Origin of the sequence: Maridesulfovibrio sp. (assembly GCF_963677005.1) — a bacterium.
Lineage (GTDB): Bacteria > Desulfobacterota > Desulfovibrionia > Desulfovibrionales > Desulfovibrionaceae > Maridesulfovibrio.
In genome coordinates this window covers 2,123,530-2,181,200 of record NZ_OY781616.1, presented here as the reverse complement: position 1 = coordinate 2,181,200, position 57,671 = coordinate 2,123,530, and the positions used below count along the sequence as shown (strand labels likewise).

The following is a 57,671-nucleotide window of genomic DNA, read 5'->3' as shown; positions in this document are numbered from 1 at the left end:
CCACTCCCGAAGGCACCGTTCAGTGCAAGTTCTGGGGACTGGGTTCCGACGGAACTGTCGGCGCCAACAAGCAGGCCATTAAAATTATCGGCGACAACACCGATATGTACGCTCAGGGCTACTTCGCCTACGACTCCAAAAAGTCCGGCGGTATCACCGTATCCCACCTGCGTTTCGGTCATAAGCCCATTAAATCAACTTATCTGGTTGAAATTTCGGACTTCATCGCCTGTCATAATCCCAGCTACGTAAAACTTTACGATCTGCTGGACGGTATCCGCGAAGGCGGAACCTTCCTGCTCAACACCAGCATGGGGCTTGAGGAACTTGAATCCGAACTTCCCGCAAAGCTCCGCCGCAAGATTGCCGAGAACAAACTCAAGTTCTACGCCATCGATGCAGTGAAAATCGCAGGTGAAGTAGGACTCGGTGGTCGCATCAACATGATCATGCAGACCTCGTTCTTCAAACTGGCCAACGTTATCCCCTTTGACGATGCCACCGCCTATCTCAAGGATTCCATCAAGAAGACCTACGGCAAGAAGGGCGATAAGATCGTCAACATGAACTATGCCGCTGTCGACCAGGCTGAAGCCAACCTCGTTGAAATCAAATATCCCGAATCCTGGGCTTCCGCAGTTGATGAAGAAGCTGTCGAGCATTTCGAACCCGAATTCATTACCGATGTGGTCAAGCCCATACTTGCCCAGAAGGGTGATGAACTCCCGGTAAGCTCCTTCTCTCCCGACGGACGTTTCCCCATGGGTACCACCCGTTTTGAAAAACGCGGTGTTGCCATCATGGTTCCCGAGTGGATCAAGGATAACTGCATCCAGTGCAACCAGTGTGCATTTGTCTGCCCGCACAGCGCTCTGCGTCCGGTTCTCGTCAATGACGAAGAAATGAAGATCGGCCCTGAAGGGTTCGAAACCGTAGATGCAAAGGGCAAGGGGCTTGAAGGACTTAAATATCGTCTGCAGGTCAATACCCTTGACTGCCAGGGCTGCGGCAACTGCGCCGATATCTGCCCGGCCAAGGAAAAGGCTCTGGTGATGAAACCTCTCGCCACTCAGACTGATGTTCAGGTTGCCAACTACGATTTTTCCGAAATCGTATCCTTCAAGGACAACCTCCTGCCCAGAACTTCCGTGAAGGGCAGCCAGTTCCAGCAGTCCCTGATGGAATTCTCCGGTGCCTGTTCCGGCTGCGGCGAAACTCCGTATGTCAAAGTCCTCACCCAGCTTTTCGGTGAGCGCATGATTATCGCAAACGCAACCGGTTGTTCCTCCATCTGGGGTGCTTCCGCTCCTTCCACCCCGTATTGCGAAAATATCGAAGGTCACGGTCCTGCCTGGGGTAACTCCCTGTTCGAAGATGCCGCCGAGTACGGTTTCGGTATGGAAATGGCTGTTTCCAACCGCCGCAACCGCCTCAAAATGCTCATGGAGCAGGCACTTGAACTTGAAATCAGCGATGAACTGGCTGCCGCCATGAAGGGCTGGATCGAAAACAAGGACGATGCTGAACAGTCCCTTGAATACGGCACTCAGCTGCGCGAACTGCTTGCTGTTGAAGCCGATACTCACGAACTGCTCCTCGAAATCGAAGAACAGGAAGATATCTTCACCAAGAAGTCCATCTGGTGCTTCGGCGGTGACGGCTGGGCCTATGATATCGGTTTCGGCGGCCTCGACCACGTTCTGGCTTCCGGCAAGGACATCAACATTCTGGTTATGGATACCGAAGTGTACTCCAATACCGGCGGACAGGCTTCCAAGGCCACCCCGCTCGGTTCCGTAGCCAAGTTTGCTGCAGCTGGTAAGCACACCTCCAAGAAGGATCTCGGCCGCATGATGATGAGCTACGGCTATGTTTACGTAGCTTCCGTCTCCATGGGTGCCAACAAGAACCAGGTCATGAAGGCTTTCCTCGAAGCTGAAAGCTATCCCGGACCTTCTCTGGTTATTGCCTACGCTCCCTGCATCAACCAGGGCATCAGAAAGGGCATGGGCAAAACCCAGCTCGAAGGCAAGCTTGCAGTTGAATCCGGTTACTGGCCGCTTTACCGCTTCGATCCCCGCCGTCAGGAAAACGGGGAGAACCCGCTGGTTGTAGAGTACAAGGAACCCGATGGAACTCTCCAGGAATTCCTTTCCGGCGAAAACCGCTACGCCATGCTTGAACGCATGATGCCTGAAGCATCCAAGGAAATGCGCGCCGGTATCGAAAAAGACTGCCTCCAGAGATTCAAGCTCCTCAAGCAGCTTTCCGAACTGGATTACTCCGCTTAAGAGTTCCGGTCCGGTCCATACATACGTATAAAAAATAGACGCCCCCCGCATTCATCCGGATGCGGGGGGCGTCTTCTGGATTCGGGACAGAGTAATTTTTATCCCGCATATTATGATTCTTCTTCCTCTTCCAACTGAAGCAGTTGGGCCTGCAGTTGAGCAAGTTCGACCTGTTTGGTTTTAAGCTCATCAGCTGCTTCGGGATCGGATTCTGCTTTGCTTTGCAGTTCCTGAATTTCTTCCTCCAGCTCCTCTATCTGTTCTTCCAGTTCTTCAATCTGGTCTGTGGAGGAGGTGCTGCTTCCGCTTCCGGAAGCACCTGCTGCTGCACTTCCACTTCCTGAACCGTCCGTGGATTCAGAGTCGCCGGCAAGAGTTTCTGCTGAATCATCCGATTCAGATACACTGCTCAGTGTTCCGCCGCTCTGGTCGGCAAGATTTTCCAGACTTTCCTTCAATTCGCTTTTCTGGTCATCGGAGAGTTCCGTCAGATCACTTGCGCCGTATTCAGCCATTTTGGCTTTGTAGAGTTCTATTGCTTCCTGTGAAATTTCGACAGTATCGCCACTTGAAGACTGTGATTCCAGGTAGTTGCTGCTTTCTTCTGTAGTGCCTGTCACTGTGTTCAGATTGAAAATACCCGTTGAGGATGAACCTCCCAACAAATCAATGGATACCATGAAAACCTCCTTTAGAGTTTATGCGTTTCAGGATGGCTTTAATCGCAGCAAATCCCTGTCCACACTCTGTTAAGCTATCTATGGTCAGTGTAAAATTTGTGGAAGGTTGTCGGTTATGAATTTCAGTTGATCAAAACAAAGCCCCGCATCCAATTGAATGCAGGACTTTGTAAATAATATGAAGACGGTGCTTATCAGCCTTTACCCTTGGTTTTTGTCTTGCCGGGCTTGGCATTTTTTTCGATGAATTCCACCAGATTGCCGGCAACATTAATCCCGGTAGTCTGTTCAATGCCTTCAAGACCCGGAGAAGAATTGACTTCCATGACCACCGGGCCGTGATTGGACCGCAGGATGTCTACGCCGCAGAATCCTAGTCCCATGCTTTTGGCGCTTCGCACGGCGGTGGAGCGTTCTTCCGGGGTTATTTTCACCTGCGAGGCCGAGCCTCCCTGATGCAGGTTGGAGCGGAAATCTCCCTCACGTCCCTGTCTTTTCATGGAGGCGATGACCTTGTCTCCGATAACCAGGCAGCGAATGTCCGCTCCTGCTGCTTCGGAAATGAATTCCTGCACCAGAATGTTGGCCTTAAGACCCTTGAATGCTTCTATGATGCTGGCAGCTGTAGCGCGTGTTTCCGCGAGTACAACTCCTTTTCCCTGAGTGCCTTCAAGCAGTTTTATTACAAGCGGAGCTCCGCCCACGGTATCAATCAGGTCTTCGGTGTACTGGGTGGAGTGGGCGAAAGCCGTTACCGGAAGTCCTATGCCCTTGCGTGCCAGCAGTTGCAGGCTGCGCAGCTTGTCTCTGGAACGGGTGATGGCAACGGATTCGTTGACACAGTATACGCCCATCATCTCGAACTGACGGACTACCGCGCACCCGTAAAACGTGATGGAGGCCCCGATGCGGGGAATGATTGCGTCGAACCCTTCAAGGGTTTCTCCCTTATATAATATGCTGGGGTTGTGTGAAGTTATGTTCATGTAACAACGTAGCGGATTTATGACCATAACTTCATGCCCACGGTCCTTGCAGGCATTGACCAGCGAGGTGGTGGAATAGAGTTCCCGCTTGCGGGACAGGATTCCGATCTTCATGCAAATCTCCGGTTTGAAAATCTATTTATAATAAAACGCGGCAAGTTTTCTGCCCAGCACATAGGAGCGTGCCGGGTCCACAATGATTCTTTCTTCCATGGCGGTCCTGCCGAGAAGCATGCGGAATTTCATGGAGTCCCTGTTGGTCAGGGTCAGTTCTATATCCCACTCCATGTTGCCGAGCATGATTCTGGAACTGATGACAGGTCTTGTTTCGGTCTGGCCTCCGGAATTGGTGATCTCCCTGAAATCCACCACCGGGGCTTCACAGTATAATTCAACATTATCCCGTTTCTGTACCGGGTGTATTCCGAAGCGAACCCACTGACGACCTTCTTTTTCGAAAAAATCCTGACTGAAGGAGTGCAGGGAGGACGTTCTGGCTCCGGTATCGGCCTTGAACTTGATGGCCGGTATATTCAGTTCCGGGAAACAGGCCCACTCCCGCCAGCCGATTATAGTTCTGCCGCTAGTCTGTTCGGGACAGTCCATGGTCTGCTCCTTAATGTCGTGGGTTGAAAAAATCAGGTTGCCTTTGTGGTGGGCATACCTGCATTCATATCATGTCTCTGAGTAATGACCAGTATTCATCTCGGGCCGGAATCCAACGTAGTCCTCTACTCACGAACGTATTGAAGTCAATGGGAATCCATTTACCGCATCAATGCAGCATCCATATGATTCAAGGCGAGCTAGGGCATATAGGCGGGGGCTTTTTTAAATGCAAGCAAAAAATCAGGAATTAATTAGGTATGTCCTGTAACATACTAAATTTTATCCAATGATGGGCTGTCTGTTCAAAGGGGAATCCTGTCGGATACGTTTGTGATTCTTGTACGGTTTTTCAGATTCCAGATATGGCTCATTTATAAGGAATAGAAGTCGTAACCACATATCATGCGCACAAGACCTGCGGACTTGCAAAAAACAGGGATTCAGGCAAGAAAGAATCCAGCTGACCAAAGGAGCGTGTCTTGACCGAAATAAACGCGGCCTCACCGCTGGATGCCAAAATCGCGCACACTGCCGGACTTATGTCCGGAGCGCTGGAAATGTACGACCCTGCACATATTGTCGTGGCCTGGACCGGCGGCAAGGATTCCACAGTGGTCTTGTACATGTGGCGGGAGATTCTCAAGTCCAAGGGCGGAGATGCTCCGCTTGTTCTGTCCGTTGATACCGGGGTCAAGTTTCCGGGGGTGATTGCCTTCCGGGATGAATTGGCGCGGCAGTGGAATCTGGACCTGCGGATAGCCTGTCCGGAAGTCGATATCGAAACCTATCCGGTGGCGCTTGATCCCGTGAAGTGTTGTTCAGAATTGAAGATAGGACCATTGCGCAAGGCTGTTGAAGATCTGGAAACGGATCTGCTGATCACCGGCATCAGGCGGGACGAACATCCCAGCCGTGCTGAGCGAAAGCCTTTTGAAGTCCGCAGTGATCCCGATCACACCCTGCTCAATCCCATTCTTGAATGGACCGAGATGGATATCTGGTCATTCATATCCATGCACGGCATTCCCTATTGCGAACTGTATGATCAGGGCTACAGATCACTCGGCTGCCGCCCTTGTACCGCCAAAGGCGCAGGGCATGGCGAACGAGAGGGGCGCAATGCGGACAAGGAAAAAAATCTCGAACTGCTTACCTCCCTAGGGTATTTTTAAGGAAACGCTTAACCAGAGAAGATATGGAATTCACTTTTTGCGGCGCGGTTTATAAGCCCCATGCGTCATGGATAGATTTTTTTACTCCCGCCATACTTGATGAACTGGAATATATTGCCCGTGCCGCAGGTTCCGGTTTCACGCCCCCGGCGGACAAGGTTCTGCGGTTCTGCATGACCGACCTTTCACTCGTCAGAGTTATAATCCTCGGGCAGGACCCGTATCCGCAGCCGGGTGTGGCGACAGGCCGGGCCTTTGAAGTGGGAAACATAAAAAGCTGGGCAGAACTCAAGCGCAACGCATCGCTGGTCAACATTCTGAAACTTCTGCACATGAATCACCTGCAGTTGGATGAACCGGTGGGCATAGCTCAGATTCGCAAGGATATGGATTCCGGTCTGTTTCCCCTGCTTCCTCCAGCCCGACTGTTCGGTCATCTGGAAGGGGAAGGCGTGCTTTTCCTGAATACGGCCCTGACCTGCCTGCTGAACAATTCCGGCAGCCATGCGGAGATCTGGAAACCGTTTTCCGCAGAATTGTTCCGTTTCATCACCGACAACAACCCGCGAGCAAAATGGCTGCTTTGGGGCAAGGATGCTCAGGAATTCTGCTCTTTTGCCCCTGATGAGCGGAAGTTGACGAGCTATCACCCCCGGCTTTTTGACCGCAAGCCCGGATCATTTTTATATGAGAATCATTTTGCCGCGTGCCCGGAAATAGACTGGATCGGTTTACAGGGAAGTGCGGATTAAAGCCATATTGCGTTATGGTTATTGCTTCAGCTCTACTTTTAAACAGTTAGGGATTCCAAAGGGGATTCTCCATTTCTGCTTTCCATCTCCCTAAGACTGGAAGCGAGCTTCTTGCCTAAGGGCTAGTGGGCCTTTGGCCGGCGGCGAAATCAAATTATCAAAAGCGTGAAGCGCATCAAATGTGTTGTTTTTCAGTAGTAGGATAATGTCTGCGTGGTGCAACATGCCGGAAACATTGCACTGTATAGGAAATGCACTTCTTGGCTCCCATGGCGATATGTATTATGCTACCGCGCACGTTAATTCTGAATCAGCTGCGAAAACGGATAAATCAGGTGAAAAATGCAAAATAGAAAGAAGACCCGTGAATTATTCATCGGGAATGTCGGCATAGGCGGAGACAACCCGATCCGGGTCCAGTCCATGTGCAACACGGATACCCGTGATGCCGTAGCCACAAGAGCGCAGATTGCCGCTCTGGCCGAGGCCGGATGCGAGATCGTCCGCGTTGCTGTGCCGGATGAAGAAGCTGCGAGAGCTCTGCCGATCATCCGCAAGGATTCGCCTGTGCCTCTGGTGGCGGATATACATTTTGATTATCGTCTGGCGCTGGCTGCCATGGAGGCTGGAATTGACGCCCTGCGCATCAACCCCGGCAATATCGGCGGGGAGGACAAGGTCGATTCCGTTGTGGCCGCGGCAAGCGAACGCAAGGTGCCCATCCGTATCGGCGTAAACGGTGGGTCGCTGGATAAGGTCCTGCTGGCCAAGTACGGCGGTCCGACCCCCGAAGCCATGGTGGAGAGCGCTCTTCAGCATGTTGCCCTGCTGGAAAAAAGAAATTTTTACGATATCAAGATTTCGCTCAAATCATCATCCGTACTCAATACCATAGCGGCCTACAAGCTGCTGGCCGAAAAGGTGGATTACCCTCAGCACGTAGGCATTACCGAGGCCGGAACTCTGGTGCGGGGAGCCGTAAAGTCCGCTGTCGGGTTGGGTATCCTGTTCTGGGAAGGACTTGGTGATACCATGCGCGTATCCCTTACCCATGATCCCGTCGCTGAAGTGGGCGTGGCCTGGGAAATTCTGCGCTCCCTCGGTCTGCGTGAACGGGGACCAGAAATCGTATCCTGCCCGACCTGCGGGCGTACCGAAATTGAACTCATCGACCTGGCCCAGAAGGTTGAGGAAAACCTGCGCGGAGTCGAAGACGTTTTCACCGTGGCTGTAATGGGCTGCGTGGTCAACGGTCCCGGCGAGGCCCGCGAGGCCGATATCGGCATTGCCGGAGGCCGGGGGCTGGGGATAATTTTCCGCAAGGGCGAGGTTATCCGCAAGGTGCGCGGAGATGAGAATCTGCTGCCGGAATTCATGAAAGAAATTGAAATATTCCTGAAGGAAAAGAGAGGAGAATAAATGCGTTTAAGCCGTTACTATATCCCCACACTGAAAGAAGACCCTTCCGAAGCCGAAGTCGTCTCCCACAAACTGCTCATGCGGGCCGGTATGATCCGGAAGCTGACCAGCGGAATCTACACCTATCTGCCGCTGGGGCTCAAATCCCTGAACAAGGTGGCAGCCATCGTGCGCGAGGAAATGAACCGCGCCGGAGCGCTGGAAGTGCTCATGCCCATGGTCCAGCCCGGAGACCTCTGGCAGGAAACCGGCCGTTGGGATTACTACGGCAAGGAACTTCTGCGCATCAAGGACCGCCATTCCCGCGACTACTGCCTCGGACCCACCCACGAGGAAGTCATTACCGATCTGGTGCGTGGAGAAGTTAAGTCCTACAAACAGCTGCCCATAAATCTTTATCAGATACAGACCAAGTTCCGTGACGAAATCCGTCCCCGGTTCGGGCTTATGCGCGGCCGCGAATTTGTCATGAAGGATGCGTATTCGTTCGATAAGGACGAAGCCGGTGCAGAAGAATCCTATCGGAACATGTTTGAAGCCTACAAGAAGGCTTTTGTTCGTATCGGGCTCAACTTCCGTCCTGTTCAGGCCGACTCCGGTGCCATTGGCGGAGACTTTTCACATGAATTCCACGTTCTTGCTGATACCGGCGAAGATACAATCGCCGTTTGTTCGGATGCAAAATGCGGATATGCTGCCAACCTCGAAAAGGCCAGGATAGCCGCTCCTGCCGGAGAATGCGCCTGCAATGCAGAGTGTCCGAGCATCGAAGAGGTTTCCACTCCCGGCACACATACCGTGGATGAAGTGTGTTCTTTTCTGGAAATCAGCCCGGACCGTCTGGTCAAGACCCTGCTGTTTACCGTTGACGGTGAACCCGTGGCCGCACTTGTGCGCGGTGACCGCGAACTCAACGATGTGAAGCTGCGCAACCTGATGGGCGGAAACGAGATAGAAATGGCCTCCGAGGAGCAGGTCCGCGAATGGACCGGAGCTCCGGTAGGTTTTGCCGGTCCGGTAGGACTCGGAGTGGAACGCATTTTTGCCGACCACGAACTCTGCGTCGGAACCGACTGGGTTGCCGGAGCAAACAAAGGTGATACCCACATCAGGCATCTTTCACTCGGTCGTGACTGCAATATTGAAAAATTCGCCGATCTGCGCATGATCACCGAGAATGACCCCTGCCCTGAATGCGGTGCTCCCATTGAGTTCACCAAGGGGATTGAAGTCGGGCATGTATTCAAGCTCGGCGAAAAATATTCCAAGGCCATGGAAGCCACCTTCCTTGACGAAAACGGCAAGACTCAGGTCATGGTCATGGGCTGCTACGGTATCGGTGTTTCGCGCATAGTCGCTTCCGCCATTGAGCAGAACAACGATGAAAACGGTGCCATCTTCCCGCCGTCCATAGCTCCTTTTGAACTCTGCGTGATTTCTCTCGGCGGCAAGGATCAGGCTGTGGAAGACAAAGCCGAAGAACTTTACAACCAGCTTATGGAAATGGGCATAGACGCTGCTTACGATGATCGCAAGGAACGTCCGGGAGTAAAATTCGCCGATGCTGACCTCATCGGCTATCCCATGCAGCTTGTTATCGGCGGCAAGGGGCTCAAGAACGGAATTGTGGAAGCCAAGAACCGCAAGACCGGTGAAAAGATCGAACTGCCCCTTGAAGGTTTTATCGAAGCATTCAAAACATGGCGTTCGGACATCTGGAAGTCCTGGGGGCTGGAAGCAAAATAGCCTTTTGTCCTGCCAAATATTCGCAAAAATTATATGACCGTCGGAAACATCATGTATGTCTCCGACGGCCCTGCCGGGAGCCTTAAACCCTTTTGAAAAAAGGGTTTAAGAATCCCAAAATTTTTTATTAAGGCTTCGCCGCCACGTATGATAAAATATCATGTTAATAAAATTGGCATCTTGAGATTTAACAGGTTGATGCAACATGCAGCTTGGCTCCTTTAAAGCGATTTTCTTAAATTATTAGGGATTCCAAAGGCCCATCAGCCCTTAGGCGAGAAGCTTTGCTTCGAGTCTTAGGGATGTGGAGAGCAGAGATGGATTATCCCCTTTGGCCGCCGGCGGCGAACTCAGAACATCAAAAGCGCGAAGCGCATCAGCTATGAGAATCTTTACGGTATCGGACATAACCCGCGCAGTTAAGGATGTGCTGGAGACGGAATTCCCGTTTATCTGGGTCCGTGGGCAGGTTACCAATCTGTCCCGTCCGGCTTCGGGGCACATCTACTTTACGCTCACGGACGGTGATGCCGGTCTTTCGGTTGTCTGGTTCAAGGGCAATCAGCGTCAGGGCACGGCGGATGCTGAGAACGTGAATCCGCTTACCGGCGAGGTGGAGAGCGGGAAACCGCTGGTTCTTGAGGACGGCATGGAGATTCTCTGCGCCGGACACATGAACGTTTATCCTCCCCGCGGCGTGTACCAGTTGGTGGCTGAGCTGGTGCAGGAACAGGGAGTCGGCGACCTGAAGCTGGCTTTTGAGGCCATGAAGCGCAGGCTGGCCGAGAAGGGATATTTCGATGAGGACCGCAAGATGGAGATTCCGCGTTCACCCGGCAGGGTGGCGGTGGTCACGGCTCCTTCGGGCGCGGCGGTCAGGGATTTTTTGAAGATAGCCGAATCGCGTGGAACAGGCGCGGAAATACGTATCTATCCTACGCTTGTGCAGGGTGATCTTGCTCCGGAGCAGATTGCCGATGCTCTGGACCGGGTGGGAGAAGACGACTGGGCCGAGGTCGTGGTGCTGATCCGCGGCGGGGGATCGCTGGAAGATCTGTGGGCCTTCAACACGGAGCAGGTTGCGGACGCCATTTTCCGGTCCGTGGTGCCTGTTGTCTGCGGAGTGGGGCATGAGGTTGATGTTTCCATCGCCGATTACGTGGCCGACAAACGGGTGGCCACGCCCAGCCACGCGGCGCAGGAGCTCTGGCCCCGGCGCGTGGTGCTGGTGCAGGCGGTCGACGAGCTTGAACTCGCTCTTCGGCGCAGTTACGGTAATTTTCTTGCTGCACGGCAGACCCGGCTGGAAACGCTGACCAAAGGCTTGACCTGGCTTTCACCGGCTGGAAGGATAGGCAGATTATCCGAGGCGTTTACGGAAGAAGGACTCAGGCTCGGCCGGGCGGTTGAGCGTTTTTTGTCCTCTCGGAGCGGAGAATTTCAGTCCTTTTCCCGCAGGCTGGAACGCTCGTCCGGTCTGGAAAAAATAGCACGTATGGAGCAGACGTTATCCGTGCTTGAGGGGCGTCTTGAGCGTGCAGCAGTCAATTTCTGGAATGCCCGGAACAATGAACTGGAAAACGCGGTGAATGCGCTGCGTATCCTTGATCCGGAAGGCCCTCTGGAACGGGGGTATTCGCTGGTTACCGTGGAGAAGAGCGGCAGATTTCTGCGCAGTCCGGGCGAAGTCGGCCCCGGAGATGCTTTGCGGGTTCGCGTGAAGACCGGTGAAGTAAGGGCTGTGGTTGCCGCCGCTGAAAAATAGAAACCGGAACGGTATAATGACTGATATCAGAAAATGCAGAATTTTCGTTTTTGCCCTTTTGCTGCTGCTTGCCGCAGCCTCCCAATCCTGGGCGGGAATCAATCTCGCCTATCCGGCCAAGGTCGGGCTTGGCGAACCTTTTTTAGTGCGGGTTACTTCCGATAAGGATATGCAATCCGTTTCCGTCAATTGGAAGGGGAGTGCGGTCAAGCCTGAGGTCCGTGAATGGAAGGGCCGTTTTGTAGCCCTGGCCATGCTCGGTACCGATGTTCTTACTGACAAAACCGGAAAATCAAAACTGGTGGTTTCCGTTAATGAAGGCGGAAAGGAACGCAGCTTCAGCCGGACTGTAAGGGTCAACAAGAAAAAGTATAAGGTGCAGCGGCTTACTCTGCCCGAAAAAATGGTTACTCCTCCGGCCGAAGTCATGGACAGGATTGCCAGGGATCGCAAGGAGATCGTGGCGGCAAAGGGAACTGTTTCCGCTGAGCGTCACTGGTATGTTCCGTTCCAGAGACCCACAAAAGGGTCGCAGTCCAGTCCCTACGGAGCCCGGCGGATACTCAACGGAAAACCCAAAAACCCGCATCGCGGTCTGGATTTTCGGGGAGGGAAGGGAACGGCAGTCAAAGCCATGTCCGACGGTCGTGTCGTTCTGGTCGGAAACCACTATTATGCCGGTAATTCCATCTATATAGACCATGGAAACGGAGTGGTAACTATGTATTTCCATCTTTCGAGAATAGATGTTAAGGAAGGCGATATTGTTGAGCGCGGTCAGGTTATCGGCGGCATAGGCTCCACCGGACGGGCAACCGGGCCTCACCTCCATATGAGTGTGAGCGTTCTCGGACGGCTTGTCGATCCTGCTTATCTGCTGTACAGGACTACCGATCAGCTTCTTGGAATTCAGTAACGGATAGTTGCTGATTCCGTTTTAAACATGCTCAGGGCACAAAATAAGCCCTGCAGATCCTCGGATTATTGCCGGGAAATTTTACGAGTTGACCAGCCTGAATCAGGGCGAACATATATGAAGGACGAAATCAGTTTTGAAGATCGGCTCGAAAGGCTGAAGGAAATTGTTGCAGCCCTTGAAAAAGGCGACCTGCCTCTTGAGGAGGGAGTCGCGCTGTTCAAGGAGGGCCGTGCTTTGTCGGCCGAGTGTGCGGGGCAATTGGCAAAGGCCCGCAACGAGGTTATGATTGTGAATGACGGCCTGATCGAAGAATTCGAAATCAGAGATGATAATAAGGATACGGCGGATGACAGTTAAAGAGAAACTCGCGGTGCATGCTGCTGAGGTCGAAAAATTTCTTGGTGAATGCCTTGATGACCGAGGGATTCCCGAAGGTCTGCTTGCTTCCATGAAATACAGCCTGCTTGCCGGGGGCAAACGTCTGCGCCCGGTTCTCGTGCTGGTCTGGTCCGGCATGCTCGGAGCAAAGAAAGAAGCGGTGATGCCTTTTGCGGCTAGCCTGGAGATGATCCATACCTATTCGCTTATTCATGATGATCTTCCTGCCATGGACGATGACGATCTGCGCCGGGGAAGGCCCTCCAACCACAAGCAGTTTGATGAAGCAACGGCAATCCTCGCCGGGGACGGTTTGCTTACCGAAGCTTTCGGTTTCATGGCCGATGCCGACGCTCCTGCAGCCGATGTGCTTGAAGCGATTGCTCTTATGGCCAAGTCCGCCGGTTCCGGCGGCATGGTCGGCGGGCAGGCTGTGGACATGAGCTATACGGGCCGCGATGGGGTGACCCTCGAAGAACTGCGGGTCATGCACTCCATGAAGACCGGCGCGCTGATACTTGCGTCATGCAAGGCAGGCGCGATACTGGCCCGCGGGACCGGGGCGACTGCCGATGATGTGCGGCGGGCGGAAGAGTACGGACGTCTGATCGGGGTGGCTTTCCAGATTGTGGACGATGTGCTCGACATAGTCGGGGATGAAGCTTCGCTGGGTAAACCTGTGGGCAGCGACCTGGAATCCGGAAAATCCACCTACCCCAGCCTTATCGGTCTTGAAGAGAGCAAGGAACTGGCCCGGAAGTACGTGGAGCAGGCTGTCGAACTGCTTTCCCCGTATTCCGGTGAAGAGGCCGACTTTCTGCGCGAACTTGCCAGGTATATAGTTGAGAGAGTTTATTGATCGACAACGTGTGTTGTCGACGACAAGAGATTTATATAGAAATTAGTTAACGGTGTTAAGCTGCTTTCCAGGCCGTCCGCCTGAGCGCCAAAGGCGGACATTAAGCGGCTTGACTATTTATTCATGCGGTCTGATCCGTTGTGAGGTCCGGGGGTTATGAACAATAATGATTTTTCGTGCGGATGTGGGAAGTATCCGCTTCTACAAAAAATAAAGAATCCGGCACAGGTAAAGGAGCTTACCGCTGAGGAGCAGGTTCTTCTCGCAAACGAGCTTCGCCAGTGCATTATTAATACGGTTTCCAAGGGGGGAGGGCATCTTGCCCCGTCCCTCGGAGTGGTCGAGCTTACTATTGCCCTGTTCAAGTCTTTTGACTTCGACAGGGATAGACTGGTCTGGGATGTGGGACATCAGGCTTATGCTCACAAGATTCTTACCGGGCGTTATGAAAAGTTCCATACCCTGCGTCATAAGGAAGGAATCAGCGGGTTTCCGCGCATGAGTGAAAGCCCTTACGATCATTTCGGGGTAGGCCATTCCAGCACATCCATTTCCGCCGCACTGGGGATGGCCGTTGCCAGCGATCTGGACGGTGACGGACGCAATTGTGTTGCGGTTATCGGTGACGGATCGATGACGGCCGGTCAGGCCTTCGAAGGCCTCAACCAGGCCGGCGGCATGAACCGCAAGATGGTCGTGGTGCTGAACGACAATGAAATGTCCATTTCCACAAACGTGGGAGCTCTTTCGGCATTTCTGAGCCGTAAACTTTCACATCCGATCATCAACCGGTTCAAGAAGGACTTCGAGTCCCTGCTGAAGCAGATTCCCAAGATCGGAGATGATCTGGCCCTTTATGCCAAACGCGGTGAAGATTCCTTCAAAAGCTTTTTCACACCGGGCATGCTTTTCGAGTCACTGGACTTCACCTATCTCGGCCCCATTAACGGGCACAATATTGCCGATCTGGTCGATGTTTTCGAACAGGTCAAGAAGATTGATTCTCCGGTACTGGTTCATGTTTTGACCACCAAGGGAAAAGGGTATGCTCCTGCCGAGGATAACCCGACTTATTTTCACGGGGTCGGCAGTTTTGAACCGGAAACAGGCCGTGCCAAGAAATTCAAGGGCGGGCTTCCTTCCTACACTGAAGTCTTTGGCAAAACTCTGTGCAAGCTTGCCGCAAAGGATGAAAAGATAATCGCCATAACTGCGGCCATGCCGGAAGGCACTGGAACCAACTCCTTCCGTGAGCAGTTCCCGGACCGTTTCGTGGATGTGGGTATCTGTGAGCAGCATGCGGTAACATTTGCTGCCGGACTTGCCACCATGGGCTACAAGCCTGCCGTGGCAATCTATTCCACATTTCTGCAGCGTTCTTACGATCAGGTGGTCCATGATGTCTGCCTGCAGAATCTGAATGTTAATTTTTTCCTTGATCGCGGAGGACTGGTAGGAGCTGACGGCGCCACCCATCACGGTGTCTTCGATATGTCCTATCTGCGCCATATTCCCCATCTCGTTTTTATGGCCCCCAAGGATGAATCCGAGCTGGCCAGAATGGTGGCAACAGCCATCGACTTCAACGGTCCGGCCGCAGTGCGTTACCCACGCGGTGTCGGGATCGGTGCCGTACTTGAGGAGAATCCCAGTATTCTTGAGATTGGCGAGGGTGAATTGCTGCGGGACGGTTTTGACGGAGCCATAATTGCAATCGGTTCCAGAGTCTGGCCTGCCGTTGAAGCAGTGGAAGAACTGGATGAAGAGCACGGGAAGGCCGTTGCGGTTTTCAATGCGCGGTTCATCAAACCCCTGCCCGAGAAACAGATTCTTGACCTGGCCTCACGTTTCAAGAAGATTCTTATTGTCGAGGAAAATGCCAAGGCCGGTGGGTTCAGCTCCGCCGTGCTTGAAGTCCTTGCCGACAACGATGCCCTGGCCGGACTTACGGTCAAGCGGCTGGGTATTCCGGACGAGTTTATAGAACATGGAACCCAGCAGGAGCTCCGCACCGAGATCGGGCTGGATACTGCCGGAATGAAAAAGGCTATGCTTGAGTTGCTAGGGGAAGATCAATAAAACAAATCCGGCCGCAATCTTTCGGGATTGCGGCCTTTTTTTATTGTGCTCAGATTTGCAGATGAACTGTTCCGTCCGTCTCTGCAAGCCCCTGCGGGGCGTTTTCTCCAAGGGCACAGATTATGTCATCCGCTTCTGCGAGCACTCCTCTGCGCAGCAGTCCGGGACCGGCTTCCTTGGCAATCAGATTGAAAAGCTTCAGATAGATCAGCGCTTCCCCTTCGCGGAGCATGTCGCTGCTCTTGGCACTTATTTCACTGCGGAACGGGCTGATTACAGTGTCCCTGCCCATGGCTATGCCGCAGATTCCGGGCAGTGCTCCGGACAGTGAAACATAGTCCCCGTCCTGAATCTTTACACCGTCAATATCATCTACCGGAGAGGCATTCAGGAAAATGGTCCGGACTCTTGTTTCCGCATAATCGCTGCTGAGCCCGAGAGCCTCTTCCATAAATTCCCGGATGCTCATTCCGGCCACAGCCCGGATGACAACTCCGCGTTGAAGCAGGGTAATTGTTCCCGGAATCCCTTCGGCAATAGTCACGCGTTTCAGATTTTCCACGGAGGCACCTCGGTTATTGTGTCGATGAAGATATAATTATTTGTATTTATTGTATTAATGATAATAAGATGCCATCTGCCCAAATGCAAGGTCGATCTGAAAAAAATCCCGCTCAGCTGTGTAACTGAGCGGGATTAAAAGCTATATTTTAGAATGTGGTCAGGTGACTTTTTTCCGAATATGGTTATTGCCTTAAATCCGCAACACCTTGGATTTAGGTGGCTACTTTCAACGGAATCTCACTAAACTACAAGGGATTCCAAAGGGGATTATCACCTTTGGCTGCCAGCGGCGAAATCAGTTTATCAAAAGCGCGAAGCGCATCAAATTTACTTTTTCTGCTCAGCAGGCATTTCCCTTTTTCTTGGCCGCTTCCTCTTCGCGCAATGCCCGGCGCAGTACTTTACCCACCATGGTTTTAGGCAGCTCAGAGCGGAATTCAACCTGACGGGGCACCTTGTATCCGGCCAGCTTTTCACGGCAGTAGGCTATTATTTCTGTGCGGTCCATGGATTCGCCGTCTTTAAGTACAATGTAGACCTTGATGATTTCCCCGCGGGTTTTGTGGGGCAGACCGACAGTCACCGCCTCCCTGATTTTGGGGTGCTTGTAGAGCACTTCATCCACTTCACGCGGATAGATGTTGTAGCCGCTGGATATGATCATATCCTTTTTGCGGTCAACTATGTAAAAATATCCGTCTTCGTCCATGTAGGCGATATCGCCGGTGTACAGCCAGCCGTTGCGCAGTGTGCCGGCTGTTTCGTCCGGTTTGTTGTAGTAGCCTTTCATGACCTGCGGGCCGCGGATGATGAGTTCCCCCATCTTTCCGGGGGGCAGGGGCAGGCTTCCGACTTCCATGTCCACTATCGCGGCGTCTGTGGAAGGCAGGGGCATGCCGATGGAGCCCGGTTTCTTTGTCCCGTTAAGCGGGTTCAGATGCGTTACGGGTGAGGCTTCGGTCAACCCGAAACCTTCCACGATGGTTGCTCCGAACACTTCCTTGAACTGCCTGATCCCTTCCACCGGCATGGGAGATGACCCCGACAGACAGTATTTCACCGAGGCAACATCATATTTATCCAGTTCCTTCTGTTGCAGCAGGGAAATGTACAGGGCAGGTGCTCCTGGAAAAAGCGTAGGCTTCAGCTTGTGCATGGTCTTGAGCACGTCAAGCGGCACATATCTGGGAAAAGGGACCATGGTGGCGCCGAGTAGAGTCGGAAAGTTCAGACAGACGGTCAGCCCGTAAATATGGAAGTAAGGCAGGATTCCGAGAACTATTTCCTTATCCCTGCCCAGCATGTTGAGCATTGCATGGCACTGCTGGACATTGGCGCTCAGGTTGGCATGAGTGAGGTTGCAGCCCTTGGAGAGGCCTGTTGTTCCTCCTGTGTACTGCAGCATGGCGGTGTCTTCCGGGCGGATGTTCTGCGCGCTGTATGTATCCTTGCCCGCACGCAGGGTTTTCCAGTGAAAAACCGAGGAATCGTTATACGGGATTTTTGGGGTGTTTCTGTCTCGCAGGCATTTGATATTGTAGAGAATGTTTAGAGGAAAGGCGAGGGTGTCCGAAATTCTGGTCACAAAGTATTTACGCACCGGCAGTCTGTCGCGCAGTTTTTCCAGCTTGGGCCAGAGCAGGTCTACTGTGACCATCATCTTGGCCCCGGAGTCGTTCAACTGGTGGACAATCTCCGTTTCCATGTACAGGGGGTTGGTCATGGTCACTACGCCCCCCGCTTTTAAAATGGCCCAGTAGGTCATAATGGTCTGCGGGGTGTTGGGAAGCATCATTGCCACCCTTTCCCCGGGCTCCAGCCCGTGCTTGCGCAGATTTGCGGCCATTACTTCCACGGTCTGGCGCAGTTTTGCGTAGGTAATGGACCAGTTCTGAAATTCTATGGCCTTTCTCTTGGGCCATTTTTCTGCGGTCATATCCAGATATTCAAACAGGGGGCGAAAAACAAAATCCACGGTTTCCGATACATCGGCATCATAATGCTTGAGCCACGGGCGACTGATTTCCACTCCAAACCTTCCCTTTCTTCATATATTGAAATTTGCCCTCCATACAAGACGGGCCCCTCCCTAAAAGAAGCGCGAGTATATTTGCCTGCAGGGATTCTTGCAAGTTTGTATGTATGCTATTTGCGCGTCGGAGGAGCGAAAAGTTTCAAGACATAATCAGTCACCAGTTCTGCTGCGTTCTGACCGCATTCGTCAAAAGGACAACCGAGCGAAAATGGTACTTCAACAGGTCTCGGGGTGCCGTGATATATTACGTAGTCCCTGTCCTGCCGGACTTCCTTGATGAGTATCTGCATGGTGATGAAACAACTGTCCGGACCGCTTCTGATACGCTGTATTTCAGGGGTCCATTCATTGATGAGAACCGGGTAATCATAAAATTCAGGCCAGCCGCCGAGCGGTCCCACGGCAATGCCCACCTGCTGGGAAGCCCCTTCTGCAGCCAGTTTCGGGGAAATTGAGCCTATGCGGACCTCCACAAGATAATTAACGTCACCATCCGGTGCATAGCGGTACCCAAGTCCTTCAAGGGCTGAAATGGCTTTCTGTTCAATCGGCACGATCCCGGATTCAACTCGCTGCGGCATGCCGTTTCCTTCCAACTGGAATATTACCGCCCGGATGTTGAATGTACCGCCCGGAGTCGGGTTGAATACGGTAATCGGTGCAGCCGGTCTGGTCTGGTGTGATGAGCAGCCCCCGATAAGAATAAGAAAAACAAGAAGAACGGTTTTGAGTACACCGGAATTTTTGCGCATGCCAACCTCGGATTTATGTTGAAGATAATTAACATCGTTTGTATATGAATATAGGTTCCCAAGCAATGATGTTGTTGGTTGTCGCATGTTCAGGCTGTCCGGCTACAGCGGTACAGGGGTGGGCCTGACGGTCCCCATGGTCTGAGCATTGACACCTCCTTTAATGAATCCGCATGCCATGAATATGGTTAATGCCTTGAAAAGAAATGTCCGGCACCTTAGAATAGGTTTTGCGCGGTCTGCCGAGGAAGGTTGGCCGTGAAAGGAATAGTCTGGAGTCGCTTTATGCTGGAAAATGAAATATTACTTGATGCCGGGACAAATGAGTTTGAAATAATTGAATTTTATATTGATGAAGTTGACGGCGAAGTTGATGATCGCGACTATTTCGGTATAAACGTGGCAAAGGTGCTGGAAGTTGTGGAAGCTCCCGACGGTCTGGAAGCTGCCGAAGGCGCCCCGCATCCCAGTTATCTGGGGACAATGTCTCTGCGGGACATGATTCTGCCGGTGATCGATCTTTCCGTCTGGCTGGGAATCAGGCGCAAGCCTTCGGAGTTCGAGCTGATCGTGGTCACGGAAATCAACAACACAGTGACCGGTTTTCTGGTTTCCGGGGTCACCCAGATTCATCGCATCGGCTGGGCAGACCTGAAAACCCCCAACAAGTTCATAGCCGATATGGATTCCAACTGCATCACCGGTACGGTGGAGCTTGAGGACCGTTTCGTGCTCATGATCGATCTTGAGCGCATTCTCGGCGAGCTTGATCCGGAAATGGCCGAGAGAAGTGACGGCAGCGTCTATTCTGCACCGGAAAAATATACTGCCGTACTTGTAGATGATTCCGTTTCGGTGCGGGCGCTGCTTAACAAGAATTTCGAAGCCGCTAATTTCGATGTGCACCTGTTCAAAAACGGACTGGAAGCATGGGAAGGGCTTCAGGGTATGAACCGGGAGGCCCGGGAGCAGGGACGTACTATCGCCGATGTGGTTGACATTATCGTTTCGGACATTGAAATGCCCCAGATGGACGGTTATACGCTGACCAAGAATGTGAAGGAACATGCCGATCTTTCGGCCCTGCCGGTGATCCTTTTTTCCTCGCTTATCACCAAGGGGCTTTATCATAAGGGCGAAGCCGTAAAGGCCGACGATCAGATCACGAAACCGGAATTCAATGAACTGACCGGGCGGGCCATCACTCTGATTGAGAGGTACAGGCAGAAGAACAAGTCCTGACCGGATGGTTTCCCCCTGTCTTTTCTGGTCGGGTGAGTCCGGGGATGGCTCCTTTGTTACCCCTTCTGTTTCTTTCCAAAAGAGCCGGTTTGTTTTCGCAACCGGCCTTTTTCATTATCGATAACCAGCTTTCATTTCTGAACCGGTTGCCAAAAAAATCCACAGCGGATATCCTGCGAAGCAATTGCTTATCCGTTGCCGACTGATTGCCGGCGATTGGCCATATACATTTTCAAGGAGTAGATATGAAAGTAGCAGTTATCGGAGCCGGGGCCTGGGGAACCACCCTGGCCAATACCCTGGCCAAAAAGGGGCTGGACACTCATCTGTGGGTCAGGGAACAGGCTCTGTGCGATGAAATGAGGGAGACCGGATACAACAGCGTGTTTCTCCCTGATTTCAAGCTTTGTGAAAACCTGAAGTGTGACAGCAGGCCGGAAATTGTTCTTTCCGGGGCAAAATATATCATTCTGGTTGTTCCCAGCCAGTTTCTGCGCGATGCGCTTGGAAATCTCAAACCGTATTTTCCGCACAATCCCGCTGTTATCTGCGCCAGCAAGGGGATAGAACTGAACACCGGCGCTCCCATGTCCGAAGTGGTAGCCCAGTCGCTGGATGGTCTGGAACCCAGATACGGACATATTTCCGGTCCGACATTCGCTTACGAATTGAGCGCGGAACTTCCTACTTCCATAGTGCTCGGCTGTGAGGACGACAAACTTGCCAGAGAAGTGCAGGAGCTTTTTTCAACACATTATCTGCGGGTTTATACGAACAGGGATTACCGGGGAGTGGAACTTGGTGGGGCCATAAAGAATATTATGGCCATAGCCGCAGGCATGGCGGACGGGCTCAAGTTCGGACACAACGCCCGTGCCGCGCTCATAACCAGAGGTCTGGCCGAGATGAGCCGACTCGGAGTTGCCATGGGAGCGAAGTCTTCCACCTTCATGGGGCTTTCGGGCATGGGTGATCTCGTGCTGACCTGCACAGGGGATCTTTCCCGTAACCGGCAGGTTGGTCTCAAGCTCGGACAGGGGATGAAGCTGAGCGAAATTTTACAGATGCGCATGGTTGCGGAAGGTGTTAAGACAACCGAATCGGTGCATTTTCTGGCCCGCAAACTGGGGGTAGAACTGCCCATAACCGAGCAGGTCTATAAAATCCTTTACGAGGACAAGGACCCGGCACTGGCCGTGCGGGACCTCATGGAGCGTGATCTGACCTGCGAATAAGATCAATGGAGTTTCCGATGATAAGAATGATACTCTTGGCGGCTGTGCTGGTGGTTCTGGGCGGATGTTCATCCTGGCACAACCCGAATATTGTAGATCAGGACGAAGCAAAGAAGATTCTGGCCCGTGATACTGATTTCTGCAACCGTATGACCGGCCAGCAGGTGCCGATCAAAGCAGAGACAGACGATGCTCCGCCGGAACCGACCACTTATGAAGCGGAGTTTTCGGAAGACTACGCCTCGGCGGTTACTTTCGATCAGTGCATGCAGAAACGAGGCTGGGTCAAGGACTGATCCCGCTGCGCCTTTCTAAGCGAATTACCCGAAATGTTAAGCCCCCCGGATAATCCGGGGGGCTTTTCGATTTTTATTAGGCGGCAGGGCTTGAGGATGAACCGATATGCAGGTATCAACAGGCTGATCAGAAAACGAATATGGCTCGTATCCTTTGGGGACGGGCCGCAGTCAAGGATGGGATATGGCGAAACAATTCACCGAACTTGAACAGGATATTCTGGCCCTGGCGGGAGCAAATCTGTCCGACAGCGCCACTCCTTACGCAGATATTGCAGAGCAGGTAGGTTGCTCGGAAGAAGCTGTGCTTGAACTTTTGAGCCGCCTGAAAGAAGACCGGATAATCCGCCGCTTCGGGGCCACTCTCCGGCACCAGAAGGCCGGTTACGGAGCCAACGCCATGGTGGCCTGGCGTGTGGAAGAAGATCAGGAGCCCGAAAAGATCGGTGAGATCATGGCTTCAAGGCCGGAAATAAGCCATTGCTACCTGCGGCGGACTTATGAAGACTGGCCGTACAACCTCTATACAATGATTCACGGCAAGGGACCTGACGACTGCAAGAAAGTTGTCGGAGAACTTATCGAACAGACAGGCATAAAGGACCACTGCATTCTTCGCAGTCTCAAGGAACTTAAGAAGACTTCCATGGTCTATTTTGAAAAGAAGTAGCCGGTCCTGTCGTAAATAATCAGAACTTACTGTTTTTCACACATAAAGGAGCGATTAAATGACTTCATCATCAGAGCTTTTCGCAAAGGCGCAGGAACTGCTGCCCGGCGGCGTTAACAGCCCGGTCAGGGCCTGCAAATCGGTCGGGTGCGACCCGCTTTTCATAGAGAAGGCTGCAGGCAGCCGCATGTGGTCCGTGGATGGGCAGGAACTTATCGATTATGTAATGAGTTGGGGACCGATGATGCTCGGTCACGGCTACGCGGACATCACGGAAGCAGCCCACAGGGCTGTCGACCTCGGTGCCAGCTACGGTGCACCCTGCCCAGGCGAGGTAGTTCTCGCTGAGGAAATCATCGACATGGTTCCATCCATAGAGATGGTCCGTATGGTCAATTCCGGCACCGAAGCCACCATGAGCGCACTCAGACTCGCCCGCGGCGTTACCGGCCGTGACAAGGTCCTCAAGTTCGAGGGCTGCTATCACGGACACAGTGACTGCTTTCTCGCCAGCGCCGGTTCCGGTCTGGCCACCTTTTCCATTCCCGGAACGCCCGGTGTGCCAGAAGGTACGGTCAAGGATACCCTGCTTGCTCCCTACAACGATCTGGAAGCGGTGAAAGCCGTTTTTGAAAAGGAAGGCAAAAACATTGCCGCTGTAATCGTAGAACCCGTGGCCGGAAACATGGGTCTTGTGCTGCCTGCTGAAGGTTTTCTGCAAGGTTTGCGCGACCTTTGCGACGAATTCGGGACCCTGCTCATTTTCGATGAGGTTATCGCCGGTTTCAGAGTCGCTTCCGGAGGAGCAGGTGCTCGTTTCGGCATAGAAGCCGATTTGACCACTCTGGGCAAGATCATCGGCGGCGGTTTTCCTGTAGGCTGCTACGGTGGCAAAAAGAAATACATGAGCCGCATTTCTCCTTGCGGTGATGTCTATCAGGCCGGGACTCTTTCCGGCAACCCTGTGGCCATGGCCGCCGGAATAGCCACCCTGAGGGCGCTTAAGAAGCAGGATTACGATGGACTGGAAGCCCGCACCCTCAAGCTTGCCAAGGACATGAAGGCCGCGCTTGAAAGCAACGGATTCAAGGTGACCCTGAACCACATTGCGTCCATCTTCACCCTGTTCTTTACCGATCAGCCGGTAACCGATTTCGAATCCGCCAAGACCGGCGATGCCGAAATCTATTCCGCTTTCTACCGCCACATGCGCGAAAACGGGATCAACCTTGCCCCCTCCAGCTTTGAATGCACCTTCACATCCTTCGCTCACAGCGAAGCTGATTACGAAGCCACACTGGAAGCTGTCAGGAGCTTCAAGGGCTAGGTCTGGATACTTTAGCCTCCGGCTGCCTTAAACTCTTTTGCAAATATGGTTATTGCCTTTGCTCCGCAAAACTTTTGATCAAAGTAGTTGCCTCTTAAGGTAACAAGTTTAAACTACTAGGGTTTCCAAAGGGGATTATCCCCTTTGGCCGCCGGCGGCAAAATCGAATAATCAAAAGCGCGAAGCGCATCATATTCATATAATAAAGCCAAGCGGGGGGAGGTTATTCCTCCCGCTTTTTTATTTAATCCCGGAGTAACACGTATGGATACAGCCGTTTATGCTCTGACTGCGACCGGGGCCGTGCAGGCGAGAGAGCTTGCCTCCGGGATCGGGGCGCAATGTTTTGTGCTGGAGCGGTATGCTGCCGGGCAAGATGTTCCGTTCCGGTCACTTGGGGATTTGGTCGCCGGGACTTTTTCCGCTTACCGGGCGCACGTTTTTGTTGCGGCAACCGGTATTGTCGTGCGGGTCATAGCTCCTTTGCTGAGGAGCAAGGCTGCCGATCCTGCGGTTGTTGTGGTCGATCAGAACGGACGGTTTGCGATAAGCCTTGTTTCCGGTCACCTCGGCGGGGCCAACGAACTGGCCCGGCTGGTCGGGGAGAAGATCGGGGCAACTCCGGTGATAACCACAGCTACCGATTGCGCCGGGACGGTATCCATTGATCTGCTGGCTGTTGACAACGGTCTGGCCATAACCGATACCGGCCCGATCAGGCACGTAAACGCCGCGCTGCTGGACGGAGAACGTGTAGCGCTCTGCGATCCGGGAGGATTTCTTGACCTGTCCGGTGTTGAGGACCGCTTTTACAATGTAGAGGACATTGCGGAACTTGGTGAAAAGCGTTGCGGAGTGCTGGTGGACTGGCATGCGCACAGCCTGCCGGACACCGTGCTTGCCCTGTATCCCCGCTGTCTGTCTGTGGGGGTGGGCTGCAGAAGGGGGACTCCTTCTGCTGAAATTCTGGAACTGGTAGGCAAGGTCTTTGCTGAAAACGGCATTGCGCGTGAATCCGTGTTTTGCATGAGTTCCATAGAAGCTAAAGCGGACGAACCGGGACTGATCGAAGCTGCCGGTTCTCTGGGGCTGGAATTGAAATTTTACAGTGCTGAGGAACTTGGAGAAATAACTGTCGCCAACCCTTCGGGGATGGTAATGAAACATATGGGAGTAAACGGAGTATGCGAAGCGGCGGCAATGAAAACGGCGGGTGCAACGGAGTTGCTGGTTCCCAAAACCAAAAGTGCGCGGGTGACGGTGGCCGTTGCGCTGGCCGTATCAGGGTAATCGGACTGGGACCGGGTGACGAGTGCCTGCTGGCGCCACTTGCGGCGGAAGCTATCGCCGGGGCTGACGCGGTTGTAGGCTACACGGCTTATGTCCGGTTGATTCCCGAGGAACTGCTTGAAGGTAAAGAGGTTCTTTCCACCGGTATGACGGCAGAGGTCGAACGCTGCCGCAGGGCGGTTGACGAAGCTGTTTCCGGACGTGATGTAGTGGTTGTCTGCAGCGGAGATCCCGGAATTTATGCCATGTCCGGGCTTGTTCTGGAGATTCTTGAAGCAGACAGGCTTATCGATAAAGTCCGGTTTGAAGTTGTACCGGGCATACCCGCATTCGCCGCTGCGTCGGCCTTGCTGGGCGCTCCGCTTATGCACGACTTCGCTTCGGTGAGTCTGAGCGATTTGCTCACTCCGTGGGAAAAGATAGAAAAGCGTCTTGAAGCCGCGTCCGGAGCTGATTTTGTTATTGCCATATATAACCCCCGCTCAAAAAAAAGGGCCGGGCATCTTGCCGAGGCAGTCGCTATTGTCCGGCGGCACCGCAGGGGAGATACTCCTGTCGGAATAGTCAACAGAGCGTACAGGGAAGGGCAGCGGGTTGCGGTATGCACTCTCGATACACTGAATGAGGATGATGTGGATATGCAAACTGTCCTGATAATTGGCAATTCATCAACCCGAAAAACAGGCGACTTCATGCTGACCCCGAGGGGGTACGCAGAGAAGTATAATCTTTGATGTCACTCGGTATAAGTGCCTGATACCGCTAAATTTTAATAATCCATTTTTTTCAGGCATGCTTGACATGGTTTTTTATCTAAATTAAATCCACAAGAAGACTGTAATTAGGTTAACGTTTTTTTTAAGGAGGAACTGAGGATGAAAAAGACCCTGCTTGTTTGTCTCATGGCAGCTGCTCTGGTATGCGTATTCGCTCTTCCCAGCCTGTACGCTGTTGACGCTCCCGGTGACATGGTTCTGAAAGCTCCTGCTGGCATTGACAGCAAAAAAGCTCCTGTTGCCTTTTCTCACAAAGGACATGCCGCCATTGAATGCACCAAGTGTCACCACACTTGGGACGGAAAAAGCGAAGTGAAGAAATGTGATTCTGAAAAGTGTCACGTTAAGCCCGGTAAGAAAGATAAAACTTCTTTCTACAACGCTTTCCACAAGACTGACCGCAGCTGCATGGGTTGCCACAAGGCAATGAAGAAAGCCGGCTCAAAGACCGGTCCTACCAGCTGTACCAAGTGTCACCCCAAAAAATAAGTATTATTGATGTTTGGATGGAAGGGGGGCTGTACGGCCCCCTTTTTTTAAATTTTTAAGGAAGGGTAGCCTATGTCCCCGGATTCCCCGGAAAAAAAAGGTAAGGAAGAGGTTATCGACCTCGCTGATGTTGCTGAAGAGCTTGGCGGCGGTCCTGAGACTGATGATCTCGACGCAAGCTTTGAACAGGAGCTTGAAGACCTTTTTTCTGAAGACCTGGAACTTGAGGAGCCGGAAATGTTGTCCGAAGACGATTCGGAAGACCTGCTGGTTCTTGATGACGTTGTCGAGGGCGAGGATGAAGACCTGCTCGTGCTGGACGATGTGGTAGAAGAAGATTCCGGTGAAGATCTGCTGCTTCTTGATGATGTGGTGGAAGACGCGGACGATGAAGACCTGCTGGTCCTGGACGATGTCGTTGAAAGTACGGACGATGAAGATCTGCTGGTACTTGACGATGTGGTTGACGGGGATGACGAGGCCCTCCTTTTAGATGAAGTTGTTGCCGATTCAGCGGAGGAAGATGATTCCGAAGTTCTGGAACTTGATGATTTGCTGGATGACGATATTGAAGTCTCCGGTGATATTCCTGATGACGGTGATGATGTTCTTGATCTCGGCGAATTGGCCGAGGATATTTCCGAGGAGGTTGATGAAGGGCTTGAACCTGAATCTGCCGCCTCTTCTGATGAGCCTGATGATGATCTTGATTTCGACCTCGGAGAAGAAGGGCTGCTTGCCCCGGCCGAAGATGAATCCTTTGAGATGGATGCGGAAGGGCTTGATGATTTGATAGACGGTCTCGGCGGTGACGCTACTGTTCCTGCTGACGAAGAAGATATTGAAGACCTGTTCGACGGGGATACCGATGTCAAAGACATCGAAGGTCTGCTTGATGAGTCCTCGGACGATGATGCGGATGACCTGGACGCGCTTCTGGGCACAGTGGAAGATGAAGTTGATATTCTTGATATGGGTGAGGACGTGCTCGCTGATGAGGATATTGAAGGACTCCTTGGTGAAGAGCAGGAAGAAATAGAGCTCACCGAGGAAGGACTTGAACCTCTTGGCGACGCAGGTGAAGACATTCTGGAAATTGAACCTGTCTCTGCTGCGGAAGCGGAAGAGCCGGAAGAATCCGAACCTGTTGAGCCCGCAGAAGCTGTAGAGGTTGAACCCGCAGATATTTTCGAAGCGGAGTCCGCTGAAGTTGTCGAAGACGATGTTGAGGAGCCTGCTGCCGAATCGGCTGCCGTTCCTGAAGTTGATCTTGTGGATTTTGCCGGAGACCTTGAGCTGGTTGCAGATGAGGATCTCGGACTGGATGACGATGACATCGACCTTGGCGAACTGCTTGAGGATGCCGAAATAGATTTTTCCGAATTTGATACCGAAGAAGTTGACGAAGAAGACGATGAAGAGTCTCCCTGCCCGGCGGAAATGAATGATGTTGTCATCAACTCCGCCCGTATTGAGGAGCTTGTGGATCGGCTTGACCTGCTCGAATCAAAAATGCCGGACGATGATTGCTCTGAACAGGCCCAGTCTGTTTCCTATCTTGGTGAGCGGGCTGCGGCTGCCGCAAAGCGGGCCGAGAGCCTTGAAATTTCTCTGGCAGAGGCAACGGAGCGTATCGCCACACTGGAAGAGGCTCTTGAAGCTGCCTCCGAAAGGGTTGCACAGCTCTCCTCGCTTGAGTCTTCGGTCACTGCCCTGACTGAAAACCTTCAGACCCTGGAGGAACGTCTCGGGCAGGGGGTTGATGTTGATTCCGCAGTGAGCCAGAAGCTGAGTGAAGCACTGAAGCCGGATTCCGCAGCGGTTGTTGCTGTTGCAGCAATTGCCGCGGATGATGTTCAGGAGCGTGTGACCGAACAGATTCAGGTCGGTTTGCGCGAAATTCAGGCTGATTCCGAGGATCGCGCAGCTGTGCTGGATGGTAAACTGGGAGTCGTCTCGGTTCTTGAATCCCGTATGGATTCAATTGAGGGTAAAGTGAGCGAAATTCCCGATCCGGAAGAACGCCTTTCCGCTCTGGAAGGTCGCCTTGATGAAGCGCCTGATTATGAGTCCCGGTTTGAAGCTTTTGAGGACAGCCTGAAGCAACTGCCCGATCACGGTCCCCGTGTGGACGCTCTGGAGTCCCGGATGGAAGCTATGCCCGATCATACCTCCCGGATTGACTCAGCAGAAGAAAGGGTTGCCGCTGTAGAAGAAAAGCTGGCTGCTGCACCTGATATAGAAGAGGTTGTGGCCCGTGCGCTGGAAAAGGAACTTGATCCTGATTCTCCGGCATTCTACCGCATTAAAGGCAGACTCACCGAGGACATTGAGGACTATCTCGCTCCCAGACTGGTAGAAAAGATCGCTGAGATGAAAAGTGAGATAGAAGAGGAATTCAAATCGACGATAGACGAAGTTCTTGTTGAAAAGCTTGAAAGGGCTGTACCGGCCGAGGCCGCGCGTATCATCCGTGAAGAGATAGCTGCGCTGGCCCGGGAACTGGATGAATAGCCGTAAGTTATACATACTTTGATCCAGATGGTCGGTCCGCCGGAGTTTTGTTTCGGCGGACCGATTTGATTTGTAAATGACACTGTCGGTGGGATATAATTTTCAGCCGAGAAGCGGGTCGACTATTTGGAGGTCTCATGCTAAAGAGCCTCACAAAAGAAGGGTGCTTTACTGGTTTCTTTCTTTTTACCCGCCCGGCGCCCTACCTGTGGAGGTCGTGGCCATTTCCCACCGGGCGGGGTTTTTCCCGCCAACGCAAGGATAGTATATTATGGATAAAATTGAGAAGCAGGCTTTGCAGGTCACCAAGGAAATAGTAGTCAAATTCATTGAAGTGGGACGTATTTCCCCGAGCAATTTCTCGGAAAATTTCAGCTCCATATACGCAGATGTCGTCGCGGCTGTAAGGGAGCAGCAGGCAGTCCTTTCCGAGAGCGGAAACAAGGATTCGTAGATAAATGGCCGATTCATCCCATCAGGAACATGGCAGAAAGGTTGCCGCCATGTTCGGCCGCATTGCCGGCTGGTACGATTTTCTGAACCATTTTCTGAGTGCCGGGCAGGATATTTACTGGCGCTACAGACTTGTGAAACTGGTTCGCCCCCGCAAAGACGGGCTGGTCCTCGACCTTGCTGCCGGAACTCTTGATGTGTCTGTAGAACTGATTCGACAGCATCCGGAACTTAAGGTCCTGGCAATGGACTTCGCTTTTCCCATGCTCGCGTGCGGCAAGAACAAGAAGCTTACCGGAAAGCATGCCGCCAGAGGCGGTCACATTGCTCCCGTGCAGGCCGACGGCAAAAAACTGCCGCTGCCGGACTGCTGCCTTGACGGCGCCACCATTGCTTTCGGCATCCGCAACATACTGCCCCGTGAAGATGCCTACAGCGAGATCCTGCGGACGCTTAAACCGGGTGCCAGATTCTGTATCCTTGAGTTCGGTTCCGGCAGTAAGCGCATCTGGAAGGGTGTATACAATTTTTATTTGAACAGGGTCCTTCCGCTGCTTGGGAAGGTTGTGTCCGGAGATTCCGGAGCGTATTCGTATCTGGCGGACACCATACGGGCTTTTCCTGAAGAGAGAGCTCTTGGTGAAGAATTACGCCGGGCAGGGTTTGACCGGGTCATGTTCATCCCGTTGTTGTCCGGGATTGTCTATATCCATGTGGCTGAGAAGAGCTAGCAGCCGGACCTGTTCACAGGTCTGAAAGAGATTGGCCGAAAGATATGAGAAGCAGCCCGAAAATCATTGCTATCAGTCCGAGAATGCGCAACTGCCTCGGTCCTCTTTCTATAATTGAGATCAGGATTCTGGGCATGCGCTCAGAAAACACGAAGTAGGGAATCCCTTCGATAATGAAGGCCAGACCTAGGGCTGAAAGAAGAAAGGACCAGTCGATATGCATAATAGGTGCGTTGTATATGGGCCGGAAGATTCTGTCCACCCCCGAGGGCGTAAGTAGGCTTATTAAATTTTTCTCTCCTGCATTATTTACAGGAAAATCCGGAGAATCCGGAAAGTTAAAAACATAAGGATATAATGTTTATGATTAAATTCGAAGATATCAAAGACAGGAAAGTCAGTATTGGCGTGGTGGGCCTGGGATACGTGGGCCTGCCTCTGGCCGTTGCCCTGGGACGTCATTTCAAAGTCATGGGCGTTGATATTTCCGAGCAGAGAGTAAAGGAACTGCGCACCGGGTACGACCGTACAAATGAAGTTCTGGAAACAGATTTCCACAACTATGTCGAATTCAGCAGCGACCCTTCCGTTCTCAAAGATTGCGGGGTGATTATTGTCGCTGTGCCTACCCCGATTGACGAAGCCCGTAATCCGGACCTCAAGCCGGTTGTAGGCGCAACCGCCATGGTCGGCGAAAATATGTCCGCCGGGAGCGTTGTTGTTTATGAATCAACCGTTTATCCCGGTCTTACCGAAGACATCTGCGTTCCCCTGCTGGAAGAGAAATCCGGCATGAAATACGGTGATGATTTCGGTGTGGGCTATTCGCCGGAACGCATCAACCCCGGTGACCGCAAACATACCCTGCAGACCATTGTTAAGGTTGTTTCCGGGAATACTGAGGAAGTTGCAGAGCTTCTGGACAAATTGTACTCCACAGTCGTTACCGCCGGAACGCACCGTGCTTCCTGCATAAAGGTTGCCGAAGCTGCCAAGGTGATTGAAAACACTCAGCGAGACCTGAACATAGCGCTCATGAATGAGCTGTCCATGATCTTCGACCGCATGGGCATAGACACTCTGGATGTTCTCGAAGCTGCCGGAACCAAATGGAATTTCCTTCCGTTTCGTCCGGGTCTTGTAGGCGGGCACTGCATCGGTGTAGACCCCTATTACCTGACCACCAAGGCCGAATCCATCGGCTATCATCCCCAGGTCATACTGGCCGGGCGCAAGATCAACGACTCAGTCGGCAAGTTCATCGCCGATACCACGGTCAAACAGATGATCAACGGTGACAGCAGAGTCAAAAATGCCCGCGTAGGGGTTCTCGGACTCACTTTCAAGGAAAATGTGCCTGACCTGCGCAACACCAAGGTGGTTGATGTTGTCAGCGAACTTGAATCCTTCGGGGTCAACGTGCTGGTGCACGATGCTTATGCCGATCCGGAAGAAGCTGTGGAGGAATACGGGCTCAAGACCGTCCCGTTTGAAGAATTTCATGATCTTGAAGCAGTTATTCTGGCTGTTTCCCATGATGAGTACCGCAGCATTTCACTTGATGAAATCAAAAGCTGGTTCAGTCGTCCCGATGATGCGTTGATCATTGATGTAAAATGTTTCTTCGAGCGCAATGAACTGGAAGAGGCCGGTATCCGGTACTGGAGACTCTAAGATTTGAACCCGATTCTTTTTGTCACCGCAACGGTTCGGGAAATGAAATCCGCACTTGGTGGATTTGTGAAACTCCCGGCGCTTGAACAGGGTGAAACAGTTCCTGTTGAACTGGGAGGACGTCCCGGACTGCTGCTGGTGACCGGAATCGGTATAATCAATGCTGCATTTGCTTTGGGAAAGGCTTTGGCTGTGCATGACCCGGGTCTTGTCATGCTGGCCGGGATAGCCGGAACATTTAATCCGGAGAGCTTTTCCATAGGGTCTGCCGGTCTGGTCCGGACCGAAATATGGCCCGAATACGGGCTGAAAACCGGCGATACGGTTGATCCTGAAAGTCTGGGATTCAGCCTGGGTGTTGTTGAAGGCAGCCCCGTTTGGGACCGCGTAGATCTGGTTTCCGGTAAAAGTCTTGCTAATTCAGGACTTGACCGATTGGCAAAACTGCCCGAAGCTATATCACTTACAGTGAGCGGAGTTACCGCTACTGCCGCTGCCGCTGCCCGGTTCCGGTCGGTGTATGCGGCAGATTTGGAGAATATGGAAGGTTTTGCGGTCGCATACGCCTGCGCCACTGCCGGTGTTGAGATGTGCGAGTTGCGGACCGTTTCTAACATTGTCGGATCAAGGGAAAGCGGAGACTGGGATCTGCGCGGGGCTCTGGCCGGACTCGGCCGAATCTGCTCCGGGGTTTTCAGTTGACCATTTACTTTCGCCTGACCCTGCATAACCGGGATAATTCATAAGCGGATGACTGAGTTATTAGCCTATTTTGAGAAAGAGTTGCCTCGCATCAACGGTTTCATCAATGAAGAAACCGATAAACTGGAGGGCTTGGTGAAGGGAGTCGCAAGACACGTTCTCCTTGCTCCGGGCAAGCGTATTCGTCCGGTGCTCACCCTGCTTACGGCGAGGGGACTGGGGTATGCGAAAGACGACATTTATCCGCTGGCCTGTTCCCTTGAACTGCTCCATGCGGCCACACTGCTGCACGATGATATTCTTGATGATGCCGATTTGCGCAGAGGTGTAAAAGCTTCCCATCTTGTCTTCGGCACAACCGAGACAATCCTTGCCGGTGATGTCCTTCTGGCTCTGGCCAACAGGATCGGTGCCGGTTACGGAAAATCGCGTATCAGCTACATAATGGCTGACGGCATAATGGCCACTGCTGAAGGTGAGATTCGGGAAATCGCCCATATTTCCGAGCCGATGGTCAACAGGGATACCTACATGGATATCATCATAGGCAAGACCGCCCGGCTTATCGAGACCTCCTGCCGCATGGGTGCCGCTCTCGCCTGCGATGATCTGGCGGTGGAGGACTCGGTCGGAAATTTCGGTCTGAACATGGGCATTGCATTCCAGCTCGTGGATGATGCCATAGACTACGAATCTCCCTCCGATGATACCGGTAAGCCGGAAGGCGGGGACCTGAAAGAAGGCAAAGTCACTTTACCTTTGATTCTTTACCTTGAGATGTTACAAGATGATCAGGCGGAAGAACTTCTTGCCGCGATAAAGAGTCGCACCCTATCTGATGAAAAAAGGGATTTTCTGCTCGCGGAAATAAGAAAGCATGATTTCGGGGCCAGAACACGGCAGTATGCTGCAGACTATATTGAGAAGGCCAAGAAATGTCTCGAACCGCTTCCCGACAGCGCTGAATGTCGGGTACTCAAGCAGGCCGCCGATTTTGTGTTGACCCGCAGCAAATAGGTGGAGTGTAAGTATAAGGAGCAGCTGTCGATGAGTCTGGAAGAAATCCTTGAATCACCGAGGCTTATGATGAAGCTCAGTTTTCCCCCGGTAATGCTCCAACTTATGGAGGAAGCATGCAGGGCGGAACCGGACTTTGACGTGCTGGGCAAAATCATCAGCATGGACCCTGCCCTTTCAACCACTATTCTCACTCTGGTCAATTCTCCTTTTTACGGTCTTTCGCAGGAAATTTCGGATATAAAGAGGGCCGCAATTGTTCTCGGGACCCGTGAACTGCTGAATCTGGCGGTTACCATAACCTATCAGAAGCACATCAGCGGAAACGCCGGAGACAGCGATTATAATGTTTTCAGCGACTGGCTGCTGACCGTGTGGGGAGCTATTGCCGCCCAGCTCATAGCTTCCAGGATATGCCCGGATCAGGCGGACAAGGTGTACCTGTGCTGCCTGCTCAAGGATATTTCGCTGCTTTTTCTGCGGTGCGCTTCACCACAGACTCTGCCCTACCAAACCGACATGAATTCAGTGGCCCGTTCATATCCCGCCCAGGATGAAGAAGAAAGAAAAGCATGGGGGATTAACCACGGTGAAGTGAGCAGTATGCTGCTTGATCGCTGGAAGATGAAGACTCTGGATTGTCCTTCGCTGCCCAACCATCATGCCATTGATGAACTTGATTCTTTCGACCTGCCCACTCAGGCTGTGATTCTTGCCACCCGCTGGGCCGAGATGGAATTGGGCAACGGCGCGTCTCCGTTCAATGTCCTTCAGTTCGAAATTCTGCTCCAGAATACACTTGGAATGGAAGAGGATACGATAGAGGATTTTCGTTCCGTCTGCCGCACCAAGTTTCAGTCCATGCTGAGTACCCTTGGAATGGGCGATGATGCTGATGAAACAAATTTTTACAGCCATTCCATAAAAAGTCTTCAGTCAAATTATTTCATGAGCCTGGAACTGCTCACCGCCGAGGGCGGCGTTAAGTCCATAGCCAGGATTATAGCCCGCCATGTGAAGCTTAACTGGGATATTTCGGAATGGGAACTTGCCCTGAAATCTCCGCACACGGACTCCTATACGCTGTACACATCATCCGCCGACGGTGTGCATAAGGGAGAAGGAGGGCTGTCTGTCGAGGAACTGCCCACAGGAAAGAAAGGCGGCAGCATAGACATCTCCAGTCATACATCCCTGTTCGGCAGGTTTGTCTGCTCTGTGGGGAACCTTACGCCTGATGAAATAAAGGATCTTGGGCTGTACTTCCGTTTTATCGGGCAGGCATACGAGCATTATTGCGCCAAGCAGCATCTTATAGAAGACCGCGCCAGAACACTGAACAATCTGCCGCTTGGAATTGCCACGCTGGATATGAACGGAAAACTTTTCGATATGAACGAGGAGATGGCACGTTTCCTAGGCGGAGCAACCGCATCCGGAGAGAAATTTTTCAGTGAACTGTTCAAGACCGGGCTGGGTATAGGTCTGGGCAGGGGATGGACGGATTTTCTTGAATCCGAAGATCACCAGTCATTCAGCAAAATCATGTGTGTAAGCCTTCGCACGGGCGGGATACCCCGCGATGCCTGTATGTATGTTTCCGCTTATCGCCAGACCAGGGGCGATGAAAGAATGATTTCAGTGGTCATGGAAAATGTCAGGGAGGTTTCCGAGAGTCAGGTCCTGGCGCTGAAGCAGCGTGATTTTCTGGAGAGCCTGGTTGATTCCATGCGTGACGTAGTGCTTACGGTTGACCGGCGCGGAAACATTAATTATGCCTCGGCTCGTTTTTCAAAGATTTTTCTGGGGCGCAATATTTTTGACATTGCGACTCCTGTCGAAACATTTACCGGTCGTTGGAGTCCGGAGATTTTCGATCAGAAGAGATCGGTGCTGGAAGTGCTTCTGAAACGAACCGATACTGCTGGACGTCCGTTTGAGCTGGTCATCAGCCGGTTGGCAGGTCCGGGAGAAAGGCTCCTTATCGTGGCCAGGGATCTGACGCATATCCGCAGACTTGAGGATAAACTGAAGCGTCAGGCCATTTTTGACGGGCTTACTGATCTATTCAACCACACACAGTTCAATACCCTGCTGGCCCGTGAAATCACCCGCAGCTTCCGTACCGGGCGTCCTGTCGGACTGCTCTTTTTCGATCTGGACGGATTCAAGGCCGTTAACGATACGAAAGGGCATCAGGCCGGAGATGACGTGTTGCGTAAGGTGGCCGATGTACTCAAGTCCGAACTCAGGTCCGGGATGGATTTTCCATGCCGTTACGGCGGAGACGAATTCGGTGTTATTGTCACCGAGGTCCGTGCGGAGGCGTTGGAAAAGATCGGCAACCGGATCAGGCTGCGGGTGGAAAAAGGTTGTTCGGGCATGGTCACCATCAGCGGCGGTATGACCGTCATCAGGGATGGAGATACACCCGACCTTATGCTCAACCGGGCGGATACGGCCACTTACAGGGCCAAGGAATCCGGTGGAAATACGTTGGTCTGGGCCGAATAAGGCCTTTACCTTGTCTTTTTTTAACATAATTAAGGAGATAGCCATGCTCTGGCGTGTCGAGGTCGCACTCAAGGACCATGTCCGTGATGTTCACGGCCATAAAGTTTCCAACAAAATCAAAGAAGAACTCGGAATAGAAGCCGGGGAAGTCCGGACCATCAAGGTATATACTGTAGAAGGTCTTGAAAAAGACGAAATTGAAAAAGTGCTCCAGCTCGGCGTACTGCATGACCCTGTCCTGCATACCCCGTCCCTTGAGCCGCTTGCGGACAATTTCGCCTGGAACCTTGAGGTCGGCTTCCGTCCCGGTGTTACGGACAACGAGGGACGTACTGCAAGGGAATCTCTGGTGCTGGTGGTAAAACCGGACGATCCGTCAAAGGTCAAGGTCTATACCTCCACCCAGTATCTGTTCTCCAAGGATCTCGGTCTGGACACAGTTTCCAGTATTGCTCGGGATCTGCTGGCCAACGAACTTATCCAGCGTTACGAAATCCGCTCCTCCGAGGAATGGGTCAAGTCGCCCGGATTCGAAGCCAAGGCAGCACGCGTTACCGGAAAAGCCAGTGACGAAGTTGCAGTAATCGACATCGCGGCCATGTCCGATGCCGAGATGGTTGCTTTCAGCCGTGACAATACTCTGGCTCTGAGCCTTGAAGAGTTTCACCGCATCCGCGATTACTATGCCGATCCCGATGTCATCAGTGAACGTGAAGCCATGGGGCTTACCTCCAAGCCGACAGATGCCGAGCTTGAAGCCCTTGCACAGACCTGGTCCGAGCACTGCAAACACAAGATTTTCAGTTCCCGCATATCTTACGAAAACAGGGAAACAGGGGTGTCCTCCACAGTGGACAGCCTCTACAAGACCTGCATCATGAAAACCACCAGCGAAATCCGTGCGGAAAAGGGCGAAGACGATTTCTGCCTTTCCGTGTTCAAGGACAACGCCGGTGTTATTAAATTCAATGACAAGCTCAATGTCTGCGTGAAGATGGAAACCCACAACAGCCCGTCTGCACTCGACCCTTACGGCGGAGCTCTTACCGGAATCGTAGGTGTTAACCGCGACCCCATGGGAACAGGACTCGGCGCAAACCTGCTCTGCAACACCGATGTCTTCTGCTTTGCCTCGCCCTTCCACGAAGGGGAACTTCCCCCGCGCCTGCTGCATCCGCGCAGGGTGTTTGAAGGCGTGCGTGAAGGCGTAGAGCACGGCGGCAACAAGTCCGGTATCCCCACCGTCAACGGGTCCATTGTCTTTGATGAAAGATATCTCGGCAAACCCCTTGTTTACTGCGGAACCGTAGGCACAATGCCGATAGAAGCCGCAGGGCGTCTCAGCCACCAGAAAAAGGCTTTGGCCGGTGACTACATAGTCATGACCGGCGGACGCATCGGCAAGGACGGCATTCACGGTGCAACCTTCTCTTCCGAAGAACTGCATGAAGGTTCGCCTGCCACCGCAGTACAGATCGGCGACCCCATCACCCAGCGCAAGATGTACGACTGCCTCATGCGTGCCCGCGATATGGGGCTCTACAACGCCATCACTGACAACGGAGCCGGAGGACTTTCCTCATCCGTCGGTGAAATGGCCGAGGACAGCGGCGGCTGTGATCTTGATCTGGCCAAGGCCCCGCTCAAGTACGACGGCCTCAACCCCTGGGAAATACTTGTTTCCGAAGCCCAGGAACGCATGACACTGGCTGTTCCGCCCGAAAAGCTGGACGAATTCATGGCCCTGGCAGCGGAAATGGACGTGGAAGCAACCGTGCTCGGAACCTATACCGACAGCGGACTTTACAACATCACCTACGGCAACAAGCCCGTTGCGTGTATCCGTATGGATTTTCTGCATGACGGTGTGCCCCAGATGAACCTCAAGGCTGTCTGGGAACGTCCGGAAATTGAACTCAGCGGCGAGCCCGAAGTCGCAGACCATACCGCACTGCTCAAGGACATGCTCGGAAGGCTCAACATCTGCAGCAAGGAATACGTTATCCGCCAGTACGACCATGAGGTTCAGGGCAGGAGCGTAGTCAAGCCGCTGGTGGGAGAAAAAGAAGACGGTCCCGCCGATGCAGGGGTTATGCGTCCTGATTTCGATTCCGACAAGGGACTCGTTGTTTCCCACGGTATCTGCCCCAAGTTCTCCGATCTGGACACCTACTGGATGATGGCCAACGCCATTGACGAAGCTATCCGCAACGCGGTTGCCGTTGGAGGTGACATCACCCACATGGCCGGTGTGGACAACTTCTGCTGGTGCGATCCGGTCCAGTCCGAATCCACTCCTGACGGGCATTACAAGCTGGCGCAGCTTGTGCGCGCCAACCAGGCTCTTTCCCACTTCTGCCGTGCCTTCGGTGTGCCCTGCATTTCCGGCAAGGACTCCATGAAGAACGATTACAAAGGCGGAGGGGTCAAGATTTCCATTCCTCCCACCGTACTCTTCTCCGCAGTGGGAATCGTGCCGGACATCAATAAATGCGTAACTTCAGATTTCAAGAAACCCGGAGAATTCATTTACATTCTCGGTATGACCCGCAACGAAATGGGCGGTTCCGAAATCGCATCGCAGCTCGGTTTCAGCCACGACAAAGTGCCTCATGTTGAAGCCCTTACCGCCAAAACCCGTTATATCACCCTCGGCAAGGCCATGGATAGCGGACTTGTTTCCGCCTGCCACGACCTTTCCGACGGCGGACTCGGCGTAGCCCTTGCCGAAATGTCCATCGGCGGTCGCATAGGCTGCGAAGTGGACCTGCGGTCCGTGCCTGCGGAATACGGAATGTCCACCCTCGGAGTGCTCTACAGCGAATCGGCCAGCCGTTTTGCCGTAACCGTGGCACCCGAAAATGCAAGCAGGTTCGAAGAACTCTTTGCCGGACAGATCTGCAAACGCATAGGCATGACCACCGGTCTCGATTCTCTGGGCTTCTCCGAAGGATCACAGGGCGTTGTTCGCAGCAAGATCGACGATCTGGCCCGTGCGTTCAAGGCTACCTTGGATTGGTAAATTATATGAGAGGCAGGATTTGGTGCGCTTCGCGCTATTGATAATTTGATTTTGCCTCCGGCGGCCAAAGGGGATAATCCATCTCTGCTCTCCACAGCCCTAAGACTCGAAGCGAAGCTTCTCGTCTTAGGGCTGATGGGCCTTTGGAATCCCTGATAAAAAAGCAGTGGAATTCTATTCGGAATTCCACTGCTTTTTGTTTGTTCAGAACAATCCTTTAGTGCGTAAAATATTCATGATATGTCAATTGGGCATACGAAGCGGCGAAGCCATAGTGAATGGTTTTGGGATTCTTAAACCCTTTTGCAAAAGGGTTTGAGGCCCCCGGCAAGGCCGTCGGAGACAAAACCCCGGCAGGGCCGTCGGAGGCATGCCGTAACGGTATGAAGGATCAGCAGTTCGGCACGGAGACGGCCAGACCTCCCAGAGATGTTTCCTTGTATTTGGAATTCATGTCCCGTCCTGTTTCGGCCATGGCCCGGACAGCTTCGTCAAAGGTCACTTTGTGGAATTTTTCGTTTTCCACACTTGCTATGAGATAGGCGTTGTATGCGCGCACCGCGCCCATGGCATTACGTTCTATGCATGGAATCTGCACGTAGCCTCCTACCGGGTCGCAGGTTAGTCCCAGATGGTGCTCAAGGGCGGACTCCGCTGCGTTTTCAGTGCGCCAGAAGCGAAAGCCATGGGCATAAGTAATAAGCCCTGCCGCCATGGCCGAGGCCACGCCTATTTCACCCTGACAGCCTACTTCAGCCCCGGCAATGCTTGCATTGTGCTTGGCAATGAAACCCAGAGCCGCACAGGCCATCAGACCCCGCCGGGTCATTTCCCGGCTGATTCCCAGATCTTCTTCCAATGCGTAGACTATGGCCGGAATTACTCCGGAGGAGCCTGATGTCGGGGCTGTGACCACTATATGACCGGCCGCATTTTCTTCGGAAGCAGCGAAACCGTATGCGTTGAGCCTGACGAAAAATCTGTCCGCCTCGTTGTCGCAACTGCTGCGGGCGTAGAGGGCCTTGGCTTTCCTGTTCAGCCCGATGGGTCCGGGCAGGACTCCGGACGTGGCCAGTCCGTTTTTAACCGCCTGTTTCATGGTATCAAGAATGGCATCCAGCCTGATGCGGATTTCGTCTTTACTCATCCCGGTAATGGCCGTTTCATTTTCCAGAATCACTTCGTGCATGCGCAGTTGCTTTTCGATGAGAATCTGTCTGAGTTCAGCCATGTTCGAATATTTGTGCACGGGAACACGCGGAATTTCTTCCGGTTGTCCTTTCAATTTGATGAATCCTCCGCCGATGGAGTAGTACTCCTGTTCGAAGACGGTTTCTTTATTCTTTTTAAGGCTGATGGTCAGCGTATTGCTGTAGGGAAAACTGTTATTCACTTCGGCAAAAATGACGTCATTTATTCCTGCATGGAGTTTTACCGAACCGCATTCAAACAAATGGGGCGAGCCATCGGCCAGGCTGTCCAGAAAAGAGCAGTCCACTGTATCCGGCAGATATCCGAGCAGGCCGGCTACAACCGCGCGGTCGGTTCCGTGCCCTTTGCCTGTGGCGCTCAGGCTGCCGTAGAGACGTATTTCAATTCGGTCGGGAATCGCAGGAAGTTCCGCTTCTGCAACTGCTCTGTTGAAATGGTATCCGGCCCTCATGGGGGCTATGGTATGGGAACTGGACGGTCCGGGCCCTATTTTGAAAAGTTCGAATACTGAGGTGGTGATTGGGATCATGAGGTCTCCTTGACCGTGATATCAGTTTATGAAAATGATCTAGCACGTTGCTGAGAGTGTAACAATAAACTTCGTTTCCGGAGGTTGTGATCATGTATATTGTAAGTGCCTGCCTTGCCGGGCTGTGCTGCCGTTACGACGGCGGAGACAATGCCGACGAAAGGGTTATCGGGCTGGTCAGAGAAGGGCTGGCAGTTCCTGTCTGTCCGGAACAGCTTGGCGGTCTGCCCACGCCGCGTCCGCCATGCGAAATATCCGGTGACAGGGTTATGACTGTCAACGGGGTGGACGTGAGTGCCGGTTTTTTGCGAGGGGCGCAGGAAGCCCTCAAGGTGGCAAAAATGATCGGGGCGGACAAGGCTGTACTCAAGGCCCGCTCTCCTTCATGCGGAGCGGGAAAGGTTTATGACGGGACCTTCAGCGGAAGACTAGTGGATGGAGACGGATTTTTTGCCGCCATGCTCAAGGCGGAAGGGATAGAGGTTGAAACCGAATAACAAACGTCCCGGAAATCAGAGGGGTTTCCGGGACGTTTATGCCTGAAAGTGAGGCAGTCGGGAACGGTTTGACTAATGGGTTATCTTATCGTCCTTGATTAGCTGCCTTGCAACATTCAGGTCGTAAAGGGCCAGCGGATTGCGGTCGGTGCCGCGTTTCTTGTATTCTTCCGCCGCTTCCTGAATGACATCGTACGGAAGCCATTCATGCTGTTTCCATACAGTCGGGTTTTCGTTGGACCAGAGTCGGAACTCGATTGAACCCTGATTCTCCCTTACATACATTCTTGTTTCACGGGTCTGAAGAGATGGGTAATAATAAAGACCGCGTTCGTCTCTCATGTTCAGGACCTCTCTTTTTATGATGATTTGCGCAGTGAAAATGAATTGCCGTTGGCAGTTGCTATGATGCCGTATCCTTTGAGAACGATGCTGGCAGAACGTCCGAAAAAGAAATCCATCGCTTCTGCCGGGAGTCCTGTCTTTTCCACTACGAGGTCGCGAATGGATTTATCGTAGATCAGGATTTCGCGCAGATCTGCCTTCAGATTTTCCGCCTTGTTCCAGTGTTCGATGGCTTCAGCGGCAAGTTCGGCCATTCTTTCCGGCGAACATTTGCTGTCGTGCTCAGCTATCAGTTCAAGAACGGGGTGGCCTTCGGGAAGGAGGTCCCGGCGGGAGATTCTGTCCTTGTTGTAAATTTCAAGCAGCGGCTCAGTATCGCCGCAGAAAAGTTTACGGCATTCCAGAGGACGGTTTTTGTATATCCGGCATACCTGAGTGGATGGCGAGAGAAATTTGCAGCTCCAGGTTCCGCCTGCCCCCTTGATTTTGAGTATTTCCTCTTGGAGGGGGCCCACTTCGCCTTCCGGCTGGTTGTAGGCAAGTTCGCCTTTTCTGATTGTCACGATGTCTGTAATGTCAATTCCTCCGGCTTCCTCCAGGAGCGGCAGATCCTGTTTGTGGAGAGCCGGGCCGCCTTTGCGGCAGCATGTGCCGCACTGTTTGCATTCGTTCATTTCAGGGAATCACTTTTTCAAGTTTATGTTGCTGGTTATCAAAAATTTCTGTAGGACTAATTTGCTATTGACGCACCTAGTGTCGGGATGAGTAGTTAAGCTGAATCCGGGTTGATTGGCAAGTCCTCTGTTGAGAGGGTTGATATTTTCAATCGCCGGTTGACAAAAAGAGTGTAAGTTCTTTATCTCTCACCGTAGGTCGTGTTTTTTTTCACTTAAGGATATCTTTCCCTCCCTTACATCGTAAATTACGATAAGGGTCTCGCTTTAAGAGAGGAAAGCAACCGGGTTAAGCCGAAATATTCGGCAGGAAACCGGATGCCTAATTGTATTGGTAGGTATATCTATTAAACTTTATGGAGGTTTAAGGGAATGGCGAAACACAAAACTCCCGTGTTGGACGAGCTTGAAAGCGGGCGGTGGCCCAGCTTCGTGTCCGACATAAAACAAGAAGCCGAAGTTAGAGCTAAAAACGAGAAGAACGTGAATTTTCAGGTTCCCGTTGACGCTTGCGATGACCTTCTTGGTGTTCTCGAGCTGTCTTATAATGACGGTGAAACTCACTGGAAGCACGGCGGTATCGTTGGCGTTTTCGGTTACGGCGGCGGCGTTATCGGTCGTTACTGTGACCAGCCCGAAATGTTCCCCGGCGTCGCTCACTTTCACACAATGCGTATTGCTCAGCCCACCGCTAAGTACTACACCACCGAATTCCTGAATCAGATCATAGATATCTGGGATATGCGCGGTTCCGGTCTGACCAACATGCACGGTTCCACAGGTGATATCGTACTTCTCGGAACCACCACTCCTCAGCTCGAAGAAATTTTCTACGAACTGACTCATGACGTAGACGTTGACCTCGGCGGCTCCGGTTCCAACCTGCGTACCCCCGCTGCATGTCTGGGTATGTCTCGTTGTGAATACGCATGTTACGATTCACAGGCTCTGTGCTACGACATGACCATGGAATTCCAGGACGAACTTCACCGCCCCGCATTCCCCTACAAGTTCAAATTCAAATTTGACGCCTGCCCGAACAGCTGTGTTTGCGCACTCGCTCGTTCCGACTTCTCGGTTGTAGGTATGTGGCGTGACGAAATCCGCATCGACCAGGAAGCTGTAGCAGCTTACGTCGGTGGCGAATTCGCTCCTAACGCTGGTGCACACTCCGGTCGTGACTGGGGTGCATTCGACATCCAGAAAGAAGTTGTTGACCTCTGCCCCGGCAAGTGCATCAAGTACGAAGACGGCAAGCTCGAAATCAACGACAAAGAATGTATGCACTGCATGCACTGCATCAACACCATGCCTCGCGCTCTGATGATCGGTAACGATCGCGGCGCTTCCATTCTGTGCGGTGCAAAAGCTCCTATCCTTGACGGTCCTCAGCTCAGCTCCCTTCTGATCCCCTTCATCAAAGTTGAAGAACCTTTTGATGAAATCAAAGAAGTTGTTGAAAACATTTGGGACTGGTGGATGGAAGAAGGTAAGAACCGTGAGCGTCTCGGTGAAACCATGCGTCGCATGGGCTTCCAGAAGCTCCTCGAAGTTACCGGTACCAAAGCTGATCCCAGGCACGTTCAGGAACCCAGGCACAACCCCTACATCTTCTGGAAAGCTGAAGATGTTGATGGTCCTTGGGAACGTGACATTAACGAATACAGAAAAAGACACCAGAGATAATACGGGAGGACAGACATGGCGTTCGTTTCATCTGGCTACAATCCAGACAAACCGATGGAAAACCGGATTTCGGACATTGGACCTCGTGACTTTAACGAGTTCCTGCCCCCGGTTATCAAAGCTAACTACGGCAAATGGAAATATCACGAAATCATTGAACCGGGCGTACTGGTTCACGTTGCAGAATCCGGAGATGAAGTATACACCGTCCGTTGCGGTACCGCTCGTCTCATGAGTATCACTCTTCTGCGCGAAATGTGTGAAATTGCCGACAAATATTGTGACGGTTACCTCCGTTTCACCACCCGTAACAACGTTGAGTTCATGGTTGATGCCAAGGACAAAATGGTTGCGATGAAAGAGGATCTTCTTTCCCGCAAGTTTGCCGGTGGTTCATACAAGTTCCCCGTCGGCGGTACCGGTGCCGGTATCTCCAACATCGTTCACACTCAGGGTTGGGTTCACTGCCACACCCCCGCAACCGATGCTTCCGGTACTGTTAAGGTCATCATGGACGAAATGTTTGATGAGTTCGTCGGCCACAACATGCCTGCCCCCGTGCGCATCGCTGTTGCATGCTGTCTGAACATGTGTGGTGCTTGCCACTGCTCCGATATCGCTGTTGTCGGTATCCACCGCAAGCCCCCCATCATTGACCACGAATACCTCGACAACCTCTGCGAAATTCCTCTGGCTGTCGCAGCTTGTCCTACCGGCGCTGTTCGTCCTTCCAAGGTCGAAGTTGACGGTAAGTCCTACAAGACTGTTGCCATTAAGGAAGAACGCTGCATGTACTGCGGTAACTGCTACACCATGTGCCCCTCCCTGCCCCTTTCCGATAAGGAAGGTGACGGTATCGCACTGATGGTTGGTGGTAAGGTTTCCAACCGTATCAGCATGCCCAAGTTCTCCAAGGTTGTAGTTGCGTTCATTCCTAACGAACCTCCCCGTTGGCCAACACTTACTAAAACTATCCGCAAGATTGTGGACGTTTACAAAGCTGATGCCAACAAGTACGAACGTCTGGGTGACTGGGCAGAGCGTATTGGCTGGGAACGTTTCTTCGAAAAGACCGGTCTGGAGTTCACTCCTCACCTCATCGATGACTTCCGTGATCCCGCTTATTACACCTGGCGTCAGTCCACTCAGTTCAAGTTCTAATTAAGAATAGAGAACTACGGGGCGCGGCATTTCGTCGCGCCCCTTATACAATAAGGGGCTTATTATGCCGATCGAAATGGAATCCGCAAAAGAAGTAATAATGAAGTATCTTGACGAGAAAACCGGCGCCAAGAGCAAATTCTACTTCAATGATTTCACCAAACTTTTTCCCGATGCAAAAGGTCGCGAAGTTAAAAAAGTTCTGACCGCGCTCGTTAAAGAAGAAAAAGTCGAATACTGGTCTTCCGGCAGCACCACCATGTACGGTAAGGCCGGTGCCGGTAAGCAGGGTGCAGCTGAACACGAAGATTAATCTTTGTGCTACTGGACTTTCAAATGCCTTGTCCCATGTGGACAAGGCATTTTTTTTAGATTTCAGCAATATCGCCGGGTGTCGTTTCACTTGTCTTTTTCGCGTGTAAACACTAGTGAAACCCTTGTGTGTACAAGAAATAAACCGCAGGGTGTAATCATCAGATGAATTTTCCTCGTATAGTTTTGGCCGGGCTGAGCGGCGGCACAGGAAAGACGATTGTCTCTCTTGGACTCTGCCGCGCATTCAGGAATCAGGGTTTTGATGTGAAGCCCTTCAAGAAAGGGCCCGACTACATTGATGCCAGATGGCTCGGCCTTGCCGCTGGGCGGTATGCCACAAATCTTGACCCGTTCCTCATGCCGGATGACCGGCTCAAAGCCCTTTTTCTGGAGAAGGGGCGGGGTGCCCATATCTCCATAGTGGAGGGGAACAGGGGTTTGTATGACGGCAAGGACGTGGAAGGATCGTGCTCCACTGCTGAACTGGCCCGGAAAATAAAGGCTCCTGTCATTCTCATCATAGACTGCACCAAGATGACCCGCACTGTCGCGGCCATTGTCGCCGGATGCAAGGCTTTCGAAGAAGGATTCAACCTTGCCGGGGTGATTCTGAACCGCACAGCAGGTGAACGGCACCGCAATATACTGCAAAGTTCTATCGAAACCTATACCGACATTCCCGTCATCGGAATGCTCCCGAAATTCAGGGAAAATCCTATCCCCGAGCGTCATATGGGCCTTGTTTCCAATACCGAATACGATGCGGTGGAAAAGGCTCTTGATACGCTCGGACAGATGGCCAGCGACTGTATCGACCTTGATGCTGTGTACAGCATTGCATCAGACGTGGTTGAGGATACGGTCCCGCACGAATCGCCCTGGACCGGTATAGAAGTAGGCAGTGACGAAAAACCGGTCATCGGGGTTGTGCGTGATGAGGCCATCTGGTTCTATTACGAGGAGAACCTTGAAGCCCTGCGCAGAGCCGGTGCCGAAGTCATAGAGGTGTCCCTTTTCGCATCAGAGCCGTGGCCGGAAATGGACGGCCTTTATCTCGGCGGCGGATTCCCGGAAACTCTGGCCGATGAGATTTCCGGCAACACTCTTATCCGCAACCATGTCCGCGCACTGGCGGATTCCGGTATGCCTGTTTTTGCGGAATGCGGCGGGTTCATGTATCTGGGCAGGGATGTCGAGTATGAGGGGCGGAAATATCCGATGTCCGGAGTTCTGGACCTCTCGACCAGACTTTGCAAACGTCCTCAGGGATTGGGATACACGGAAGGCCGTATCGTCCATGAAAATCCGTTTTTCCCGGTGGGAACAACCGTTCCGGGGCATGAGTTCCATTACTCTCTGTGTGTTGACAACATGGAGGCTCAGCCAGTTTATGCTCTTGAACTGGACCGCGGAAAAGGAATGGCCAACGGGCGTGACGGGATGGTTCACGGTAATGTTTATGCCGGGTACAACCATATACATGCCATGGGGGTTCCGTGCTGGGCCGGAAATTTCGTGCGGGCGGCTGCAGAATTCAGGCGCAGTCGAATTTGATAGGGCCGTGTTGATGGGATTCGATACTTAACATCTGGTCCGCTCTATGGAGGATCAGTGTCAGGGCATGAATGCCCGCGCAATGCGGAATATCTCATCGTAGCTGAGCTTTTGCCGTATGGCGAGGCACATTTCTGCCGCCATTTCCATTTTTCTCTCCGAATAACTCTGTATCTGTTTTGCCTGCATGGTCAGGTTTGACTTGAGCACTCTGTGGTCGAATCCGTCAATTACCTGAGTCATGCCATTTGCGTAGAAAGGAATTTTGATGTGCGGGACCAGTTGTTCAAGCTGGTGTTTGCCTTCTTTGCGGCTGAGGATTATGTGGAAAAGCAGCTTGACCATAAGTCTGTCCGGCTGCAGCTTATGATCGAATTCCAGGAGAAGGGTCTGGTCGGAATTCCCTTCTTTTTTTCCGTCCAAAAGCCCGTGTGCCAGCGTGAAGGCTTTTTTTTCGGAAATGACTGAAACGGGATACTGCGAGGCCATGCGGACAAAAGATATGCGCGGGTTTTCCTGGGATGACATGGCCAGCAGGGCAATCTGCATGATGGAGAGCTTGCGTTCGTATTCTCCGGCAAGAGTTTTTATTTTGGACTCGGCAAGCCTGCGAACAAGATCCTGATCCATGTCCGAGAACGCTGTTTCCAGCAGAAATTTGATGAAAGGCTCTCTTGTATAGCGGATTTCTTCCTCAAGAATTTCCTTGTTGCGCTTTACATCGATAAGTTTCTTGATAGAAAGCCAGTAGGCGGCCAGACCTTCTGCCGGCATTTCCAGGATATCAAAATCTTTTTGTTCTTCCATGGGATTTCCTTGTATTTCCTCTGTTCAGATTGTACCTGAATTTGTTCTGGAAAAATAGACCGCTCCGGACTGTTTTTTTGTTTTAAATGTTAATGAACATGGTGGTTGCTATGATTGTACTTCCTGAATTTGATACCGTGGCATTCCGTATCGGCCCGCTCAAGGCGAACTGGTACGGGCTTATGTACATGATAGGTTTTGCCATTGCCTGGCTCCTGGGACGCTACAGGGCTTCCAGGCCTACGAACAACTGGACCGCGCAGCAGGTAGACGACCTTATTACCTGGCTTGTTGTAGGTCTTGTTCTGGGTGCTCGTCTCGGATACTGCCTTATCTATGAGCCGGGCTATTTTCTGGCGCACCCGGCTGATATTGTGGCTGTCTGGAAGGGCGGGATGTCTTTTCACGGCGGTGCGGTCGGTGTAGCTATCGTCGCGTGGCGGTTTGCAAAATCAACCGGACGCACCACACTGGATGTCGGAGATTTCCTGGTTCCGCTTGCTCCGCTGGGACTGCTTTGCGGGCGCATGGGCAATTTCATCAATGGAGAGCTTTGGGGCAGGGTAACGGATGTGCCCTGGGGGATGGTTTTCCCCGATCGGCATGCCGGAAGTCTTCCTCGCCATCCTTCACAGCTTTACGAGGGCGGTCTTGAAGGGCTGACCCTTTTTCTCATCCTGTGGTTCTGGTCTTCCAAACCGCGCCCTCGCGGGACCACAACCGGCCTTTTCCTTATCGGCTACGGTTTCTTCCGCGCATTTGTGGAATTCTTCCGCCAGCCGGACCCCCAGTTGGGATTCATAGCCTTCGGCTGGCTTACCATGGGGCAGTTGCTTTGCGTACCCATGATCCTTGCCGGGCTTGCGCTGTTTATCTGGGGTGCGAGGAAAGGTGTTATTCCTCCTGCTGCTACAGATTAGATATCAACTCATTAGAATTTTGTTAAAAGCCTCCGTGTTTTCAGTAAGTTGAAAACACGGAGGCTTTTGTTCTTATGTACATGTATAAAATGCAGTAAGAATATATTTTGTGTGTTTATTTTGTTTTAATGATAATATTTTGTATTTATGAAGTTGTTATATCTTTAACAATAGATTTGTTTTTCGGTACATTTCCACCCGCTGTTAAAAAACATAGATGAATTTTATTCATTCATTGACTTTTGTTTTGAGTGATATATAGTCTAATAATGAAATAGATAACAGTGAGCATGAATTATGCCTGTAACAGATCAATCCATTGGGGTCGTGGTTGCAGCCAACGGCGAAGTTTTCGCAAAATCCGATTCAGGATTGCGTACACTGGAGCCTGGCAGCCCTGTCTTCCGAGGTGAAGAGCTGGTTACCGGTGCGGGCGGCAATGTTGAAATCCGTTTTGCGGACGATACATTGCTTTCGCAGGGCGGTGACGCCTCCATTTCCCTTGACGACTATGCTTACGATCCGACCGGTGCTTCTGACCCTACGCTTATGTTCAAAATGGCGCAGGGGACTTTTCGTATGGTCACCGGTAAAATAGCCGAGCAGAATCCCGAGCGGTTCAAGATCGGCTCTCCCCTTGCGACTATCGGTATACGCGGGACCACAACCGGCCATGTCATACCCCCCTCCGGTAATGAACAGCACTTTGTAATGGAAATTCACAGCGGCAGAGCCATGATTGTTCAGGGAATCGGCGGCGGCGTGCGCTTGCTGTCTTTTTCCGGTTCCGCTGTTGATGTTTCCCCTACCGGGACCCTTTCTCCTGTACGTCCCATGTCAACTCAGGAAATGCAGGGCCTTCAGAATATTGCCCCTGCCGCGATACAGCAGGAGGAGGAAATCCGCCGGGAACGCGAAGAGGAAGAACAGAAAGATAATCCCGATGACGAAACGCCCGAAGATGGTGAGCAGGGCGAAGGTGAAGGTCAGGAAGGAGACGGCGCCGATGGAGAAGGCGGTGAAGGCGAAGGAACAGGTGAAGAAGGGGCCGAGGGCGATGGCGTAGAAGGTGAAGGCGCAGAGGGAGAAGGAACTGGCGCTGAGGGTGAAGGTACCGAGGGCGAAGGAAACGGCGAAGGAAACGGCGAAGGAACAGGTGAAGGAACCGAGGGCGACGGCACAAACACGGGCGTAACTGACGGAACGGAAGGGCAGAACCCGGCAGGGGAAGACGGTCAGGGAACTGGTGATGGAACCGGGCAGGGTACTGAAGGGACGACCGGTCAGGATGGCCCTGACGGACCTTTGGGAGGCGAATCCGGCCAGGGCGGATATGCACTCGGGCCGACCGGAATGGGGGTCCTGGGGGAAGATCCGTTGTCCGGCGATCCGGTTGATCCCTTTGGAGAGCAGGGAGGACAGGATGGGGATGATGATCCTGCCGATCCGGTGAATGATCCGCTTGATCCGATTGAGCCGGTTACCGACCCGGTGAATGACCCGAATAATGACCCGCAGAATGACCCTGACGATGATGAAGATGACGAGGACATCGACGAACTCATAGAAGGTGACGGCACCGATGGAGACGATGAGGGAGCCGGGGAAACCGACGATACCGACGACACCGACGATGCAGATGACACAGCAGGAGGAGGAAGTGGGGACGATTATACTTCCACTCCTTCCGACGGTATATATTTCGGAACTTCCGGGGATGACAATCTGGAAGGAACAGCCGCAGACGAGACTTTTTACGGCTACGGGGGTAGCGACACCATTACCGCTTTCTGCGGTGACGACACCATAGACGGCGGAGAAGGCAATGACAGCATTCTCGCCGGCAACGGTAACGATACAATCACCGGCGGAATCGGTGACAATACCATTGACGGCGGTGATGGTACTGATTTCATTGATTACAGTTTTGTAGGGCCCGGCGGCCAGCTTTTCATCGACCTTAGCAACAATTTCGGTTCAAGCTCGGTGGTGTACGACAAACTGTACAACATAGAGGGCGTTATCGGCAGTGCCGGTTTTGACAGCGTTACCGGCTCAGGCGGAGATGATACTTTCATAGCCAGTGCGGGGTCGGATTCATACTCCGGCGGCGCAGGAACGGATGTGCTGGACTACAGTTCCTTCACTTCCGAGTCGGTAAATGTAGATATGGTTGATACCATCGGGGTTTCCCACTCCGGAGGATTCGACCAGATCAGCGGCATAGAAGTTTTCAAAACCGGAGACGGTGACGACTCCTTTGCCGGCGATGCCGGTTCCCAGACTTTTATTACCGGTGCGGGAAACGATTCCATTGATGGCGGCGGCGGTATCGATACTCTGGATTACAGTCTGCGCAATTCCGTTAATATTTCTCTGGAAAGCGGAGCGGCAACCGTGGATGGAACCGCTGAAGTCGATCATATGACCAATATTGAGCGGATTATCGGGACCGATGGCGGTGACGAAATCGAAGGCTCATCCGACTCGGCAGATACTCTGCTGGGCGGCAAGGGTAATGATCTCATTGCCGGGCTTGACGGAGACGACAGGATTGAAGGCGGTGACGGAGGCGACACGCTGAGCGGCGGCGTAGGTGCTGATACCATTCTCGGAGGCGATGGGGCCGATACGATAAGCGGCGGGACCGGAAACGATGTGCTCTATGGAGACACCGAGGACGAATCAGAATCCGATGAAGATGACAACGACACCATTTCAGGCGGCGCGGGTAACGATACCATTTTCGGCCATTCCGGTAATGATACCCTTTACGGCGATGAGGATTCGGACACCATTACCGGCGGTGACGGTAACGACTATTCGGACGGTGGAGCCGGGGATGACGTCATTGTAGCCGATGATGGTAATGACACGATTGTCGGTGGTGACGGAGACGACTGGCTGGACTACAGCTATCTGGACGGTACCGGCGCAAATGAAGGCTTCAATGTCACCATTACCAATAGCGGTGGGACATCCACACATTCCACCGGCAATGACGTTATCAGCGGGATAGAGAATCTGCAGGGGTCGGAATACGATGATTTTCTGACCTCCCAGATGACTTATGTCCCAGCAGGTGGTGGCGCCCAGACAGTAGACATTATTATCGGAACCATATCAGGTGGTGCCGGTAATGATACCATTTTCGGGTCGTATGATACTACATCCGGTGAATTTCTGGACGGTGGAGACGGCAATGATACCATTGCTGCACATGGCGGAAACGACAGTGTATCCGGTGGGGCCGGGATTGATCTCATCACCGGAGGCACCGGAGACGACATCATAGACGGCGGCACCGGTAATGACGTGATATCTGGTAATAGTGGGGATGACTCTATTCTCGGCGGAGATGGCAATGATCAGATCATAGGAGGCACCGGGGCGGACACCATTGATGGTGGAGCCGGGCAGGACACCTTCATGTACAATGAAGCGGAAGGTCTGACCGGTGAGAAATTACTCAATTTTGTCAGCGCAGACGATACCCTGTATTTTAATAGTTCGGCTTTCAGTGCTTCTTCCGTTTTCATGTCGATTGCATCGAGTTATACCGGAAGTCTGGCAGGACTGGCTTCAGGGCCGGCCTTCATCTACGATGGCGACGGCAACCTCTGGTACGATTCAAACGGTGGCGACTCCGGGAGCGCGGTGCTTATAACCAATGTGTCCGGAGACGCCCTGACGGTTGACAATATCACTGTGGGCGGTGCAGCCATAGCCGAGGCAACGTTAACTTCCGTTTCGTTGGACGGAACGACTGGCAATGATTCTTATGATGGAACTGCAGGGGATGACTATTTAGCCGGAGCAGGAGGCGATGACACCCTCTTCGGTCTTGACGGTGATGATACTCTACTAGGTGGTTCTGGTGCAGATTCTATCTCTGGGGGTGGTGGTAACGATACCATGTCCGGCGGTGATGGCGTAGATAGTATTGATGGTGGTGACGGCACTGATTTTGTCAGCTATGCAGACGACACTTCAGGTGTTACGGTTAATTTGCAGACCGGACAGGCGCTAGCTAACGACACAGTAGATTACATCTCCAGCGTTGAGGGAATTATAGGCGGCAGTGGAAATGACTCACTGACCGGCAGCACCACAGTTTCCAATATTTTTTGTCCCGGTGAAGGTGACGACAGCATTGCTGGCGGGGACTCCCTTGACGATACCCTGGATTACAGCCAGCGGAGCGATGGTGTGGTGGTTGTCATGTCGGACGGTACTGCCGCTCTGGGACCGAGCGAAGCCCCGACAGAAACAGATACTTTTTCAGGCATTGAGAATATAATCGGTACTTCAGCCGCCGATTCGATAACCGGTACCGATGACGCTAACGTGCTTGACGGTGGCGGAGGAAATGACACCATTGATGCCTGGGGCGGAGATGATACCGTTGCCGGTGGGGACGGAAACAACTCCCTTTCCGGCGGTGATGGCTATGACTGGCTTGATTACAGCTGGCTGGAAGACGGTTCCGGTGTAGACATGTCTGTCTGGACGGCTGCGCACGGTTCCGGAGTGGATGAAATCTCGTCTTTTGAAGGTATTATCGGTTCTGATTTCGGCGATACGCTCACCGGAGACAGCAACGGCTCTTTTGTCCCTACTCTGATAGGAGGGGGCGGTGATGACTATCTGCTGTTAACAGACGGCGGGGGACATCTTCTTGGCGGAGATGGCAATGATCTGTTAAGTGGGGCAGGTAATGATGACACTCTTGTCGGCGGTTCAGGAAATGATACGCTTTCGGGCGGCAGTGGCAGCGATACACTGACCGGAGGTGACGGGGCGGATAAGTTCTATTACTTCAGTCCCGGTGACGATCTGTGCTGTGGCGAAGATACAGTGACTGATTTTGACAGCAGTGAAGGTGATAAATTCACTTTTTGTACGGATTTTGGATTTTCGTCCGAAAAACTTTTTGCAGAAGTCGCCGGTTACAGCGGAACCATAAGCGGGGCCAGCGGTTCATATTATATTTGGGACAGCACCAATTCCAAGTTGATTTATGATCCCGATGTCCAGAACAGCGGAGATGAAATGACTGTTGCCCTTCTCAGCAGTGGATCGGTGGGTGAGGATGATATCGAATTTGTCAGCGATGCCTGATATAATGAGGAAGCCCGGATACCTGCTTCGGAATCTGTAACCGGTTCTTAATTTTTTCCCTGTCTTATCCATCCTGATAAGGCAGGGATTATTTGTGTGGGCCGTATGAATCAAAATCCGCCGAGATATTTTCCGGTGTCGATTTTACTTGCCAATAAGAATCAAATTATATCTAACTGTACCCGATGACACCTGAAAACGGGATTTCACCCGGTGTGGAGATTTATTTGAACCGGCAACACAAGCGGAGGTGCCAAATGAACAGAATAGATGAACTGCTCGGCAGGATTGACGGTCTTGAAAAGGAACTGCGTGACGAGCTGCACAATGTGAAAAACGAATTCCTGTATACTGTGCAGGAAAGAAAAGTTCGTTTCAGTGAGGATGTTCGCGAAAAGCATCGTGAACTGGCCGCCCGCTGGAGCGAATATGTATATGATTCGGGTGTATGGGTCATCCTGACCATCCCTTTTATCTGGATGCCGCTTATCCCGGCCATGGCCCTTGATCTCACAACCTGGCTGTATCAGCTCATGTGTTTCCCCGTGTACGGAATTCCCATGGTGAAGCGGCGTGACTATGTGGTCATTGATCGCCACTCACTTAAATATCTCAACCTCATAGAAAAGGTAAACTGCTTTTACTGCGGGTATTTCAACGGGCTTATCGGCTTCATACGCGAGGTTGCGGCCCGGACCGAGCAGTACTGGTGCCCGATCCGCCATGCCCGGCCGGTAAAGTCCGTGCACAGCCGCTACCGTCACTTTTTCCCGTACGGAGACGCGGAAGGATATCGCAAAGGTCTTAACGAAGTCCGCCAGGAGTTTGATGACGTATAGTTTTAATGTCTCCGGCGGCCTTAAACCCTTTTGCAAATATGGCTATTGCCTTAGCTCCGCAAAATTTTTGATTCAGGTAGCAGCGTTCAATGCAACAGCCTTAAACTATTAGGGTTTCCAAAGGCCCATCAGCCCTTAGGCGAGAGGCTTTGCTTCGAGTCTTAGGGATGTGGAGAGCAGAGATGGATTATCCCCTTTGGCCGTCGGAGACGAAATCAAATTATCAAAAGCGCGAAGCGCATCAGATTCTTCCAAGCCCCTGATCAAGATCGTCCATCAGATCCTGCGGGTCTTCAAGGCCGATGTTCAGTCTGAATATGGTTTTTCCTTCGTATCCGAAGGGGTTGGTCCGTTGGAATCTTCCTCCGGTTATGAGGCTTTTGTATCCGCCCCAGCTGTATCCCAGCCCGAACAGCTTGAGGGAATCCACGAAAAGGGCGTGATCCTTGTTTTCCAGATCTTCCCGCAGGGTGAATCCGAAAAGACCGCTGGATCCAGTGAAGTCCCTTTTCCAGATTTCATGCTGGGGATGGCTTTCAAGGGCCGGGTGGATGACGGATTCCACTGCTTCGTGGCCTGAGAGCCAGCGGGCAATTTCAAGGGCGGATTTCTCATGCTGACGCAGGCGCACCTGAAGAGTGCGCAGCCCCCGCAATGCCTGATAGCAGTCTTCCTGCGAGGCGAATGCTTCGTAAATTCCGCAGCATTTTTCAAATGTCTCCCAATGTTCCTCTGTGGCGGAAACAGTTCCGAGCAGGATGTCCGAATGCCCGGTGATGTATTTGGTGGCGGACTGTATGGATACATCCACGCCCAGCTTGAAGGGATTCAGGTACAGGGGGGTGGCCCACGTATTGTCCATGACGGTGACGATGCCTTTTTCCCGGCAGACTTTGGTGATTGCGGGGATATCCTGTATTTCGAATGTGTTTGACCCCGGTGATTCCATGAACACTAGTCTGGTGTTTTCGCGGATGAATCCTGAAATGTCCGCCCCGGATGCGGAGGGCAGGAACTCGGTTGTGACGCCGTATTTGGCCAGCATTTCGTTGCAAAAACGGCGGGTCGGCCCGTAAACATTGTCGCAGATGAGGATATGGTCGCCCTGTGCGGTAAAAGCGGTAAGGACCATCGCGATGGCCGCAATTCCGGATTGGAAGGCCCGGCATCCGTGTGCTCCTTCTAGTTCAGTCATTGCCGACTCAAAGGCTTTTTGGGCGGCCAGTCCGGACGTGCCGTATTCAATCCCTTCGAACCGGCCCTGATTGGCCTTGAGCATATCCGCGTATGAATCGAACAGGACCGTTGAGGCCCGGTGCAGCGGAGGATTGATGGTGTTTATGGAAAGTTGTGATTCCTGTTTGCCGGAATTGATCAGTCTTGTGGAAATTTTGTGCATTTCGGCTCCTTGTTGGCTTTATGCGTAGTATCTTTATCCGGAGGGTAAAACAAGCGGATACAGCCGCGCAGGATTAAGCATAAAATGCCACGGCATCGTTGGATACCGTGGCATTGTTTTTATTGTTTTTGCAGACATATCAGGTGCGGACTGATTTTCGATATGGCGAAGCCCTGATAAAAGCTTTTGGGGTTCTTAACCCCTTTTGTCAAAAGGGGGTTAAGGCCCCCGGCAGGGTCGCCGAAGGCTTTCTATGACGAAACCTCCGGCTGTGCGCCAGATTTCCGCTACTCGGCTATATTTTCAAGTTCCGCCCGGATAAGCTCCAGCGGAAAATCTTCGCGGATAACTGCTTTGCCGAGACTTTCCAGCCCGACCACTACAACCGAACCTTCTTTGACTTTCTTATCCCGTTTCATGAGTTCCATGATTTCATCGGGTTTTATGTCCAGCCTGGCCGTAGCCATTCCGAGCCGGTCCATGACAGCTTCATGCAGCGCAAGGTCTTCATCGGAAAGCATTTTATCCCGGTTGCAGGCTCTTGAAACTATGCGCATGCCGTAGGCAACGCATTCGCCGTGAGCCATTTCGTACCCGGAGAATGTTTCAATGGCGTGCCCGACAGTATGCCCGTAGTTCAGTATGCGGCGTACACCGCCTTCCTTTTCGTCACGGGAGACGACATCGGCTTTTATTTCGCAGCAGCGGGCCACTATTTCCGACATGACGGACCGGTCCAGCTTCAGCACCTTTTCGGCATTATCATGCAGATATTCGACCAGTTCGCGGCTGCAGATGAATCCGTGTTTGACAACCTCGCCAAGGCCGCTGAGGATTTCTCTTTCCGGCAGGGTGTCCAGTGCCGTGATGTCGGAATAGACATGCCTGGGCTGGTAGAACATTCCGCAGTAGTTTTTGCCTCCGCTGATGTTCACCGCAACCTTTCCACCCACCGAGGAATCGACCTGTGAGAGCAGGGTGGTCGGAACCTGCACGAAATTGATGCCGCGCATATAGCTACCGGCCACATATCCGGAAAGGTCGCCGACCACACCTCCGCCGAGCGCCACCACTACATCCTGCCGGTTTATACCGGCTTCAAGCATGGCTTCGAGCAGGGACCTGAATACGTCCAGCGATTTGCTGTTTTCTCCGGCGGGAACAGTCAGCAGCAGGGCTTCGATATCTTTCAGCGCGAGCTTTTCGGACATTTCCAGTCCGAAAAGTTCGCGGGTATTCTCGTCGCAGATGATTACCGGGGTATGTCCGTATTTCCTTTCACACAGGTCCGCGACAACTGTGTCCATGAGGGAACAGCCGACGTTGATTTCGTATGAATTGTCGAACTCGCCCCGAAGTTCAACGCTGACAGTGGGCATTATTCTTCTCCGGCCAGAACGCATTCCTGCTGGCGCAGGGATTCTTCATGGATGTACTGGAATACGCGCAGCATGAAGTGTTCGTCCATTCCGCGGGCAACACCTTCGCGAGTACGTTTTTCAACGGTCTTTTTCCACTGTGTGGGCTGCAGCAGTGCAATGCCGCGCTCGCACTTCATCTGGCCGATCTTGCGGCCGATGGCCATGCGTTCGGCCAGCAGTTCTACAATGGCGTCGTCGATTTCTTCCAGACGGGCGCGGCTGCTTTCCATGCT

At 52.5% G+C, this 57,671-nt stretch carries 48 protein-coding genes (2 of these 48 only partly in view); 34 read left to right on the top strand and 14 right to left on the bottom strand.

Going from position 1 to position 57,671, the window contains the following annotated elements:
• On the top strand, window positions 1-2,291 hold the 3' portion of the coding sequence (gene nifJ / locus ACKU4E_RS09740; protein ID WP_320170882.1) for a pyruvate:ferredoxin (flavodoxin) oxidoreductase. Its footprint begins 1,231 nt before the window's first position; the window shows 2,291 of its 3,522 coding nt (coding positions 1,232-3,522); the start codon falls outside the window, past its left edge; its stop codon occupies window positions 2,289-2,291.
• A gap of 110 nt (window positions 2,292-2,401) precedes the next feature.
• Here nifJ and ACKU4E_RS09735 read toward each other — a convergent pair whose 3' ends face one another.
• The 3 genes from ACKU4E_RS09735 to ACKU4E_RS09725 all read right to left on the bottom strand — a co-directional run bounded on the left by ACKU4E_RS09735 (window position 2,402) and on the right by ACKU4E_RS09725 (window position 4,563).
• Window positions 2,402-2,971, bottom strand: a complete 570-nt coding sequence (locus ACKU4E_RS09735; RefSeq protein ID WP_320170881.1) for a FlxA-like family protein — start codon at window positions 2,969-2,971, stop codon at window positions 2,402-2,404.
• A gap of 194 nt (window positions 2,972-3,165) precedes the next feature.
• On the bottom strand, window positions 3,166-4,071 hold the full coding sequence (gene rimK / locus ACKU4E_RS09730) for a 30S ribosomal protein S6--L-glutamate ligase (protein ID WP_320170880.1): 906 nt from the start codon (window positions 4,069-4,071) through the stop codon (window positions 3,166-3,168).
• 21 nt (window positions 4,072-4,092) lie between these two features.
• A complete protein-coding gene (locus ACKU4E_RS09725) occupies window positions 4,093-4,563 on the bottom strand; it encodes an ATP-dependent zinc protease (protein ID WP_320170879.1) in 471 nt (156 codons plus the stop codon).
• Between the two features lie 482 nt (window positions 4,564-5,045).
• Between ACKU4E_RS09725 and ACKU4E_RS09720 the strand changes: the two genes are divergently transcribed.
• From ACKU4E_RS09720 to dxs, 9 genes are all read left to right on the top strand, one after another.
• Complete coding sequence (locus ACKU4E_RS09720; protein ID WP_320170878.1) at window positions 5,046-5,738, top strand: phosphoadenosine phosphosulfate reductase family protein; 693 nt, start codon at window positions 5,046-5,048, stop codon at window positions 5,736-5,738.
• Between the two features lie 23 nt (window positions 5,739-5,761).
• Window positions 5,762-6,490, top strand: a complete 729-nt coding sequence (locus ACKU4E_RS09715; protein ID WP_320170877.1) for a uracil-DNA glycosylase — start codon at window positions 5,762-5,764, stop codon at window positions 6,488-6,490.
• 342 nt (window positions 6,491-6,832) lie between these two features.
• On the top strand, window positions 6,833-7,909 hold the full coding sequence (ispG, locus tag ACKU4E_RS09710; protein WP_320170876.1) for a flavodoxin-dependent (E)-4-hydroxy-3-methylbut-2-enyl-diphosphate synthase: 1,077 nt from the start codon (window positions 6,833-6,835) through the stop codon (window positions 7,907-7,909).
• Entirely contained in the window at window positions 7,910-9,655 is a 1,746-nt protein-coding gene (locus ACKU4E_RS09705) for a proline--tRNA ligase (protein WP_320170875.1), read from the top strand.
• Window positions 9,656-10,037: 382 nt separating this feature from the next.
• Entirely contained in the window at window positions 10,038-11,420 is a 1,383-nt protein-coding gene (gene xseA, locus ACKU4E_RS09700) for an exodeoxyribonuclease VII large subunit (RefSeq protein ID WP_320170874.1), read from the top strand.
• Between the two features lie 16 nt (window positions 11,421-11,436).
• Window positions 11,437-12,336, top strand: coding sequence for a M23 family metallopeptidase (locus ACKU4E_RS09695; RefSeq protein WP_320170873.1), 900 nt, complete (start codon window positions 11,437-11,439; stop codon window positions 12,334-12,336).
• 117 nt (window positions 12,337-12,453) lie between these two features.
• Window positions 12,454-12,696, top strand: coding sequence for an exodeoxyribonuclease VII small subunit (gene xseB / locus ACKU4E_RS09690; protein ID WP_320170872.1), 243 nt, complete (start codon window positions 12,454-12,456; stop codon window positions 12,694-12,696).
• Window positions 12,686-13,576, top strand: coding sequence for a farnesyl diphosphate synthase (locus tag ACKU4E_RS09685; protein WP_320170871.1), 891 nt, complete (start codon window positions 12,686-12,688; stop codon window positions 13,574-13,576). Before xseB ends, ACKU4E_RS09685 begins: the two co-directional genes overlap by 11 nt.
• A gap of 156 nt (window positions 13,577-13,732) precedes the next feature.
• Window positions 13,733-15,655, top strand: a complete 1,923-nt coding sequence (dxs, locus tag ACKU4E_RS09680; protein WP_320170870.1) for a 1-deoxy-D-xylulose-5-phosphate synthase — start codon at window positions 13,733-13,735, stop codon at window positions 15,653-15,655.
• Window positions 15,656-15,704: 49 nt separating this feature from the next.
• Here the strand turns inward: dxs and ACKU4E_RS09675 are convergent, their stop codons facing one another.
• From ACKU4E_RS09675 to ACKU4E_RS09665, 3 genes are all read right to left on the bottom strand, one after another.
• A complete protein-coding gene (locus tag ACKU4E_RS09675) occupies window positions 15,705-16,217 on the bottom strand; it encodes a hypothetical protein (protein ID WP_320170869.1) in 513 nt (170 codons plus the stop codon).
• 342 nt (window positions 16,218-16,559) lie between these two features.
• The gene (locus ACKU4E_RS09670; RefSeq protein WP_320170868.1) at window positions 16,560-18,248 is read right to left on the bottom strand and encodes a long-chain fatty acid--CoA ligase; all 1,689 of its coding nucleotides are present in this window, start codon (window positions 18,246-18,248) and stop codon (window positions 16,560-16,562) included.
• 116 nt (window positions 18,249-18,364) lie between these two features.
• Window positions 18,365-19,006: a hypothetical protein gene (locus ACKU4E_RS09665; RefSeq protein WP_320170867.1), complete on the bottom strand. Its 642-nt coding sequence runs from the start codon at window positions 19,004-19,006 to the stop codon at window positions 18,365-18,367.
• A gap of 285 nt (window positions 19,007-19,291) precedes the next feature.
• Between ACKU4E_RS09665 and ACKU4E_RS09660 the strand changes: the two genes are divergently transcribed.
• The 11 genes from ACKU4E_RS09660 (at window position 19,292) to ACKU4E_RS09610 (ending at window position 30,029) form a co-directional block, all read left to right on the top strand.
• Complete coding sequence (locus tag ACKU4E_RS09660) at window positions 19,292-20,248, top strand: chemotaxis protein (protein ID WP_320170866.1); 957 nt, start codon at window positions 19,292-19,294, stop codon at window positions 20,246-20,248.
• A gap of 245 nt (window positions 20,249-20,493) precedes the next feature.
• Entirely contained in the window at window positions 20,494-21,483 is a 990-nt protein-coding gene (locus ACKU4E_RS09655; RefSeq protein ID WP_320170865.1) for an NAD(P)H-dependent glycerol-3-phosphate dehydrogenase, read from the top strand.
• A gap of 17 nt (window positions 21,484-21,500) precedes the next feature.
• Window positions 21,501-21,779, top strand: coding sequence for a hypothetical protein (locus ACKU4E_RS09650; RefSeq protein ID WP_320170864.1), 279 nt, complete (start codon window positions 21,501-21,503; stop codon window positions 21,777-21,779).
• A 184-nt stretch (window positions 21,780-21,963) separates the two neighbouring features.
• Window positions 21,964-22,449: an Lrp/AsnC family transcriptional regulator gene (locus tag ACKU4E_RS09645; protein ID WP_320170863.1), complete on the top strand. Its 486-nt coding sequence runs from the start codon at window positions 21,964-21,966 to the stop codon at window positions 22,447-22,449.
• Between the two features lie 58 nt (window positions 22,450-22,507).
• Window positions 22,508-23,776 carry a glutamate-1-semialdehyde 2,1-aminomutase gene (gene hemL / locus ACKU4E_RS09640; protein ID WP_320170862.1) on the top strand — a complete coding sequence of 423 codons (1,269 nt, stop codon included), beginning with the start codon at window positions 22,508-22,510 and terminating at the stop codon, window positions 23,774-23,776.
• A gap of 264 nt (window positions 23,777-24,040) precedes the next feature.
• Window positions 24,041-25,066, top strand: a complete 1,026-nt coding sequence (locus tag ACKU4E_RS09635) for a cobalt-precorrin 5A hydrolase (RefSeq protein ID WP_320170861.1) — start codon at window positions 24,041-24,043, stop codon at window positions 25,064-25,066.
• Complete coding sequence (gene cobJ, locus ACKU4E_RS09630; protein ID WP_320170860.1) at window positions 24,961-25,800, top strand: precorrin-3B C(17)-methyltransferase; 840 nt, start codon at window positions 24,961-24,963, stop codon at window positions 25,798-25,800. Before ACKU4E_RS09635 ends, cobJ begins: the two co-directional genes overlap by 106 nt.
• Before the next feature lie 141 nt (window positions 25,801-25,941).
• A complete protein-coding gene (locus ACKU4E_RS09625; RefSeq protein ID WP_320170859.1) occupies window positions 25,942-26,331 on the top strand; it encodes a cytochrome c3 family protein in 390 nt (129 codons plus the stop codon).
• 72 nt (window positions 26,332-26,403) lie between these two features.
• Window positions 26,404-28,845: a hypothetical protein gene (locus ACKU4E_RS09620; RefSeq protein ID WP_320170858.1), complete on the top strand. Its 2,442-nt coding sequence runs from the start codon at window positions 26,404-26,406 to the stop codon at window positions 28,843-28,845.
• A 271-nt stretch (window positions 28,846-29,116) separates the two neighbouring features.
• Window positions 29,117-29,299 carry a hypothetical protein gene (locus tag ACKU4E_RS09615; protein ID WP_320170857.1) on the top strand — a complete coding sequence of 61 codons (183 nt, stop codon included), beginning with the start codon at window positions 29,117-29,119 and terminating at the stop codon, window positions 29,297-29,299.
• A gap of 4 nt (window positions 29,300-29,303) precedes the next feature.
• On the top strand, window positions 29,304-30,029 hold the full coding sequence (locus ACKU4E_RS09610; RefSeq protein ID WP_320170856.1) for a ubiquinone/menaquinone biosynthesis methyltransferase: 726 nt from the start codon (window positions 29,304-29,306) through the stop codon (window positions 30,027-30,029).
• A gap of 13 nt (window positions 30,030-30,042) precedes the next feature.
• Here ACKU4E_RS09610 and ACKU4E_RS09605 read toward each other — a convergent pair whose 3' ends face one another.
• Window positions 30,043-30,252 (bottom strand): DUF2065 domain-containing protein, encoded by a 210-nt coding sequence (locus ACKU4E_RS09605; RefSeq protein WP_319780921.1) that lies wholly within the window; start codon window positions 30,250-30,252, stop codon window positions 30,043-30,045.
• A gap of 140 nt (window positions 30,253-30,392) precedes the next feature.
• Here ACKU4E_RS09605 and ACKU4E_RS09600 point away from each other — a divergent pair, with 140 nt between their 5' ends.
• The 5 genes from ACKU4E_RS09600 to ACKU4E_RS09580 are packed head-to-tail and all read left to right on the top strand — an operon-like array spanning window position 30,393 to window position 38,958.
• Window positions 30,393-31,703, top strand: coding sequence for a nucleotide sugar dehydrogenase (locus ACKU4E_RS09600; protein WP_320170855.1), 1,311 nt, complete (start codon window positions 30,393-30,395; stop codon window positions 31,701-31,703).
• 3 nt (window positions 31,704-31,706) lie between these two features.
• Entirely contained in the window at window positions 31,707-32,405 is a 699-nt protein-coding gene (mqnB, locus tag ACKU4E_RS09595) for a futalosine hydrolase (RefSeq protein WP_320170854.1), read from the top strand.
• A 48-nt stretch (window positions 32,406-32,453) separates the two neighbouring features.
• Window positions 32,454-33,422: a polyprenyl synthetase family protein gene (locus ACKU4E_RS09590; protein WP_320170853.1), complete on the top strand. Its 969-nt coding sequence runs from the start codon at window positions 32,454-32,456 to the stop codon at window positions 33,420-33,422.
• A gap of 30 nt (window positions 33,423-33,452) precedes the next feature.
• The gene (locus ACKU4E_RS09585) at window positions 33,453-35,936 is read left to right on the top strand and encodes a diguanylate cyclase (protein WP_320170852.1); all 2,484 of its coding nucleotides are present in this window, start codon (window positions 33,453-33,455) and stop codon (window positions 35,934-35,936) included.
• 43 nt (window positions 35,937-35,979) lie between these two features.
• Window positions 35,980-38,958 (top strand): AIR synthase-related protein, encoded by a 2,979-nt coding sequence (locus ACKU4E_RS09580; RefSeq protein WP_320170851.1) that lies wholly within the window; start codon window positions 35,980-35,982, stop codon window positions 38,956-38,958.
• A gap of 391 nt (window positions 38,959-39,349) precedes the next feature.
• Here ACKU4E_RS09580 and ACKU4E_RS09575 read toward each other — a convergent pair whose 3' ends face one another.
• Window positions 39,350-40,699 carry an L-serine ammonia-lyase gene (locus ACKU4E_RS09575; RefSeq protein ID WP_320170850.1) on the bottom strand — a complete coding sequence of 450 codons (1,350 nt, stop codon included), beginning with the start codon at window positions 40,697-40,699 and terminating at the stop codon, window positions 39,350-39,352.
• A 92-nt stretch (window positions 40,700-40,791) separates the two neighbouring features.
• Between ACKU4E_RS09575 and ACKU4E_RS09570 the strand changes: the two genes are divergently transcribed.
• Window positions 40,792-41,196, top strand: coding sequence for a DUF523 domain-containing protein (locus ACKU4E_RS09570; protein WP_320170849.1), 405 nt, complete (start codon window positions 40,792-40,794; stop codon window positions 41,194-41,196).
• A 72-nt stretch (window positions 41,197-41,268) separates the two neighbouring features.
• Here the strand turns inward: ACKU4E_RS09570 and ACKU4E_RS09565 are convergent, their stop codons facing one another.
• Complete coding sequence (locus tag ACKU4E_RS09565) at window positions 41,269-41,538, bottom strand: hypothetical protein (RefSeq protein ID WP_320170848.1); 270 nt, start codon at window positions 41,536-41,538, stop codon at window positions 41,269-41,271.
• Between the two features lie 17 nt (window positions 41,539-41,555).
• Window positions 41,556-42,215, bottom strand: a complete 660-nt coding sequence (locus ACKU4E_RS09560) for a YkgJ family cysteine cluster protein (protein ID WP_320170847.1) — start codon at window positions 42,213-42,215, stop codon at window positions 41,556-41,558.
• A 372-nt stretch (window positions 42,216-42,587) separates the two neighbouring features.
• Here ACKU4E_RS09560 and dsrA point away from each other — a divergent pair, with 372 nt between their 5' ends.
• From dsrA to ACKU4E_RS09540, 4 genes are all read left to right on the top strand, one after another.
• On the top strand, window positions 42,588-43,901 hold the full coding sequence (gene dsrA, locus ACKU4E_RS09555) for a dissimilatory-type sulfite reductase subunit alpha (protein WP_320170846.1): 1,314 nt from the start codon (window positions 42,588-42,590) through the stop codon (window positions 43,899-43,901).
• Between the two features lie 15 nt (window positions 43,902-43,916).
• The gene (dsrB, locus tag ACKU4E_RS09550) at window positions 43,917-45,062 is read left to right on the top strand and encodes a dissimilatory-type sulfite reductase subunit beta (RefSeq protein ID WP_320170845.1); all 1,146 of its coding nucleotides are present in this window, start codon (window positions 43,917-43,919) and stop codon (window positions 45,060-45,062) included.
• A gap of 76 nt (window positions 45,063-45,138) precedes the next feature.
• Window positions 45,139-45,375 carry a dissimilatory sulfite reductase D family protein gene (locus tag ACKU4E_RS09545; RefSeq protein WP_320172629.1) on the top strand — a complete coding sequence of 79 codons (237 nt, stop codon included), beginning with the start codon at window positions 45,139-45,141 and terminating at the stop codon, window positions 45,373-45,375.
• A gap of 164 nt (window positions 45,376-45,539) precedes the next feature.
• A complete protein-coding gene (locus ACKU4E_RS09540; RefSeq protein ID WP_320170844.1) occupies window positions 45,540-46,931 on the top strand; it encodes a cobyrinate a,c-diamide synthase in 1,392 nt (463 codons plus the stop codon).
• Between the two features lie 60 nt (window positions 46,932-46,991).
• On the opposite strand, the gene ACKU4E_RS09535 is transcribed toward ACKU4E_RS09540, so the two are convergent.
• Entirely contained in the window at window positions 46,992-47,738 is a 747-nt protein-coding gene (locus ACKU4E_RS09535) for a hypothetical protein (RefSeq protein WP_320170843.1), read from the bottom strand.
• A 110-nt stretch (window positions 47,739-47,848) separates the two neighbouring features.
• Between ACKU4E_RS09535 and lgt the strand changes: the two genes are divergently transcribed.
• The 3 genes from lgt (at window position 47,849) to ACKU4E_RS09520 (ending at window position 54,618) form a co-directional block, all read left to right on the top strand.
• Window positions 47,849-48,658: a prolipoprotein diacylglyceryl transferase gene (gene lgt / locus ACKU4E_RS09530; protein ID WP_320170842.1), complete on the top strand. Its 810-nt coding sequence runs from the start codon at window positions 47,849-47,851 to the stop codon at window positions 48,656-48,658.
• Between the two features lie 297 nt (window positions 48,659-48,955).
• Window positions 48,956-53,779 (top strand): FecR domain-containing protein, encoded by a 4,824-nt coding sequence (locus ACKU4E_RS09525; protein ID WP_320170841.1) that lies wholly within the window; start codon window positions 48,956-48,958, stop codon window positions 53,777-53,779.
• A 257-nt stretch (window positions 53,780-54,036) separates the two neighbouring features.
• The gene (locus tag ACKU4E_RS09520; protein ID WP_320170840.1) at window positions 54,037-54,618 is read left to right on the top strand and encodes a hypothetical protein; all 582 of its coding nucleotides are present in this window, start codon (window positions 54,037-54,039) and stop codon (window positions 54,616-54,618) included.
• Between the two features lie 241 nt (window positions 54,619-54,859).
• Here ACKU4E_RS09520 and metC read toward each other — a convergent pair whose 3' ends face one another.
• The 3 genes from metC to ACKU4E_RS09505 all read right to left on the bottom strand — a co-directional run.
• Complete coding sequence (gene metC, locus ACKU4E_RS09515; protein ID WP_320170839.1) at window positions 54,860-56,017, bottom strand: cystathionine beta-lyase; 1,158 nt, start codon at window positions 56,015-56,017, stop codon at window positions 54,860-54,862.
• Window positions 56,018-56,304: 287 nt separating this feature from the next.
• A complete protein-coding gene (aroB, locus tag ACKU4E_RS09510; protein WP_320170838.1) occupies window positions 56,305-57,396 on the bottom strand; it encodes a 3-dehydroquinate synthase in 1,092 nt (363 codons plus the stop codon).
• Window positions 57,396-57,671, bottom strand: partial view of a bifunctional 3-deoxy-7-phosphoheptulonate synthase/chorismate mutase type II gene (locus ACKU4E_RS09505; protein WP_320170837.1) — the 3' portion only. 816 nt of this gene lie beyond the right edge of the window; the window shows 276 of its 1,092 coding nt (coding positions 817-1,092); its start codon lies beyond the right edge, outside the window; its stop codon occupies window positions 57,396-57,398. The genes aroB and ACKU4E_RS09505 overlap by 1 nt, the downstream gene beginning before the upstream one ends.

Coding starts and splice junctions, on each gene's coding strand:
- ACKU4E_RS09735 (WP_320170881.1), bottom strand. CDS start 2,971: ATGGTATCCATTGATTTGTTGGGAGGTTCATCCTCAACGGGTATTTTC.
- rimK (WP_320170880.1), bottom strand. CDS start 4,071: ATGAAGATCGGAATCCTGTCCCGCAAGCGGGAACTCTATTCCACCACC.
- ACKU4E_RS09725 (WP_320170879.1), bottom strand. CDS start 4,563: ATGGACTGTCCCGAACAGACTAGCGGCAGAACTATAATCGGCTGGCGG.
- ACKU4E_RS09715 (WP_320170877.1), top strand. CDS start 5,762: ATGGAATTCACTTTTTGCGGCGCGGTTTATAAGCCCCATGCGTCATGG.
- ispG (WP_320170876.1), top strand. CDS start 6,833: ATGCAAAATAGAAAGAAGACCCGTGAATTATTCATCGGGAATGTCGGC.
- ACKU4E_RS09705 (WP_320170875.1), top strand. CDS start 7,910: ATGCGTTTAAGCCGTTACTATATCCCCACACTGAAAGAAGACCCTTCC.
- xseA (WP_320170874.1), top strand. CDS start 10,038: ATGAGAATCTTTACGGTATCGGACATAACCCGCGCAGTTAAGGATGTG.
- ACKU4E_RS09695 (WP_320170873.1), top strand. CDS start 11,437: ATGACTGATATCAGAAAATGCAGAATTTTCGTTTTTGCCCTTTTGCTG.
- xseB (WP_320170872.1), top strand. CDS start 12,454: ATGAAGGACGAAATCAGTTTTGAAGATCGGCTCGAAAGGCTGAAGGAA.
- ACKU4E_RS09685 (WP_320170871.1), top strand. CDS start 12,686: ATGACAGTTAAAGAGAAACTCGCGGTGCATGCTGCTGAGGTCGAAAAA.
- dxs (WP_320170870.1), top strand. CDS start 13,733: ATGAACAATAATGATTTTTCGTGCGGATGTGGGAAGTATCCGCTTCTA.
- ACKU4E_RS09665 (WP_320170867.1), bottom strand. CDS start 19,006: ATGCGCAAAAATTCCGGTGTACTCAAAACCGTTCTTCTTGTTTTTCTT.
- ACKU4E_RS09660 (WP_320170866.1), top strand. CDS start 19,292: ATGCTGGAAAATGAAATATTACTTGATGCCGGGACAAATGAGTTTGAA.
- ACKU4E_RS09655 (WP_320170865.1), top strand. CDS start 20,494: ATGAAAGTAGCAGTTATCGGAGCCGGGGCCTGGGGAACCACCCTGGCC.
- ACKU4E_RS09650 (WP_320170864.1), top strand. CDS start 21,501: ATGATAAGAATGATACTCTTGGCGGCTGTGCTGGTGGTTCTGGGCGGA.
- ACKU4E_RS09645 (WP_320170863.1), top strand. CDS start 21,964: ATGGCGAAACAATTCACCGAACTTGAACAGGATATTCTGGCCCTGGCG.
- hemL (WP_320170862.1), top strand. CDS start 22,508: ATGACTTCATCATCAGAGCTTTTCGCAAAGGCGCAGGAACTGCTGCCC.
- ACKU4E_RS09635 (WP_320170861.1), top strand. CDS start 24,041: ATGGATACAGCCGTTTATGCTCTGACTGCGACCGGGGCCGTGCAGGCG.
- cobJ (WP_320170860.1), top strand. CDS start 24,961: ATGCGAAGCGGCGGCAATGAAAACGGCGGGTGCAACGGAGTTGCTGGT.
- ACKU4E_RS09625 (WP_320170859.1), top strand. CDS start 25,942: ATGAAAAAGACCCTGCTTGTTTGTCTCATGGCAGCTGCTCTGGTATGC.
- ACKU4E_RS09620 (WP_320170858.1), top strand. CDS start 26,404: ATGTCCCCGGATTCCCCGGAAAAAAAAGGTAAGGAAGAGGTTATCGAC.
- ACKU4E_RS09615 (WP_320170857.1), top strand. CDS start 29,117: ATGGATAAAATTGAGAAGCAGGCTTTGCAGGTCACCAAGGAAATAGTA.
- ACKU4E_RS09610 (WP_320170856.1), top strand. CDS start 29,304: ATGGCCGATTCATCCCATCAGGAACATGGCAGAAAGGTTGCCGCCATG.
- ACKU4E_RS09605 (WP_319780921.1), bottom strand. CDS start 30,252: ATGCATATCGACTGGTCCTTTCTTCTTTCAGCCCTAGGTCTGGCCTTC.
- ACKU4E_RS09600 (WP_320170855.1), top strand. CDS start 30,393: ATGATTAAATTCGAAGATATCAAAGACAGGAAAGTCAGTATTGGCGTG.
- ACKU4E_RS09590 (WP_320170853.1), top strand. CDS start 32,454: ATGACTGAGTTATTAGCCTATTTTGAGAAAGAGTTGCCTCGCATCAAC.
- ACKU4E_RS09585 (WP_320170852.1), top strand. CDS start 33,453: ATGAGTCTGGAAGAAATCCTTGAATCACCGAGGCTTATGATGAAGCTC.
- ACKU4E_RS09580 (WP_320170851.1), top strand. CDS start 35,980: ATGCTCTGGCGTGTCGAGGTCGCACTCAAGGACCATGTCCGTGATGTT.
- ACKU4E_RS09575 (WP_320170850.1), bottom strand. CDS start 40,699: ATGATCCCAATCACCACCTCAGTATTCGAACTTTTCAAAATAGGGCCC.
- ACKU4E_RS09570 (WP_320170849.1), top strand. CDS start 40,792: ATGTATATTGTAAGTGCCTGCCTTGCCGGGCTGTGCTGCCGTTACGAC.
- ACKU4E_RS09565 (WP_320170848.1), bottom strand. CDS start 41,538: ATGAGAGACGAACGCGGTCTTTATTATTACCCATCTCTTCAGACCCGT.
- ACKU4E_RS09560 (WP_320170847.1), bottom strand. CDS start 42,215: ATGAACGAATGCAAACAGTGCGGCACATGCTGCCGCAAAGGCGGCCCG.
- dsrA (WP_320170846.1), top strand. CDS start 42,588: ATGGCGAAACACAAAACTCCCGTGTTGGACGAGCTTGAAAGCGGGCGG.
- dsrB (WP_320170845.1), top strand. CDS start 43,917: ATGGCGTTCGTTTCATCTGGCTACAATCCAGACAAACCGATGGAAAAC.
- ACKU4E_RS09545 (WP_320172629.1), top strand. CDS start 45,139: ATGGAATCCGCAAAAGAAGTAATAATGAAGTATCTTGACGAGAAAACC.
- ACKU4E_RS09540 (WP_320170844.1), top strand. CDS start 45,540: ATGAATTTTCCTCGTATAGTTTTGGCCGGGCTGAGCGGCGGCACAGGA.
- ACKU4E_RS09535 (WP_320170843.1), bottom strand. CDS start 47,738: ATGGAAGAACAAAAAGATTTTGATATCCTGGAAATGCCGGCAGAAGGT.
- lgt (WP_320170842.1), top strand. CDS start 47,849: ATGATTGTACTTCCTGAATTTGATACCGTGGCATTCCGTATCGGCCCG.
- ACKU4E_RS09525 (WP_320170841.1), top strand. CDS start 48,956: ATGCCTGTAACAGATCAATCCATTGGGGTCGTGGTTGCAGCCAACGGC.
- ACKU4E_RS09520 (WP_320170840.1), top strand. CDS start 54,037: ATGAACAGAATAGATGAACTGCTCGGCAGGATTGACGGTCTTGAAAAG.
- metC (WP_320170839.1), bottom strand. CDS start 56,017: ATGCACAAAATTTCCACAAGACTGATCAATTCCGGCAAACAGGAATCA.
- aroB (WP_320170838.1), bottom strand. CDS start 57,396: ATGCCCACTGTCAGCGTTGAACTTCGGGGCGAGTTCGACAATTCATAC.